27 protein-coding genes and 5 pseudogenes are annotated in these 41,748 nt (G+C 71.5%); 12 read left to right on the top strand and 20 right to left on the bottom strand.

Annotation, left to right across the window (positions count from 1 at the left end; genetic code table 11):
* From M878_RS53690 to fae, 5 genes are all read right to left on the bottom strand, one after another.
* The coding region (locus M878_RS53690) for an iron-containing alcohol dehydrogenase (protein ID WP_023544744.1) at window positions 1-993 on the bottom strand (993 nt) is incomplete at its 3' end.
* 57 nt (window positions 994-1,050) lie between these two features.
* Window positions 1,051-1,986, bottom strand: a complete 936-nt coding sequence (locus M878_RS53685; RefSeq protein WP_023544743.1) for an NAD(P)-dependent oxidoreductase — start codon at window positions 1,984-1,986, stop codon at window positions 1,051-1,053.
* Between the two features lie 59 nt (window positions 1,987-2,045).
* Complete coding sequence (locus tag M878_RS53680) at window positions 2,046-3,575, bottom strand: aldehyde dehydrogenase (RefSeq protein WP_023544742.1); 1,530 nt, start codon at window positions 3,573-3,575, stop codon at window positions 2,046-2,048.
* On the bottom strand, window positions 3,572-4,684 hold the full coding sequence (locus M878_RS53675; protein ID WP_023544741.1) for a mandelate racemase/muconate lactonizing enzyme family protein: 1,113 nt from the start codon (window positions 4,682-4,684) through the stop codon (window positions 3,572-3,574). The genes M878_RS53680 and M878_RS53675 overlap by 4 nt, the downstream gene beginning before the upstream one ends.
* Window positions 4,681-5,256, bottom strand: coding sequence for a formaldehyde-activating enzyme (gene fae / locus M878_RS53670; protein WP_023544740.1), 576 nt, complete (start codon window positions 5,254-5,256; stop codon window positions 4,681-4,683). The genes M878_RS53675 and fae overlap by 4 nt, the downstream gene beginning before the upstream one ends.
* 243 nt (window positions 5,257-5,499) lie before the next feature.
* On the opposite strand from fae, the gene M878_RS53665 reads away from it, so the two are divergent.
* The 3 genes from M878_RS53665 (at window position 5,500) to M878_RS53655 (ending at window position 9,337) form a co-directional block, all read left to right on the top strand.
* Window positions 5,500-6,288 carry an IclR family transcriptional regulator gene (locus tag M878_RS53665; protein ID WP_023544739.1) on the top strand — a complete coding sequence of 263 codons (789 nt, stop codon included), beginning with the start codon at window positions 5,500-5,502 and terminating at the stop codon, window positions 6,286-6,288.
* A gap of 129 nt (window positions 6,289-6,417) precedes the next feature.
* Entirely contained in the window at window positions 6,418-7,896 is a 1,479-nt protein-coding gene (locus M878_RS53660; RefSeq protein WP_023544738.1) for an NAD-dependent succinate-semialdehyde dehydrogenase, read from the top strand.
* A gap of 82 nt (window positions 7,897-7,978) precedes the next feature.
* Window positions 7,979-9,337 carry an MFS transporter gene (locus tag M878_RS53655; RefSeq protein ID WP_051430063.1) on the top strand — a complete coding sequence of 453 codons (1,359 nt, stop codon included), beginning with the start codon at window positions 7,979-7,981 and terminating at the stop codon, window positions 9,335-9,337.
* A 104-nt stretch (window positions 9,338-9,441) separates the two neighbouring features.
* Here M878_RS53655 and M878_RS53650 read toward each other — a convergent pair whose 3' ends face one another.
* Window positions 9,442-10,431, bottom strand: a complete 990-nt coding sequence (locus M878_RS53650; RefSeq protein WP_023544736.1) for an aldo/keto reductase — start codon at window positions 10,429-10,431, stop codon at window positions 9,442-9,444.
* Between the two features lie 552 nt (window positions 10,432-10,983).
* On the opposite strand from M878_RS53650, the gene M878_RS53645 reads away from it, so the two are divergent.
* Together M878_RS53645 and M878_RS53640 are read left to right on the top strand one after the other, a co-directional pair.
* Window positions 10,984-11,940: a hypothetical protein gene (locus M878_RS53645; RefSeq protein WP_023544735.1), complete on the top strand. Its 957-nt coding sequence runs from the start codon at window positions 10,984-10,986 to the stop codon at window positions 11,938-11,940.
* 156 nt (window positions 11,941-12,096) lie between these two features.
* Window positions 12,097-15,471: a pyruvate carboxylase gene (locus M878_RS53640; RefSeq protein ID WP_023544734.1), complete on the top strand. Its 3,375-nt coding sequence runs from the start codon at window positions 12,097-12,099 to the stop codon at window positions 15,469-15,471.
* A gap of 125 nt (window positions 15,472-15,596) precedes the next feature.
* Here M878_RS53640 and M878_RS53635 read toward each other — a convergent pair whose 3' ends face one another.
* The 5 genes and pseudogenes from M878_RS53635 to M878_RS46885 form a co-directional block, all read right to left on the bottom strand.
* Window positions 15,597-16,589, bottom strand: a complete 993-nt coding sequence (locus M878_RS53635; RefSeq protein WP_031223962.1) for an SMP-30/gluconolactonase/LRE family protein — start codon at window positions 16,587-16,589, stop codon at window positions 15,597-15,599.
* A 109-nt stretch (window positions 16,590-16,698) separates the two neighbouring features.
* On the bottom strand, window positions 16,699-17,058 hold the full coding sequence (locus M878_RS53630) for a hypothetical protein (protein ID WP_425347887.1): 360 nt from the start codon (window positions 17,056-17,058) through the stop codon (window positions 16,699-16,701).
* A gap of 198 nt (window positions 17,059-17,256) precedes the next feature.
* On the bottom strand, window positions 17,257-18,033 hold the full coding sequence (locus M878_RS53625) for a polysaccharide lyase family 7 protein (protein ID WP_023544731.1): 777 nt from the start codon (window positions 18,031-18,033) through the stop codon (window positions 17,257-17,259).
* A 125-nt stretch (window positions 18,034-18,158) separates the two neighbouring features.
* Window positions 18,159-19,373, bottom strand: coding sequence for a chitinase (locus M878_RS53620; protein WP_023544730.1), 1,215 nt, complete (start codon window positions 19,371-19,373; stop codon window positions 18,159-18,161).
* A 146-nt stretch (window positions 19,374-19,519) separates the two neighbouring features.
* Window positions 19,520-21,676, bottom strand: a pseudogene (locus M878_RS46885) (glycoside hydrolase family 31 protein); the annotation flags it as partial.
* A 1,225-nt stretch (window positions 21,677-22,901) separates the two neighbouring features.
* Here M878_RS46885 and M878_RS53615 point away from each other — a divergent pair.
* Both M878_RS53615 and M878_RS53610 read left to right on the top strand, forming a co-directional pair.
* Window positions 22,902-24,032 carry a GNAT family N-acetyltransferase gene (locus M878_RS53615; protein ID WP_023544727.1) on the top strand — a complete coding sequence of 377 codons (1,131 nt, stop codon included), beginning with the start codon at window positions 22,902-22,904 and terminating at the stop codon, window positions 24,030-24,032.
* 99 nt (window positions 24,033-24,131) lie between these two features.
* On the top strand, window positions 24,132-26,771 hold the full coding sequence (locus tag M878_RS53610) for a WD40/YVTN/BNR-like repeat-containing protein (protein WP_031223955.1): 2,640 nt from the start codon (window positions 24,132-24,134) through the stop codon (window positions 26,769-26,771).
* A 100-nt stretch (window positions 26,772-26,871) separates the two neighbouring features.
* Here the strand turns inward: M878_RS53610 and M878_RS000000101715 are convergent.
* From M878_RS000000101715 to M878_RS53590, 5 genes and pseudogenes are all read right to left on the bottom strand, one after another.
* Window positions 26,872-27,671 (bottom strand): annotated as a pseudogene (locus M878_RS000000101715) (ABC transporter ATP-binding protein).
* Between the two features lie 3 nt (window positions 27,672-27,674).
* Window positions 27,675-29,282 (bottom strand): benzoylformate decarboxylase, encoded by a 1,608-nt coding sequence (gene mdlC / locus M878_RS53600; protein WP_023544723.1) that lies wholly within the window; start codon window positions 29,280-29,282, stop codon window positions 27,675-27,677.
* Complete coding sequence (locus M878_RS53595) at window positions 29,279-30,112, bottom strand: ABC transporter permease (protein WP_023544722.1); 834 nt, start codon at window positions 30,110-30,112, stop codon at window positions 29,279-29,281. The genes mdlC and M878_RS53595 overlap by 4 nt, the downstream gene beginning before the upstream one ends.
* A complete protein-coding gene (locus M878_RS97270; RefSeq protein ID WP_023544721.1) occupies window positions 30,109-30,246 on the bottom strand; it encodes a hypothetical protein in 138 nt (45 codons plus the stop codon). Before M878_RS97270 ends, M878_RS53595 begins: the two co-directional genes overlap by 4 nt.
* A gap of 193 nt (window positions 30,247-30,439) precedes the next feature.
* A complete protein-coding gene (locus M878_RS53590; protein ID WP_031223951.1) occupies window positions 30,440-31,447 on the bottom strand; it encodes a Ppx/GppA family phosphatase in 1,008 nt (335 codons plus the stop codon).
* A 201-nt stretch (window positions 31,448-31,648) separates the two neighbouring features.
* On the opposite strand from M878_RS53590, the gene M878_RS53585 reads away from it, so the two are divergent.
* The 4 genes from M878_RS53585 (at window position 31,649) to M878_RS53570 (ending at window position 37,067) form a co-directional block, all read left to right on the top strand.
* Window positions 31,649-32,815 (top strand): FAD-dependent oxidoreductase, encoded by a 1,167-nt coding sequence (locus tag M878_RS53585; protein ID WP_023544719.1) that lies wholly within the window; start codon window positions 31,649-31,651, stop codon window positions 32,813-32,815.
* Between the two features lie 166 nt (window positions 32,816-32,981).
* Window positions 32,982-34,784, top strand: coding sequence for an RICIN domain-containing protein (locus tag M878_RS53580; RefSeq protein WP_342452708.1), 1,803 nt, complete (start codon window positions 32,982-32,984; stop codon window positions 34,782-34,784).
* A gap of 67 nt (window positions 34,785-34,851) precedes the next feature.
* Window positions 34,852-35,667 carry an inositol monophosphatase family protein gene (locus M878_RS53575; protein ID WP_023544717.1) on the top strand — a complete coding sequence of 272 codons (816 nt, stop codon included), beginning with the start codon at window positions 34,852-34,854 and terminating at the stop codon, window positions 35,665-35,667.
* Between the two features lie 44 nt (window positions 35,668-35,711).
* On the top strand, window positions 35,712-37,067 hold the full coding sequence (locus tag M878_RS53570; RefSeq protein WP_023544716.1) for an FAD-binding protein: 1,356 nt from the start codon (window positions 35,712-35,714) through the stop codon (window positions 37,065-37,067).
* Window positions 37,068-37,204: 137 nt separating this feature from the next.
* On the opposite strand, the pseudogene M878_RS93550 reads toward M878_RS53570, so the two are convergent.
* The 4 genes and pseudogenes from M878_RS93550 to M878_RS46870 all read right to left on the bottom strand — a co-directional run.
* Window positions 37,205-37,432 (bottom strand): annotated as a pseudogene (locus M878_RS93550) (SAM-dependent methyltransferase); the annotation flags it as partial.
* A 246-nt stretch (window positions 37,433-37,678) separates the two neighbouring features.
* Window positions 37,679-38,860 carry an acyltransferase family protein gene (locus M878_RS53565; protein WP_031223944.1) on the bottom strand — a complete coding sequence of 394 codons (1,182 nt, stop codon included), beginning with the start codon at window positions 38,858-38,860 and terminating at the stop codon, window positions 37,679-37,681.
* Between the two features lie 206 nt (window positions 38,861-39,066).
* Entirely contained in the window at window positions 39,067-39,648 is a 582-nt protein-coding gene (locus tag M878_RS53560; protein WP_023544714.1) for a sugar phosphate isomerase/epimerase family protein, read from the bottom strand.
* Between the two features lie 211 nt (window positions 39,649-39,859).
* Window positions 39,860-40,656, bottom strand: a pseudogene (locus M878_RS46870) (Gfo/Idh/MocA family protein); the annotation flags it as partial.
* 150 nt (window positions 40,657-40,806) lie between these two features.
* On the opposite strand from M878_RS46870, the pseudogene M878_RS53555 reads away from it, so the two are divergent.
* Window positions 40,807-41,696: pseudogene (locus M878_RS53555) on the top strand (abortive phage infection protein); the annotation flags it as partial.
* Between the last annotated feature and the right edge of the window lie 52 nt (window positions 41,697-41,748).

Below are 41,748 nucleotides of genomic sequence, written 5' to 3'. Positions count from 1 at the left end.
TCCCGTACCGCCGTGACGGCCGCCCGCGCCCACGTCGCCGTCGGCGGGCGGCGGCACCCGCAGGGCCCGCGCCGCCCGCTCGTACGCCTCCCGCGCCGCCGGCGCGCTGAACTCCATGACCTCCTCCAGGACGGCGGCCAGGGCGACGCCGTGCGGGGTGCCGGTGTGGGCGGTGAGCGCATGGCCGATGCCATGAACCAGGCCGAGCCCGGACAGGGTCAGGGCCTGGCCCGCGAGATGCGCGCCCATCATCAGCTCGGCGCGGGCGTCGAGGTCCGAACCGTCCCGGTGGGCGAGCGGCAGGGCATGGCCGGTCATCGCCACGGCCTGGGTGGCGTACGCCAGGGAGAACGCGTTGGCACCGCGCGAGGCCAGCGACTCGATGCCGTGGACGAGAGCGTCGATGCCGGTCGCGGCCGTCGCCGCCGGTGGCAGGCCGAGCGTCAGCTCCGGGTCGAGCAGGGCGATGCGGGGCTTGACGGACGGGTGCCCGATGTACACCTTGCGGCAGGCGGCCGCGTCCTCGATGACGCCGAAGCCGTTGGTCTCCGCGCCGGTCCCGGAGGTCGTCGGTACGGCGATCAACGGCAGTCCGTCGGCCGCCTCCCAGAGGTGGTCGGCGTCGGCGGCGACCGCGTCCGGATTGCCCACCAGCAGGGAGATGCCCTTCGCGGCGTCCAGCACCGAGCCGCCGCCGAGCGCCACGACCACCGCCGGACCGAAGGCGCGGGCCCGGGCGGCACCCGCGTCGACGTTCCCGGTGGACGGATTGGGCGCCACCTCGTCGTACACGGCGTACTCCACTCCCGCCACGTCCAGGATCTTCAGGAGGCGCCCGGCGACACCGGCCGCGCGCAGTCCCCGGTCTGTGACGACGAACGCGCGGTGGTGACCGGTGTCCGCGATCAGTTCGGGCAGCAGCCCGATCCGGCCGGGGCCGAACTCGACCCGGCAGACGGTGTCGAGACTCAAAGGGGTGAAGCTGTCGGTCATGGGGTGCGGCTCCTGACGGAAGTCATGGCGTGCGGCTCCTGGGAAGACTCGGTCGCGTCAGACCGTGAGAGCGGTGGCTTCGAACGCGGCGGCCGGCGACGGCAGCCTGAACTCCCGCCCGGCCAGCTCCTCGTAGAGCCGTACCGGGCTCATCTCGCCGGCGAGGTCGCCGTGCCGTGCCTTGGCGCGGCGGTAGATCTGCTCGACCAGCGCCGACAGCTCCGCGGAGACGTTGAGATCGCGGCCGAGGTCGACGGCGAGGCCCAGGTCCTTGCAGGCCAGCGCCATCGCGAAGGAGTCGTCGTAGTCGCCGTCGGCGAGTACGCACATGATGTCGTTCTCCAGGAAGTGTGACGCGGCGGGCGACGCGAGCAGGGCGCCCCGCAGCACGCCCAGATCGACGCCCGCCTTGACGCCCATCGCCAGCACCTCGCTGGTGGCGACCAGATGGCTGAACCACAACAGGTTGATCATGAGCTTGACCGTGTAACCGGCGCCGAGCGGGCCGACGTGCAGTACCCGGTCGGAGTCGCCGAGCGTCTCGAAGACCGGCAGCGCGATCCGGAAGTCGTCGTCCGCGCCGCCCGCGAAGATCTGCAGCGTGCCCGCCTCGGCACCCCGCGCCATCCCGCTGACCGGCGCGTCCAGCCGGCGCACCCCGCGCGCGTCCAGCACCTCGGCCGCGACCCGCTCGGCGGCGGCCGGAGTGGACGTCGACATGTCGATCCACAGCGCGCCCTCGGGCAGCGCCTCTGCGGCCCCGCCGCGCAGCAGCACCTCCTCCACGATGCGCGGGTTGGGCAGCATGGTGATCAGGAACTCGGCGTCCCGGGCGCAGTCGGCGGGGGTGTCGGCCCAGCGCGCGCCGAGCGCCAGATGCTCGGCGGCGGCCTCGGGCCGGGTGTCGTGCACGGTGACCAGATGTCCCGCGTGGATCAGGTGCCGGGCCATGTGGCGTCCCATGTTGCCCAGGCCGATGAAACCGATCCTCATCAGTTGTCCTCGCTGAGATGAGAGAAGAGAAAGAGGGGGAGTGTTCGCCTGATGAAGGTTCAGGCGAGGTTGATCCATGTCGTCTTGAGCGCCGTGTACGCGTCCAGCGCGTGCAGGGACCTGTCGCGCCCCGCGCCGGTCGCCTTGAAGCCGCCGAACGGGGTGATGACGTCGCTGGCGTCGAAGGTGTTGATCCACACGGTGCCGGCCCGCAGCCGCCGCGCGGTGCGGTGGGCGACGGTCACGTCCCGGGTCCACACGGAGGCGACGAGCCCGAAGTCGCTCTGGTTCGCGAGCCGTACGCCTTCCGCGTTGTCGGCGGAGTCATCGTCGTACGACACCACCGCGAGCACCGGTCCGAAGATCTCCTCCTGCCCGACCACCGAGGTGTTCGCCACCTCGTCGAGCACGGTGGGCTCCACATAGCTGCCGCCGGTCTCGGCGAGCACCCGGTTCCCGCCGAGCAGCACGGTAGCGCCGTCCTGTGTGCCGCGCTCGATATAGCCGAGGACCTTGGCGAGTTGAGCCTCATCCACGATCGGGCCCAGCACCGTGGCCGGGTCGAGCGGGTCGCCAACGCGGAAGGTGCAGGCGGTGATCCGGCGTACGGCGGCGAGGAGTTCGTCCTTGACCGACGCGTGCACGACGACTCGCGAGCCCGCGTTGCACGTCTGCCCCGCGTTGTAGAAGATGCCCCAGGCCACGGCGGAGGCGGCGGCCTCGATGTCGGCGTCCGCCAGGACGAGTTGGGGTGACTTGCCGCCCGCCTCGACGGCGACCTGCTTGCCGTTGGACTCGCCCGCGTACACCTGGAAGAGCCGGGCCACCTCCGCCGAGCCGGTGAAGGCGATCTTGTCGACGTCCGGGTGCCGGCCCAGCGCCTGCCCGGCCACCTCGCCCCGCCCGGGGACCACGTTGAACACACCGTCCGGCAGTCCCGCCTCGGTGGCGAGCGCGGCCAGCCGCAGCGCGCCGAGCGAGGTCTGCTCGGCCGGTTTCAGCACCACGCTGTTGCCGGTGGCGAGAGCCGGGCCCAGCTTCCAACTGGCGATCAGCAGCGCGTAGTTCCACGGGACGACGGCGCCGATGACACCGAGCGGCTCCCGGGTGACCAGTGCGAGCGCGTCACCGGGGGTCGGGGCGACCTCGTCGTACGTCTTGTCGATCGTCTCCGCGTACCAGGCGATCGTCTCGGCCGTCTTGGCCACGTCCACACGCAGCGACTCGGTGATCGGCTTGCCCATCTCCAGCGTGTCGAGCAGCGCCAGCTCCTCGGCGTTCGCCAGGATCAGCTCCGCCCAGCGCAGCAGGATGCGCTTGCGCTCCTTGGGCGCGAGGTCCCGCCAGCGGCCGTCCTCGAAGGCGGTACGGGCGGACCGTACGGCCCGGTCGACGTCCTCGGCCGAGGCCGCCTGCACCTCGGCCAGCACCCCGCCGTCGCGCGGGGAGGTACTCGGAAACACCTCGCCGGAGACGGCGTCCGTGAACACGCCGTCGATGAACGGGCGGGTCTCGAAGACGAGTTTTCCGGCCGCCGCCCGCCACTCGTCGTACGAGCGGGTCAGCAACTCCTCGATCGCGTACGTCACTTCACCCTCCAGCGGTCGATCGCGTCCTCGTCCAGCTCCACGCCCAGCCCCGGCCTGTCCGGGACTTCGAGACAGCCGTCGGCGTCCACGCGCACCGGCTCGGCGAGCATGAAGTCGCGGCGCTCGGGGGTCCAGCCGGGCGGGTCGTAGGGAAACTCGAAGTACGGGCCGCCGCCGACGCCCGCCGACACATGCAGGTTGGCGAGCACCCCGATGCCGTTCGTCCAGCTGTGCGGTGTGAACTGACGGTGTTTCAGTTGGGCCAGCTCGGCGAGGGTGCGGGCGCGGTGCATACCGATCGCGAGGACGACGTCCATCTGGTAGACGTCGAGGGCGTCCTCCTCCAGGTAGCGCAGCAGTTCGGGCACCGAGTGATGCATCTCGCCGGCCGCGATGCGCACGCCCGGGTTCTCGGCGCGCAGCCGCTTGAACCCGTCCAGGTCCGCGTACGGCAGCGGCTCCTCGACCCAGAACACGTCCAGCTCGGCGAGCCGGGCGATGATCTTGCGGGTCTTGGCGAGGTCGGAGGCGTCAGCGGTGTCGCCCGCCATCCGCCAGGCCTGGTTGAGGTCGACCATGATGTCGAAGTCATCGCCGAGTTCCTCGCGCACGGCCCGGACCGCCGCGACACCCTCGTCGACACGGTTTCGGTCGATGCGGATCTTCATCGCCCGGAACCCGGCCTCACGCACCTTCAGCGCGGTCGCGACCCGCTCCTCGGGGGACTTCAGCTCGCCGGAGGACGCGTACGCGGGCAGCTTCTTCGCCGCGTTGCCGAACAGTTCGGACACCGGCCGGCCGTGCACCTTGCCGATGATGTCCCACAGCGCGGCCTCCAGTGGCCAGTACGGGGCGCCATGGAAACTGGCCGTCTCGATGGCCTTCACATGCCGGGTGATGTCGAGGGGATCCTCGCCGACGAACAGGTGCTTGTAGGTGCCGAAGCCGTCCATGAGGTCGCCGGAGCCGATGCCGGTGATCCCCTCGTCGGTGTGCACCCGCACGATCGTGGCGTCGAAGTGGCCGCGCGGCACCGGGTCCCAGGCCGCCCGGAACGGCGGGTCCAGCTCCAGGCGCAACCGGTCGAGCGAGATGTCCGTGATCTTCACCGGGCGAGCACCTCCGCGGACGGTGTGTAGAACGGGTTCGCCGGGCCCTCCTCGGCCGCGTCCAGCACGTCGGCCACAGAGGGCGAGCCCGTCACCGCGGCCCGGACGGCGCCGTAGGCCGCCGCGCGCTGGTTGCGGAAGGAGGCGTCGAGGTCGTCGACGCCGGGATTGACCCAGACGGCCGCGATGATCAGCAGCTCGTCGGCCTCCCCGGCCGGGAGAAGGCCCTCCGCGACCGCGTCGAGGACACCCTGCGCCAGACCCGCCTGAGCGCTGCCCCAGGTGGCCCGCTCGTGCAGGTCGCCCCGGGCGGCGGCCTTGGTGACGAACAGGGTCGCCGGCTTGACCGGCACCGACGGCCGTACGACCGTCAGGAACGGCACATGCCCGGCGCTCGGCGTGGCCAGCGCGGTCGCCCAGGCCGTCTCGACCGGGCCGCCCTTGCGGCCGATCACGACGTTGGTGTGCGCGGCGTTCACGCCGTCACCGACGAAGGACTCGCCGATCAGCGCGGTCGCGGCAAAGGAATCGGCGGATGAATCCGGCGCGGCACATGACTCCGGGGAAGGCATCGGAACTCCAGGACCTTCGGTGACGGGGTTCGACGGGCGAACCAGGACGCGAGCGGGCCGGAACCGCACATCATGCGTGAACCCCGCATTCGGGGCAGTTCCTACGGCCCGATGCGGCGAATCTAGGTCCGTCACCTGCCGTCGGCAAGGCGGTCCAGGGAATCGAAATGCCGGTTGCTCTCCGGACAACTCAAGCTCTGACCTGGGGGTTCTCCGAGGGATCGGCGTGCCTAGGATGGCGCCGTGACGGACACTCCCTCCGCCGCGCGCGGGCACGGTCTGCGCCGGGACATCGATCTGCTGGAAGCCCTCGCCTCCGACGAGGCGCAGCGCGCCGGAGGCCTCGGTGTGGTCCGGCTGGCCCAGCTCGTCGGCCGCGAGAAGACCCAGATCTCCCGCGCCCTGAAGGCCCTGGCCGCCGAGGGGATCGTCGAACGCGACCCGGACACCCTGGAGTACCGCCTGGGCTGGCGGCTGTTCTCGCTGGTCGCCCGCACCTCCGAGAGCCGGCTCGTGCGCGTCGCGGAGCCGGTCATGCACGCGCTCTCGGCGGACCTGGAGGAGACGAGCCACCTCTGCGTCCTGCACGACCGCGAGGTGCTCACCCTGCTGTCGGTCTCCGGGCACTCCTTCCGCGTGCACGGCTGGGAGGGCCGCGGGGTGCCCGCATGGCGGCTGTCCGCCGGCCGGGTCCTGCTCGCCGACGCCACCCCGGACGAGCTGTACGTCCGCTTCGGCACGACGGGCGAGATGCCGGTGCCCGAGCTGTGGTCGCTGATCCAGGAGGCCAGGCGACGCGGGTACGCCCGGGTCAGCGAGGAGTTCGAGGCGGACCTGGTCGGCGTGTCCGCACCGGTACGGGACTTCCGCGGCCGGGTCGTCGCGGCGCTGAACATCTCCGCGCCCAAGGCCCGCCTCGGCGACCGGCTCGACGAGGCCGGGCGTACGACGGCTCGCGCCGCGGCCCGGGTGTCCACGCTGCTCGGCTGGGAGCCCCGCCCCGCGCCGCTGCCCCGGAAGACCCCTCTGTGATCAGCGAGTTGCCCTCACAGCAACCCCGGTTGCGATCCGGCTGAGTGGCCTTGTCGGCCGTATGACGCGCTCGTAAATTCACCGCGCATCGGACGGAACCCCGTCCGGGACGGAGGAAAAGAGCAGCCCATGAACCTCGCCGGCATCGACACCCTCGCCAAGGCTCCGCTCGCCGACGGTGATGTGTTCCTCGGCGGCCGCTGGCTCCCGGCCGCCGACGGCCGGACCTACCCGGTCTACGACCCGGCCACCGGCGAGCCGGTGCGCTGGGTGTCCGACGCCGGCGCGGAGGACGCCCGTGCGGCCCTCGCCGCCGCCGAGGAGGCAGCGGCCGGCTGGCGGGCCACCTCGCCCCGGCGCCGCTCGGAGATCCTGCACGACACCTTCCGGCTGATGATCGAGCACCGCGACACGCTCGCCGGCCTGATCGTCCGGGAGAACGGCAAGGCCCGCCGGGACGCGCTCGCCGAGGTGGGCTACGCGGCCGAGTTCTTCCGCTGGTTCGCCGAGGAGGCCGTCCGTATCGGCTCCTCGTTCGGCGACGCGCCCGGCGGCGGCTTCCGGCACGTCGTACGCAGGCACCCGGTCGGCGTCACCGCGTTCGTCACCCCGTGGAACTTCCCGGCCGCCATGGCCACCCGCAAGATCGCCCCGGCCCTCGCGGCCGGCTGCCCGGTGCTGCTGAAGCCGGCCCCCGAGACCCCGCTCACCGCGCTCGCGGTCGCCGCCCTGCTGGCCGCGGCCGGTCTGCCCGACGGCCTGCTGAACGTGCTGCCCACGGACCGCGCCCCCGAGGTCGTCTCCGCCTGGCTCGGTGACGAACGGGTCCGCAAGTTCTCCTTCACCGGCTCCACCGCCACCGGCAAGGTCCTGCTGGGCCAGGCCGCCGCCAACGTCGTCAACGTGACCATGGAACTCGGCGGCAACGCTCCCTTTGTCGTCTGTGCGGACGCCGATGTCGACGCGGCCGTGAGCGGGGCGATGGACGCCAAGATGCGCGGCGGCGGCGAGGTCTGCATCGCCGCCAACCGGTTCTACGTCCACGAGGCCGTCGCCGCCGAGTTCACCGCGAAGTTCGGCGCCGCCATGGCCGCCGTACGCACCGGGCCCGGCGCCCAGGAGGGCGTCACCCTCGGCCCGATGATCAACCGCGCCGCCGTCGACAAGATCCGCTCCCTCGTCGAGGACGCGCTCGACCGAGGCGCACGCATCGCCGCGCAGGGCACCGCCCCGCGCGGCCCCGGCTTCTATCACCCCGCGACCGTCCTCACCGACGTCCCCGACGACGCCCGCATCCTCCACGAGGAGGTCTTCGGCCCCGTCGCCCCGCTGACCACCTTCACCGACGAGGACGAGATGGCGGCCCGCGCCAACGCCACCGTCCACGGCCTCGCCGCCTACGTCTACTCGCGCGACGTCGGCCGCGCCCTGCGGCTCGCCGAGCGCCTGGAGGCGGGCATGGTCGGCGTCAACCGGGGCCTGCTGTCCGACCCGGCCGCACCCTTCGGCGGCGTCAAGCAGTCCGGACTCGGCCGGGAAGGCGGCCGCGAGGGCATCGAGGCGTTCCTGGAGACGCAGTACATCGCCCTGGACTGGCCCACCCCCTGACCCACCCCCCGTTCTTCACCCATCTCTGCCGGACCCGCCCCCCACGGCTCTGGAACCGTCCGTCCCCAGACAAGGACCGCCCATGGCAACGACGCCTACGACTGAACACCAGTTCGACACGCCCGGCATGCCGGTCTCGCCGGACCTGCTCCGCGAACGCCGCCGCCTGCACACCAAGCTGAAGCTCGCCACACAGATCGGCGAGGGCATCGACGGCTACATCATCGGCGGCATCGGCATGGCCATGGGCGCCCTGACCACCGATCTGCACTTGTCCACGGTGATGCAGGGCCTGGTCGGCGCCTCCCCGCTGATCGGCATCTTCGTCGGCGGACCGCTCTTCGGCCGGCTCGCCGACCGCTACGGCAGACGCCCGGTGTTCCTCGCGGACATGCTGATCTTCCTGGTCGGCTCGGTGCTCCAGTTCCTCGTCACCGACGGACTCCAGCTCTTCCTCATCCGGCTGGCGATGGGCATCGCCATCGGCGGCGAGTACGCCATCGGCGCCCCGCTGCTGTCCGAGTACGCGCCCCGCAAGGGCCGCGGCCGGCTGCTCGCCAGCCTGGAGATCAGCTGGTACGTCGGCTACGCGCTCGCGACCGTCGTCGGTGCCGTCTTCGCGGACGTCCACGGCGGCTGGCGTTACACACTGGCCAGCAGCGCGGTCATCGCCCTGGTCTGCGTGGCGCTGCGCGGCGGGGTCCCGGAGTCGGCGCGCTGGCTGCTCAGCAAGGGCCGACGCGAGGAGGCCGAACAGCTCATCGCGCGCTACGGCATCGACATCGACGTCAGTGCCGAGCTGGCGGAGACGGCCGAACCCCAACGGCAGGGCCTGCGCGCGCTGTTCAGCCGCCGGCACCTGCGCAGCACGGTCTTCGCGAGTGTGTTCTGGGCCGCGCTGGTGCTGCCGTACTTCGCCATCGGCACCTTCTGGACCCAGGTCTTCGACGCCCTGAACATGGGCGACAACGCGGTCGCCGCGCTGCTCGTCTACTCCTTCACCGCCGTTGCCGGGGTCACCGCCGGCTGCCTGGTCGTCGACCGCATCGGCCGGCGCAAGCTGCTGATCCCGCCGTTCTGGATCACCGCGGCCGCGCTCGCCGTGGTCGCGATGTGGCCGAAGTCCACGCCGGTCATCGTCGGCGGCTTCCTGTTCTTCATCTTCCTCAACGCCGCCTCCAGCGCGCTCACAGCCGTCTACCCGCTGGAGGTGTTCCCGACCTCGCTGCGCGCCACGGGCGTGGGCTTCGCAACCGCGATGAGCCGGGTCGGTGCCGCCATAGGCACCTTCCTGCTCCCGATGGGCCTGAACCACTTCGGTGCCCGCTTCGTCCTGCTGGCGGGCGCCGCGGTCCTGGCCCTGGGCGGTTTGGTCTCCCACTTCCTGGCGCCGGAGACGACGGACCTGGACTTGGCGACTGCGGCGCGTACAACAGCCTAGGGGCGCGGGGCTGTGTCTGATATGCGGCTGCCGCCGCGTGGGCGTGAGCAACCACAACGAACCCGCAGACGCCCGACGACAGTTCCCGGCACCCCCTTCGGCGCTCAGCGATTGACGGCTCGCATCCCCGACTCGTCATACCGATCGCCCGCCACCGCAGGCAACTCCGCGTCGATACGCGCCAGGTCGTCCTTGGTCAGCTCGACATCGACGGCACCGGCGTTCTGCTCCAGGTAGGTCCGCCGCTTCGTGCCAGGGATCGGCACCAGGTCCTCGCCCTGGGCCAGCACCCAGGCGATGGCCAGCTGAGCCGGCGTCACCTCCTTCTCGGCGGCGATCTCCTTGACCTTCGCCGCGAGCCGCAGGTTCGCCTCCAGATTGGCGTCCGTGAAGCGCGGGTTGTTGCGGCGGAAGTCGTTCTCGTCCAGCTCCTCCGGGGAGGTGAAGCGGCCCGCGAGGAAGCCACGGCCGAGCGGAGAGTACGGCACGAAGCCGATGCCCAGCTCCCGGCAGGCGGGCAGCACCTCGGCCTCCACGTCCCGCGTCCACAGCGAGTACTCGCTCTGCACGGCGGTGATCGGGTGCACGGCGTGCGCCCGCCGGATGGTCTCCGCGCTCGCCTCGCTCAGCCCGATGTGCCGCACCTTGCCCTGCCCGACCAGTTCGGCCAGCGCGCCGACCGTCTCCTCGATGGGCACGTTGGGGTCGACCCGGTGCTGGTAGTACAGATCGATGTGGTCGGTGCCCAGCCGCTGCAGCGAGCCGTCGATGGAGCTGCGTACATGCTCGGCGGAGCCGTCCTGCCGGCCGATCGTGGTCATGTCGCCCGGTACGGCCTCGTCCATCCGGTAGTTGAACTTGGTGGCGATCACGTACTCGTCGCGGTGTCCCCGGATCGCCTCGCCGACCAGCGACTCATTGGTCAGCGGGCCGTACACCTGGGCCGTGTCGAGGAAGTTGATGCCGAGTTCCAGGGCCCGCCGGATGGTCGCGATGCCCTCCTCCTGGTCGGCGGAGCCGTAGAAGGCGGACATGCCCATGCATCCGAGGCCGATGGCCGATACCTGGAGGTTCCGCAGACTGCGCTTCTGCATGTGATGTGCCAGCCTTTCCTGCACACTCGATCGTCGTGGGTACGGCACGGGGCCGGACGTCTGCGACGCTACGAGTTGGAGCGCTCTCGAAGTCAAGGCGCGCTGCTCCGGTTGGCGGAGAGGGAGTTCCCCAACAGGGCTGTACAGGAGCCTGTATGGGAGGACGGATCCGCGGGGGCCGAGGTTGCCTCCCGGGCCCGGATTCCGTCGCCGCACACCTGTGGGTCTTCCCACACCCGTGTGCTTCCGCAATGGATCTTGACGCCCGCCTCCCGGCTCGCTGAACTGTCAGCGATCGGGCCTCACCACCACAGAGGCCCACACCGGGGGAGGGACCGGACGCATGACCGCAGGCGGGAAGGGCGGCTGAGGCGGGGCCGTCGCGCTCCGTACGCAGGGGTGCGGTGACGGGGCAAGATCCGTACATCTATACGATGACGTTTCAAACGGGCGGATGACCAAAAAACGCCCCGCCACCGGCATGCCGGGAGCGGGGTAAAAGGGGGCGATGGACGTGTCGGCGGAGCCGAAGGCGATGGGCTGCCGTGTCTCATGACGACTGAAGGGCGCATCCCATGGTGCCGGCCGTTACTCGCACGGCTCGTCCGGTTCACCGGGCGCACCCTGCGGGGCGAGTGGCACTCCATCGTCGTCGACCCGGTGCGACGCCTCATGCACCGCGGACTGTCCGGGCTGCTGCTGGGGTTCGTCGCCGCGTTCGGCGTCGTCTTCTTCCATGACATCGCCCAGCACCCACTGGGCGCCCAGTGGGTGGAGTGGCTCGGCGGCGTCAGGGCCGATCTGCCGCTGTGGCTCTCCCTGCTGCGCACGCCCGTGTCGCTGTACGTCCCCGCGCTGGACCTGCCCGTGTGGGCGGGCATCACCCAGCTGTTCCTCGCCTTCGCGCTCGCCGAGGTGGTCCTGGGCCGCGCCCGTACCCTGGCGATCGCCTACGCCACCACCGTGGCCGGCACGCTCACCGCCCGCGTGATGATCGCGCTGGGCCCCGGGTGGTGGGGCTTCGGACTGCCGCACGCGTACGGGCAGGTGCTGGACACCGGCCCCTCCGCGGCCGTGGTCGGCCTGTTCACCTATCTCGCCGTGGTCAAACGCGCGCCCGTGGTGTTCTCGATGACCGGCGGCTCGATGGTGTGGGAGTCCATCGCCGTCCCCAACCTGGCCGGCCGCGAGCATCTGATCGCCGTGGGCTCGGCGATCCTCCTCGGCCTCCTGCACGGCCACCGCCCTGGACTCCAGGCGCGCCTGCGGTCCCTGCTGCGCATCCGGGAGCGAGGGTTCGCGTCCGCCGAGCCGCCGGTGGAGCCCGTGCCCGCGTCGCAAGAGCCGTCGGCGAGCCCCGCGCCCGCGTCCCAGGAGGTGCCCGCGATCCCCGCGCCCGCCTCCGGGGAGCCGCCGGTCGTGCCCGCGCCCGCGCCGCCCCCGTCCGTGCCCGCTCAGGCGGCCGCCGAGCGTTCCCAGGACGCGGCGATGACCTCCCTGGAACGCTGAATTCCACCGCGCGCGTGTGGCGCCCCCCACCTCGTCAATGTGATGGTTTTCGCACGTCGACACGCGCGGGCACCCCCTAAGGTTGCCGCGAGGTACGGCAGGGCGTGGCTGACACCATGGTGTTCGTCGCCGGCAGGCAGCTGAAGGGAATCCAGAATGTTCCGCAAGGTGCTGGTCGCCAACCGTGGAGAGATCGCGATCCGCGCGTTCCGGGCGGGCTACGAACTCGGCGCGCGCACCGTCGCCGTCTTCCCGCACGAGGACCGCAACTCACTGCACCGGCTGAAGGCCGACGAGGCGTACGAGATCGGGGAGCCGGGGCACCCGGTGCGGGCCTATCTCTCCGTCGAGGAGATCGTGGGCGCCGCCCGCCGGGCCGGTGCCGACGCCGTCTACCCGGGCTACGGCTTCCTGTCCGAGAACCCCGAACTGGCCCGCGCCTGCGAGGAGGCGGGCATCACCTTCGTCGGCCCGAGCGCCGCCACCCTGGAGCTGACCGGCAACAAGGCCCGCGCGGTCGCCGCCGCCCGCGCCGCCGGCGTCCCCGTGCTCGGCTCCTCCCAGCCCTCCACGGATGTGGACGAACTGGTGCGCGCCGCCGAGGAGATCGGCTTCCCCGTCTTCGTCAAGGCCGTCGCGGGCGGCGGCGGGCGCGGCATGCGCCGCGTGGCGGAACCCGCCCAGCTGCGCGAGTCCATCGAGGCCGCCTCCCGCGAGGCCGCCTCCGCGTTCGGCGACCCGACCGTCTTCCTGGAGAAGGCCGTCGTCGACCCGCGCCACATCGAGGTGCAGATCCTCGCCGACGGCGAGGGCAACGTCATCCACCTCTATGAACGCGACTGCTCGCTCCAGCGCCGCCACCAGAAGGTCATCGAGCTGGCCCCCGCCCCCAACCTCGACCCCGAGGTGCGGGAGCGGATCTGCGACGACGCCGTCCGCTTCGCCCGTGAGATCGGCTACCGCAACGCGGGCACCGTCGAGTTCCTCCTGGACCGCGACGGCAACCACGTCTTCATCGAGATGAACCCGCGCATCCAGGTCGAGCACACCGTGACCGAGGAAGTCACGGACGTCGACCTGGTCCAGGCCCAGCTGCGGATCGCCTCCGGCGAGACCCTCGCCGGCCTCGGCCTCGCCCAGGACACCATCACCCTGCGCGGCGCCGCCCTCCAGTGCCGTATCACCACCGAGGACCCCGCCAACGGCTTCCGCCCGGACACCGGCCGGATCAGCGCCTACCGCTCCCCGGGAGGCTCCGGCATCCGCCTGGACGGCGGCACCACCCACGCCGGTACGGAGATCAGCGCGCACTTCGACTCGATGCTGGTCAAACTCACCTGCCGGGGCCGGGACTTCAGGGCCGCCGTCGGCCGGGCCCGGCGTGCCGTGGCCGAGTTCCGCATCCGCGGCGTGGCCACCAACATCCCGTTCCTTCAGGCCGTCCTGGACGACCCCGACTTCCAGGCGGGCCGCGTCACCACCTCCTTCATCGAGCAGCGCCCGCACCTGCTCACCGCCCGCTCCTCCGCCGACCGCGGCACCAAGCTGCTCACCTTCCTCGCCGACGTGACGGTCAACAAGCCGCACGGCGAACGCCCCGACCTGCTCGACCCGGTAACCAAGCTGCCACCGCTGCCGACCGGCGAACCTCCCGCCGGTTCCCGCCAGTTGCTGGTCGACCTCGGCCCCGAGGGCTTCGCCCGCCGGCTGCGCGAGTCGCCGACGATCGGCGTCACCGACACCACCTTCCGCGACGCCCACCAGTCCCTGCTCGCCACCCGCGTGCGCACCAAGGACCTCCTCGCCGTCGCCCCGGTCGTCGCCCGCACCCTGCCCGAGCTGCTGTCCCTGGAGTGCTGGGGCGGCGCGACGTACGACGTGGCGCTGCGCTTCCTCGCCGAGGACCCCTGGGAGCGGCTGGCCGCGCTGCGCGAGGCCGTGCCCAACATCTGCCTGCAGATGCTGCTGCGCGGCCGCAACACCGTCGGCTACACCCCGTACCCGACCGAGGTGACCGACGCCTTCGTCCAGGAGGCCGCCGCCACCGGCATCGACATCTTCCGCATCTTCGACGCCCTCAACGACGTCGGCCAGATGCGCCCCGCCATCGAGGCCGTACGCGAGACCGGCACCGCGATCGCCGAGGTCGCCCTCTGCTACACCGCCGACCTCAACGACCCGGGCGAGCGGCTCTACACCCTCGACTACTACCTGCGGCTGGCCGAGCAGATCGTCGAGGCGGGCGCGCACGTCCTCGCGGTCAAGGACATGGCCGGGCTGCTGCGCGCCCCGGCCGCCGCCAAGCTCGTCTCCGCGCTGCGCCGCGAGTTCGACCTGCCCGTGCACCTGCACACGCACGACACGGCGGGCGGGCAGCTCGCCACCTACCTCGCCGCGATCCAGGCGGGCGCCGACGCGGTGGACGGCGCGGTGGCCTCCATGGCCGGTACGACCTCGCAGCCGTCGCTGTCGGCGCTCGTCGCCGCCACCGACCACTCCGACCGCCCCACCGGCCTCGATCTGCAGGCGGTCGGCGATCTGGAGCCGTACTGGGAGGGGGTCCGCAGGATCTACGCCCCGTTCGAGGCGGGCCTCGCCTCCCCGACCGGCCGCGTCTACCACCACGAGATCCCCGGCGGCCAGTTGTCCAACCTGCGCACCCAGGCCGTGGCGCTCGGCCTCGGCGACCGCTTCGAGGACATCGAGGCGATGTACGCGGCCGCCGACCGCATCCTCGGCCGCCTGGTCAAGGTCACCCCGTCCTCGAAGGTGGTCGGTGACCTGGCCCTGCACCTGGTCGGCGCCGGCGTCTCCCCGGAGAACTTCGAGGAGACACCCGACAGGTTCGACATCCCGGACTCGGTGATCGGCTTCCTCCGCGGCGAACTGGGCACCCCGCCCGGCGGCTGGCCCGAGCCGTTCCGCACCAAGGCACTCCAGGGCCGGGCCGCGCCCAAGCCCGCGCCCGAACTCTCCGCCGAGGACCGGGAGGGGCTGGCCAAGGACCGCCGGGCCACCCTCAACCGGCTGCTGTTCCCCGCCCCGACACGGGAGTTCGACACTCACCGGCAGGCCTTCGGCGACACCAGCGTCCTGGACAGCAAGGCCTTCTTCTACGGCCTGCGCCCGGCCAAGGAGTACGCCGTCGATCTGGAGCCCGGCGTCCGGCTGCTGATCGAACTGCAGGCCATCGGCGAGGCCGACGAACGCGGTATGCGCACCGTGATGTCCACGCTCAACGGTCAACTGCGCCCCATCCAGGTCCGCGACCGCGCCGCGGCCTCGGACGTACCGGTGACGGAGAAGGCCGACCGCGCCAACACCGGCCATGTGGCAGCCCCGTTCGCCGGCGTGGTGACCCTCGCCGTGACCGAGGGCGACGAGGTGGCGGCCGGTGCCACCGTAGCCACCATCGAGGCGATGAAGATGGAGGCCACCATCACCGCCCCCAAGGCAGGCCGAATCTCCCGCCTGGCCATCAACCGCATCCAGCAGGTGGAGGGCGGCGACCTACTGGTCGAGCTGGCCTGACGGGCTCCGTCGGCCGCGCCCCGAAGGGGGCGCGGCCAACAGGGGCGCAGGGCTGTGTCTGATATGCGGCTACCGCCGCGTGGGCGCGACCAGCCACGACGCCGCCGCAGACGGCTGACGGCGTTTCACGGCAGACGTGACCCCGCACGGCCCTCCAAGCGGAGCGCCACCGCGGCGACGAGCAAGTTCGGATCCCGCTGCCTGAAGTACGCCGCCCCCGGCACATACACGGTGCGCCCGCGCACGGCCACCGACGTCGGGTTGGACAGTCCGTCCCGCGCGGAAAGCACGACGCTGGAGCTGCCGTCCGGACGGACAACGGCAAGGGCGTTGGCGCTGTCCAGCGCGGCCAGCACGGTCGTCCCGGGGCCGGTGAAGTCGAAGTCGTCGATGCCGTCGAGCCCGCGGGCCCGCGTCTCGACGGGCCCGGCGGAGCCGTCCGCGCGGACCGGGATACGCAGCAGTGTGCCGCGGTCGCTGTTGGACACCCATACGGCGTCGTCGTGGATCTTGACGCCGTTGACGCCGAAGCCGGGGGCGGGCGCGGGGAGCGGAGCGAGGGCCGTGCCCGTCGCCCAGGCCATGGCCGGGCCGCCCTGTTGCGGGACGAGCCAGACCGTGCCGCGGACCGAGTCGGTGGCGTACAGCACCCCGCGGTTCTCGTCGAGCGCCAGGCCGTTGGGGTACCCGTTCGGCGGCAACTCGGCGATCTGCTCGGGTTCCTCGCCGGGGGTGAGGCGCCAGATGCCGGTCCTTCTGGTGCCGGTGGCGAAGCCGACGTACAGCGTGCCGTCGTGCGCGCGGGCGATGCCCGTGACGAGGGCGCTGTGGACCAGAGGAGTGGCCGGGTGGGGCACGTCCGGCAGGGTCGCGCGGATCCGGGTGGTGCCGTCCGGGGCGACGCGGGCGACCTGCCGCGCGAAGGCGAAGGTCAGGTCGGCGGAGCCGTCGGGTTCGAGCGCGATGTTCTCGGGGGTCTGGCCGGCGGCCTGATCGAAGTGGGCGACGATGCGCGCACCGGTGACCAGGGGCTCGTCGCCGACGGCCGGAGCCGCCGCGGCCAGGCCGAGCGCGAGCACGGCCGTGGCGGCTCCGGCCAGGCGAGGGAGTCGGGGCATGTGACCTCTCTTCGGTCGGCGCACGGGGCGCCGCGGACAAGGTCACACCAACATGACGGGGCGAGGATCGCCGGTCGCACGGGACACGCCGGAGGCGGGGGCCGGGGCGTCAGTCCCAGAGCGGGTAGATCATGACCGGCTTGAAGCCTTCCGGCCGGGCACCGGTGTAGGTCAGGCTCATCAGCGTGTAGTGCTGCACCCGCGGCTGCTTCTTCCAGGGCCTCGGGTCGTCGAGCCGTACGGTCACCGGGTAAGCGTGGAAGTGGCCGGCCGCGCAGTACGGCTTGCAGTCGTTGACCATGTTCACACCTGTGGCCGTCGCTCCGTGCGGGCCCCACTGCGACCAGTGGAGCCCGTCGAGACGGCTGTTGCCGTCGCCGCAGGCCAGGATGAAGTCGGCGGGGCGGACGTTCTTGTGCCAGGTGCAGTCGACGAGGACGGGACGCGGGCGCTCGGGCCTGACTGCCACGGAGGCCGTGGTGGGCGGACTCGCCGAAGCCGGGGCCGTTGTCATGGCCGCCGTCACCAGGGCGCCTGCCGCGAGGATGACTGCCGTTCCTGTCACTGATCCGCGCATGGTCGCTCCCACCCGTCGTGCTGTGTCCGACCTCACACGACGCTACGGCCCTACGGCCGATTCCACCAGTCGCGCAGGTCGGGCCGCGTGTCAGCCATGTGTGACGGTCAGGCCGTAGAACGCGACACGGGCGCCGTTGGTGGTGCTGTCCGAGGAGGACTGGTTGTAGGAACCGGCCTTGAAGTACTGCTTGTACTGGTTGAAGGACGAAGGAATGGCGTAGTGGGTGGTGGTGCCGTCGACCGTCAGGTCGATGGTGTTCCCGCCCGAGACGGCGATGGCGTAGTTCCAGGTCTTGCCGATCGGCACATGTCCCACGGGGTGCGGGGTCTGCCCGCCGGACGGCGAGTTCTCCGTGCCGAGGACGATGTCGCCGTTGGAGTGGTAGTACAGCTCAAGCAGCGGCTTGGTGGAGGAGCCGCCACTGCCGAGGTGGATCTGCCCGACGCACACGTTCTTCGTCACGGACACCACGCGCAGGGTCGCGGTCATCTTGTGCGAACCGGACAGCGTCCAGTCGGCGGGGCTGCCGTCGCGGTTCATCTCGCGCAGCTCGGAGCGGGCGTAATGGGAGTTCGGCGTGGTGACGCCCTTCTCGGGCGCCCAGAAGGTCATCGCCCCGTCATGGGTGTCGGTGTAGAAGTACGCGTCCTGGTAGCCGTTCGCGCCCTGGAGCCGGGACGACGGGATGGTGGTCGGGCTGCCGGGGGAGCCTACGGGCTCCTGGAGCTCCCAGACCGACAGGTCGAAGTTGCCGCCGGGTGCGACATGCGGGTCGGCGGCGATGGCGCTGGGGCTGCCGAGCAGGAAGAGGGCGAGGGCGAGGCCCGCGGTGGTCGGCACCGCGAGGAGCCGGGTTCGGGTCATGGGGGGTCCCTTCGTCGGACCGGATGTCGAACCCAAGGATGCGTTCAGCATTCTGAACGCTGAACGCATCCTTGGTCGCCGGTGACCCGAGAAGCTAGAGGTCTGAACCAGACACGTCAAGAGGTTCAGCAGGCGCCCTCGTCCTGCCACGGCCCCCATTCCGAGGCGCCGGGCACCTCGTTCTGGGTCCACCACTTGGCCTTCCAGTTGTGCTTGCCGTACGAGACCTCGTCGCCGGCCGTGTACACCGCCGAAGCGCTCCAGGCGGTCTTGCAGGAGGCGGGAGTGGGTGTCGGCGTCGGTGTGGGGGTCGGGGTGATGCTCGGCGGGGTGGCTCCCGCGAACCTCACCGAGTACTTGGCGAAGTCCCAGTCGCTCTGTGCCACGCTGGAGCAAGTGCCGGACGTACGACCGCCGTTGTCCGGCGGGCTGCACTGCCGGTCGCGGTTCAGGGACCAGAACGTGAACCGGTCCATGTTGTGGCTCGTCGCGTAGTCCAGCACGGTCTGGAAGTCGGCCTGGGTGAAGATCTCGCCCGTGTCACTGCGGCCGTTCATGCCCGAGAAGCCCTCGTGGGCGTAGGCCGTGGCCTGGTCCCAGCCGAAGGTGGACTGCAGGATCGAGTTGAAGTTGGTCAGCGCGCTGGTCTGGCTCGCCGCCCCGTTGAAGCCGCCGTCGAACGGCATGATGGAGAAGTTGTTCGGGGTGAAGCCCTGGGACTTGGCCTCCAGCAGCATCTGCTTGCCGAACCAGCCGGTGCCGTCCGCGGTGCCGGCCGTCGTCACCGAGACGTACAGCCCCGGGTTGTTCTGCTGGAGGATCTTGGCGGCGCCGATCTCGTTGTGGATCGCGGCCGTGTTCTCGTACTCCGGCTCCTCCAGGTCGAAGTCGATAGCGTGCAGGCCGTACTTGGTGATGACCTGCTGGTACGCCGCCGCCGTGGACGCGGGGTCGGCGCAGGCCTGGCCGAGCTTCGTGCCGCCGTAGCCGCCGATGGATACGGACACGTCTCCGCCCTTGGCGCGGACCGTGCTGATCATCGACTGCACGGCCGTGTCCGAGGACACGGGTGCGGTGCCGCCCCAAGTGGGCGAGCAGCCACCGCCGTTGGGGGCGAGGATGAAGGCCAGCTGGAAGGCCTTGAGGCCGGTGGCGTCCATGATGGCGCCCGGGTCCGGCGGGTCGTTGTCCAGCGGCATCAGATAGGGGGCGGCGGCGTACCACCGGTTGCCGAGCGCGGTGGTCGCGCCCGAGGCGTTGCTCGCGACGAGCGCGGTGGCGCCCGCGGCGGCCAGCGTGACGGCCGCCGCCGCGCCCAGACATGCCCGAAGACGTCTCACTGCGTGCCTCCAGAGGGTGGGGGTGGGGAGGTCCCCAGAGCAGGGGAGCCCCACCCTCCGGGAGGTGTTGCGGGCACGTCAATAAGTTGGACTAGACCAGCGTGCTCTTTGGACTAGACCATACGATTCCTTTACCGCTCGTCGACCAGACGCACAGTGAAGCCCCGCTCCAGTGACAGACTCGGTGTGGTGATGGTCGTGACCTGTGTGCCGGGGTCGTACGACCAGGCGGAGGCGGGCAGTTGGCGGCCGTCGAGGAGGATCCGCCGGGGTGCCGAGTCGCCGTGCACGGTGAACCGGTAGGCACGGGCGTCCACCTTGCCGGCGTAGTCACCCTTGCTCGCGCCCACCGAGACGGTCGTCCCGTGGCCGTCGGCGTGCACGGACACCTGCTGACCGGCGGCCGCGCCCTTGGTGAAGTCACGGGTCACCCCGTCGTCCTCGTACAGGGTGTAGCGGCTCGTGCCGTGGGCCGCCGGATACAGATCCCAGTCCAGCTCGTGCCGGTCCCGGGTCTGCCAACTCGTCGTGCCCTTCGGCCACATCGGTACGATCGCGCCCTCGCGCACGAACAGCGGAAGCGTGTCGAGCGGGGCGTGATAGCCGTTGACCGTGGTCGGACCCTGGTAGGTGCGCCCGGTCCAGTAGTCGGTCCAGGTGCCCTTCGGCAGATAGATGCCGTCCCGGGTGTCGGAGTCCTGGTAGACGGGGGCGACGAGGAAGTCGGGTCCGGACAGGAACTCGTACTTCGCCTGGTCCGTCAGGGTGCCCGGATCGTCCGGGTACTCCAGCCACAGCGGACGCACCGCGCCCACCCCGGTCTTCGCGGCCTCGGCCGACAGCGTGTACATGTACGGCAGCAACTGCTCCTTCAGCTGCAGGTACTTGCGGTTGATCGAGGTGTACGGCTCCCCGTCCAGCCAGGGCTGCTGGTCGGCTGGCTTCTTGGTGGTGAGGTCGGTCGCCCAGCCGTCCATGGTCATGATGGCCGGAAGGAACGCCTTCCACTGCAGGTCACGGGCGTACATCTTGGCGTCGTGACGGTAGATGCTGCCGACGTCACCGGTGTTGTAGGCGATGCCGGACATGGTCGCCCCGGCGTACGTCGGGATCTGCCAGCGGATGTAGTCCCAGGACAGTTTCTGGTCGCCGCTCCACAGCACACCGCAGCGCTGGGCGCCCGCCCAGGACACCGGCAGCCAGACGAAACCGCGCGCGTCGCTGTTGTCCTCGATCCCCTTCTTCGCCGCGTCGCACGCATCCAGCGCGAACTTGTAGCCGTTGCCGACCCAGGCCACGTCCAGCTTGGCCACCCGCTGGCCCGCCTTGACCTGGTCGGCGAGCTTGCCGATGCCGTCCTGGGTCCACAGGCCGAGCTGGGCGTGGTGGTCCTGCAGGCCCTTGGCGGTCTGCTCCAGGTTCTCGTACCCGCAGCCGTAGCCGTCGTTGACCAGCATCCAGCCGAGCGGCATCTGGTGCCCGGTATACCCGTCGGCGATCTTCAGCGCGTCCAGGGTGTGCCGCTCGCCACGGTTGGCGTTGTGCAGATAGCAGTCGGAGTCACCGGGTTCCAGGCCGTACACCGGAGGCATGAACGGCTTGCCCACCAACTGCGTGTACTTGCCGATCACTTGCTTGGCGTCACCGAGGAAGTAGTAGGCGTCCAGGCGCCGTTCCTGCTGCCCGGTGGTGACCGGCGAGCCGAAGGTGTACACGCCCGGGGCGAAGGTGTTGCGGAAGACGCCGTAGCCCGCGCTGGAGAGGTAGAAGGGCTGGGAGTTGTTGTAGCCGCCCTCGTCCCAGTCGAAGCTGTTGGACACGTACATGGTCTGCCCGCGGTGCGAGAAGCTGCCGTTCTGCTCTCCGCCGCCGAAGAACTGCTCGTCCGCGCCTCGCGTGAGGCTCTGCCGCATCCCGCCGGTCGACCAGCGCAGCGGCTTGTCCTCCTGCCAGATCCGGGTGCGGTTGTCGGGCCTGTACAGCCCGAAGCGCAGCGGCTTCTTGTACACGCGCAGCACGGCCTGCGGGGAGCGGATGCCGTAGTACTCACCCGCGTCGAAGGACGAGGTGTGCCGCTCCACGGCGGGCTGTGTGCGCACGATCGCGGTGCCGGCCGGATCGCTCAGCGAGCCTGACGGGTCGGCCTGCAGGCGGAGTTGACCGCCTGTCAGAAAGTCGGCCTGCGCCGTGAGCTGCCCTGCCTTGACGGTGTAGCTGCCGTCGCGGCCGGAGAAGGACGTGAGGTCGCCGGCGTCCGTGGTGGCGGGCAGGTACGCGGTGCCCGTGAAGGAGTTGTCGTGCACGTCGTACGGCACGACCAGCACGTGGTACGTCCCCGACGCCCGCGGGATCACCGTGGCCTCCGGGTCGGCGGTGCCCGCGCTCGACGCCACCTGCTTGCCGTGGTCGTCGTACACATACAGGTCGAAGTCGTCCGAGGGCTTCTCCCACTTGACCGACAGCGGGACGCCGCCCTCGGGGTTGTCGTCCCAGTAGCCGTCCGGCACCGAGACCGTCAGGTCGAAGCGGTCGCAGACCTTGTTCTCGGGGTCGGCTGCCGCGTCGGGACAGCTCTCGGTGCCCCCGCCGGTGCCTTTGGGGTAGACCGGGCTCTGCCAGCTGACGTCGCCGTGAGCGGGGTCGAGTACGGCGCCGGAGGCGGTGGCGGCGTGGGCGGGCGCCGGGGCGGTGAGCACGGTGGCGGCCAGGGCGGCCGCCAGCCCCAGCGGTGCCCAGGCCGGCCACGGCACACGGTGGCGCAATCTTCGTGGTCTTTGCACGGCGGAACAGCTCCCCTCGCAGCACTGCGGACTGACTGTTCTTGCGGGCTATTGCTCGGATACGCTTGAAAAGAGCTTCAATCGAGCAACTTCACGCACGAAGCCTCGGGGTTGACGCAGGTTCATGTCAAGGGAGCGGGCGGGGGCGGGAAGAACGCCGTCCGTCTGCACTACGAGGAGCGTGCCGCCGAGGTGCAGCGGCCGGGCGGCGGCACGCACATGCCCGGCGGTGACCGCCCGCAGGAAGTTGGGGCCGTGCGGGGCAGGGGAGGACGCGGAGGACATGGGCTGCCGCCTGTCGGGATTTCGTACTCTCGTGCGGGGCAGACCGCACCGGTCGGTCGTCAATCCTCGGACGTCTGCCGGTGCTTGGCCAGGGTCGGTACATCGTTCTCGAACTGCTGTCGGTGATCGGCACACAGGATCTGAGCGCCATGGCGGGCGAGCCGGGGCGCTCGCCCCCTGAGGACACCCTTTACAAAGGGTTGGCCCCGATGTCCGCAGACCCGTGGCGGATCATCCGTCGCCTGGGGCACCCTTGACGGAGTGCGTACTGTTTCGCGAGCTTTGAGCGGTCGCGCACGGAGGGGATTTCCGCGCACATCGGAACCAGCGGCAGGACGCGCCCGGCGCGTCATGGGGGGAGCGGTCGCCATGCGATCCATGAGCCATGATCCACACGCCTCACCGGCCTGTGCCGTTTCCGGCACACCGCTCGCGGAGCCCGCGGAAGGGCGGTCGAACTGAGGTGGAGATCACCATCCACAGACCCGGCGAGCTGACACCCGAGCTGCGCGGGGCCTGGCACCGCGCGATGGACGAGTCACCCGAGTACGCCAACCCCTTCCTCGCCCCGGAGTTCGCGATCGGCGTCGGCCGGTACCGGGCCGGGGCGCGGGTGGCGGTCCTGCGCCAGGACGGGGCGCCCGCCGGCTTCTTTCCGTACGAGCGGGGGCCGTTCGGCACCGGACGCGCCATCGGGCTCGGACTGTCCGACTGCCAAGCCCTGGTGCACCGGCCCGGAGTCACCTGGGACGCCGGGGAACTGCTGCGAGCCTGCGGGCTCAGCATCTTCGAGTTCGACCATCTCGTCCAGGAGCAACGGCCGTTCGCGCCGCATGTCACCGGCACCTTCGCCTCACCGGTGATCGATGTGAAGCCCGGCGACGGTGGCTATCCGGAGTGGCTGCGCGGCACCTATCCGGGGCTGGCCAAGACGACCCTGAAGAAGGAACGGCGGCTCGGCCGGGACATCGGAGAGGTGCGGTTCGTGTTCGACGAGCGCGACCCGGACGTCCTGCGCACGCTCATGCGCTGGAAGTCCGCGCAGTACCGCAGGACGAGTCGTATGGACCGGTTCGCCCGGCCGTGGATCGTCGGTCTGGTCGACCATCTCTTCCGGGTCCGCGAGGAGCACTTCACCGGAGTGCTGTCCGTGCTCTACGCGGGCGACCGGCCGGTCGCCGCCCACTTCGGCCCCCGGTCGAGCACGGTGCTGGCGGCCTGGTTCACCGCCTACGACCCCGAACTGCACTACTACTCACCGGGGTTGATGATGCATCTGCGAACCGCCGAGGCGGCCGCCCGGGCCGGGGTGACCCTGGTGGACCTGGGCCGCGGTGACAAGGAGTACAAGGACTGGCTCAAGACCCGCGAACTGCGGGTCGCCGAGGGCTTCGCCGCCCGTGCCCATCCGGTGGCGCTGGCCCAGCGGCTGTGGCGCCGGCCGGTCCGCGGGCTGCGCAACACCGTGCTGGCCCACCCCGGGCTGCGCGATCCGGCCGACCAGCTGCTGAAAGCGGTCGGCAGGTTCCGCACCCAGGGCGCGGTGGCCTCCCCGGCGGTCCGGAAGAACCGCCTTCCGGACCGTAGCTACTGACAGGTTCTCGTCAAAATTTGGCCAAGCGGCGGATGTTTTCGCGCCGGAGTGGTCGGGTCTCCTGCGTCGGCAGTGTCGATGCATCCCGGGAGGTCCCTGGTGTCCCTACCAACCCGCAGAAGACGGTGGTTCACGCTCTGTGCGCTCACCGCATCCGCCGCACTCGTCGTGATACCCCCGTCCGCCGCCTCCGGGCGCTCGACGAGTCCCTTCGGCGTCCGCGTCCTCGGCCAACTCGCCAAGGAACGCGAGCAGTCGATGGGTGCCAAGTCCCCGCACCTGGCGGCGGACGACGCTGGCGGCAACGAAGCGGACGAGATCGCCGAGGGCGCGGACCAGTACACCGAGGCCCGCACCTCACCGGGTGTGGTCGCACCGGGCGCGTACGGCGCCGCGTGGCACGACCTCACCAACCTCAGGGAAACAGGCGGAAGTTGGCGCAATATCACCGACCTGCCGTACGACTCCGACGATCCGCGCTACCGCGACATCGACTCCAACTCCAGCGGCGGCGGCGGAAACGTCACCGGCCGGATGGCGGCGATCGCGGCCGACGACGACGGCTACGTGTACGCGGGCAGCGCCGGCGGCGGAGTCTGGCGCTCGCGCACCGGAGGCGGCCACTGGCAGCCCATCAGCGACGGGCTGCCCGCCCAGTCCACCGGTGCCCTCGCCCTCGACGGTGCGGGCCGGCTATGGCTGGGCACCGGTGAGGCCACCACCAGCTCCGACGCCTATCTCGGCAGCGGCGTCTACGTCCTCACCCACCCGCGCCACGGCACCTTCACCACGCGCAGCCGGGTCGGCGGCGACGAACTGGAGAGCACCACCATCCACGAGCTGCGCTTCGGCGGCGACACGGTGTGGGCGGCCACCAGCAAAGGCGTGTGGAGCCACTCCACCCAGCAGCTGGGCGGTCCCTGGAAGCTGGAGTTCGCACCCAACCCCGGCTATCTGCCGGGCGGTCCGAAGGCGGGCGACCCGAGCGCGCCGTACAAGAACATCGCCAACGACATCGCCATCGACCCCAAGGACCCCACCAAGGTGCTCCTCGCCGTCGGCTGGCGCAGCGGCGACGACTACAACGGCTTCTACACCAAGGCGGGCGGTGCCTGGACCCGGATCACCGGCGGCCTCGGTGACCTCCCGGCCGACGCGGCCGACGTCGGCAACGTCACCTTCGCCCGCTCCGCCGACGGCTCCCGCTACTACGCCATCGACCAGTCCCCGCAGCAGCTGAACACCAACCCGGACAGCGGCCTGGAGGGCATCTACGTCGCCAAGTCCGGCTCGCCGACCGGCCCCTGGACGAAGATCGCCGACTACAAGGGCCTCGCCGCCGACAACTCCGCGCTGACCACGGCCGGTTACATGCCCGGCGTCCAGGCCTGGTACAACCAGTTCCTCGCCGTCGACCCGAGCGACGCGCAGCACGTGTACGCCGGCCTGGAAGAGGTCTACGAGACCAAGGACGACGGCGCCAACTGGTCGACGGTCGGCCCGTACTGGAACTTCCCCTTTTCCTGCTGGAGCATCGACCCGGCCAAGCAGACCGGTGACTGCAACCCGACGACCCACTCCGACCAGCACGGCGTCGCCATCGGCCGCTACCACGGCAGGAGCTTCGTGTACGTCGGCAACGACGGCGGTGTCTACAGGCGCCCGGTGAGCGGCGCCCAGGACGCCTCCGGCCACGCCACCGACTGGACGTCCCTCAACGACGGCACCATCGACACCTTGCAGTACTACTCCGTAGGCATCGGCAAGGACCTCGACCACGGCGGCCTGTCCGTCACCGGCGGCCTCCAGGACAACGGCCAGTCCATCCTGCGCGGCAACGACACGGTCATGGGCTCCAACTTCGGCGGCGACGGCGGTGACACGCTCACCGATCCGGCCAACGGCTGCAACATCGCCCAGGAGTACGTCTACCTCGCCGTCCAGGTCACCCAGAACTGCGCCGTGAACGATGGCAGTTGGACCACGGACGCGTCCAAGGCCACCTCGTACGCCGTCGCCCCGCCCGACAACGCCACCAGCGAGGCCCGCTTCATCGCCCCGCTCGCGGCGGACATGAAGAACGGCGACACCTGGATCGCCGGCGGCCGCCACATCTGGGTCCAGACCCACGGCTACGCCATCCGCAGCGGCTCCGAGTGGACCAGCGTGCACGACCTCGGCGCCGGCCGCGCCGCGACCGCCGTCGCCGCGTCCGGCGGCAAGATCTACGCCGCCTGGTGCGGCCCCTGCAACAACCAGGGCTTCGCCCGCGGCATCGCCGTGGGCAACGCGGACGGCACCGGCTGGCACGACATCAGCCTGCCCGTCGACGGGACGGTGCCCAACCGCTACCTGAGCGGCTTCGCCGTCGACCCGAAGAACGCCGACCATGTCTTCCTCGCCGTCAACGGCTTCTCCCGGCGCTGGACCGAGGGCCCCGGCGCCGGCGTCGGCCACGTCTTCGAGTCCACCGACGGCGGCACCACCTGGACGGACATCTCGGCCAACCTGCCCGACGTGCCCACCGACTCCGCCCTGGTCACGGCGGACGGCGGCCTCGCCGTCGCCACCGACCTCGGCGTGGTCTACCGCGCGCCGGGCCGCACCACCTGGCAGCGCATCGGCGGCCTGCCGGCCGTCGCGGTCCTCCAGCTCAAGACGAGCCCGGACGGCGGCACGCTGTACGCCGCGACGCACGGCCGGGGCATCTACACCGTGAAGGTGTGCGACCTGCGCTGACCGCCGGAGCGCACCGGAGGGGTGGCCCCTGAGCATCCGGGGTCACCCCTCCCGCGCGAACCGGCCGGCGCGGACGCGCGCCGCGAATCGTGGCACTCGCTCATCCGGGCCCTCCCAGCGGAGCGCCCCGCACCGCCCGTCCCACCTCCGTGCGCAGGGCCACGAAACCCGGCAGGCTCCGCGTGCTGATCTGGTCGCGCTCGCCCGGCAGGTCGACCGCCAAGTCCCGGACAATGCGGGAGCCGGGGCCGGGGGAGAGGACGACGACGCGGTCGCCGACGTACACGCTCTCGTCGATGTCGTGGGTGACGAACACGATGGTCGTGACATCGGAGCGATGGACCTCCAGGAGCAGGTTCTCCAGATCCTCCCGGGTGCCGGCGTCCAGTGAGCCGAACGGCTCGTCCATGAGCATCAGGGAGGGCCGGCAGACCAGCGCGCGGGCGATGGCGACCCTCCCCCAGTGCCTTAAGGGCCTGGGGGCACCCCCAGCTGCATGCCGCCGGACAGCTCGCGGGGATGGCGCCGGGCGACCCCGTGCAGTCCGACGCGTTCCAGGATCGTCTCGGCCTCGGCGCGGCGGGCGGCGCGCCCGAGGCCCCGGCGGCGCAGCGGCAGGGCCACGTTGTCGCGGACGGTGAGCCAGGGCAGCAGCGAGCGGCCGTACTCCTGGAAGACGACCGCGAGCCGCTCCGGCACCCCGGTGACCGGTGCCCCGTCGACCGTCACCGTGGCCTCCCGCACGGGCAGCAGCCCGGCGATGGTCCGCAGCAGCGTGGACTTGCCGCAGCCGGAGGGCCCGACCACGCTGAGGAGTTGCCCGTCGGGCACGGTGAGGCTGATGCCGTCCAGGACGTGCTGCTCACCGAAGTGCCGGCTGACGGAGTCGAGGCGCAGCATCCCTCACCCGGCCCAGGGTCCGTACAGGGTGCCCGCGCTGCCGGTGACGCGCAGGTGCAGCAGGAAGGGGCCCGCGTCGTCGCCGCGGCCGAGGGCGTGGTCCAGAGCGGCCGGCAGCTCCCCGGCGTGTTCGGCGCGGGCCGCCGGGCAGCCGAAGGACTCCGCGAGCGCCGCGAAGTCGATCCCGGTGATGTCCGTACCGGGTATGGACGTGATGCCGATCCGGCAGCCCAGCGCGCGGACGGCCGCGTAACCGCCGTTGTCCAGCAGGACGTAGGTGACCGGAGCCGTGTGCCGGGCCGCGCTCCACAGCGCCTGCACCGAGTACAGCGCCGAACCGTCGCCGACCACGCACACCACCCGGCGCCGGTCGGCGAGCGCCCTGCCCACCGCGAGCGGCAGGCCCCAGCCGAGCGCCCCGCTGCCCGTGGTCAGGAAGCCTCCGCTCAGCTGGACGGGCACGCGCGCGTGCAGCGTGTCACGGTGGCTCGGCGCCTCCTCGACGAGGACCCGGTCGTGCGGCAACCGGGCGCGCAGCAGGTCGAAGAACAGCTCCGGCGTGATATGCCCCCGCGCGCGGGCCGGGACGGGAGCCGGCCGGGGCGGCGGCGGATCGCGGTCGGGCTCCTTCAGCAGCCCGGTGAGCCGGGCCAGCGCGGGCCGCAGGGTGGTGACGAGGCTGGTCCCGGTGGGCAGCCAGGCGGCCTGGCCGGGATCGCAGTCCAGGTGGAACAACTCGGTGCCGGGCGCGAGCGGCGGCCCTTCGTCCGCCACGTGATAGGTGAACACCGGTGCGCCGAGGGCGACCACCACGTCGTACGGGGCGAGACGCGCGGCCAGTTGACGGGCGACCGGCGGCAGGAACCCCTGGAACAGCGGGTGGGACTCCGGGAAGCCGGAGCGGCCGGAGAGCGGGCTGATCCACACCCCGGCCCGGATCCGCTCGGCCAGCGCCCGCACCGGCTCCAGCGCGTCCTCGTCGTCCACGCCCGGGCCCACTACCAGCGCCGGGCGCGCACAGTCGGCCAGCCGGCCGGCGAGCGCGGCGAGGGCGTCGGGGTCGGCCGTGAACGCCGAGTGCACCGTGCGGGGCGCGACCGGCTCGGCGGGCCGGTCCCAGTCGTCCTCGGGCACGGACACGAACACAGGGCCGCGCGGATGCGTCATCGCGATCCGGTACGCCTCGGCGAGCGCGGCCGGCACGTCCTCGGCCCGCTCCGGCTGCCGGGCCGACTTCACATACGGGCGCGGGAACACGGCTGGTTCGTCGGCGCCCAGGAACGGCCGCAGCTGGATCAGCGAGCGCGCCTGCTGTCCGGCCACGATCACCAGCGGCACCCGGTCGCGGAAGGCGTTGAACACCGCGCCGAGCGCATGCCCCACCCCGCCGGCCGAGTGGAGGCTGACGAAGGCGGCACTCCGGGTGCCGAGGGCGTGTCCGGCCGCCATGCCGACGGCGACGGATTCCTGCAGGCCCAGCACGTAGGTGAAGTCGTCGGGCCAGTCCCGGAACATCCGCAGTTCCGTGGAGCCCGGATTGCCGAACACCGTGGTCATGCCGGTGTCGCGCAGCAGCCGCATGACCGCGTCCCGCACCGTGGTCGTCGTCATGCCGTCCTCCCAGCGGACGTCCGAGGGCCGGCGAGCCGTTTCTCGACCGCCAGCAGAACGGTGTTGAGGAGATACCCGAGTGCGCCGAGCAGCAGCAGTGCCGACCACACGGTGAGCAGGTCGGAGCGAGTCTGGGCGTCGGTGAGCGTGAAGCCGATACCGTTGTCGCTGCCCGGCAGCAGCTCCGAGAACACCATCAGGATCAGGGACAGCGACAGGCTGAGCCGGAGCCCCGCGAAGATCCGGGGCAGCGCCGAGGGCAGGATCAGGAACCACAGCCGTTCGGGCGCCGTCAGCCGCAGCACGGCCGCCACCTCAAGCCGCAGCGGATCGGTGGCCCGGGCGCCCTCGGCCGAGTTGACCAGCACCGGCCATACGGCGCTGAACGCGATCGACGCCACCTGCATGGGCGTACCGAAGTCGAAGACGACGACGAACACGGGCGCCAGCGCGGGCGGCGGCACGGCGCGCGCGAACTGCAGCACCGGGTTGCACAGCGCGTACGCCGCCCGGGAGCGGCCCATGGCCATCCCCAGAGTGATCCCGGCGACGGCGGCCAGCGCGAACCCGGCCGCCATCCGGCCCAGGCTCGGCAGGAGGGTCTCAACGGCGGCGGAGGTGAGGAACAGATGCCCGACAGGCCCCGAGAACCACAGGTCGCGGGCGTGCCGGGTGATGCGCAGCGGCGGCGGGAAGTAGACGCTGTCCTGCGCACGGGCGGCCAGCTCCCAGCAGACGACGGCGACGAGCAGCACCGACCAGCGCAGGAGGAAGGGAACGGCGGTGGCGCGGGGCGCACCGGGCCGCCCGTCGCCCTGTGTCCCGGTCATGGGCGGCCCCGCTCCGGCTTCCTGGTCTCCGGGCGCGGTTCCCGCGCCCAGGCGAACAACCGCCGCTCCACGCCGACCAGTACGCCGTTGATCACCAGTCCGAGACCGCCCGCCCACACCACCCCGGCCAGCACGTCCCGGGTGCCGTCCGTCGCCGTCTCGGCCTGGGCGATGGGTGAGTGAGGCCGGATGGTGACTGGGGATCGGATCGTGGCCGGTCCACGGTCGGACCGCGCGGCGGCTGATCCCTGACAGCGTCCCCGGCGCCCGTCTCACCGCCGCCGATCCCTGGTGCAACTCCTGCCGTGACTGCGTCACGGCGACAGGTCAGGACAGTGGGCTGGCGATGCGGAGAGGTGCTGTGGGGGTCGGTGGGGTGGAGTCGGCGGGATCTGTGACGTCCGTCCACCAGGCCGCGCCGTCCTCGATGTAGCGCAGTAGCACGCCCTCGCGGATCGCCCATGGACAGACGACGGCCCCGCGCAGCCCCATGAGCTTCAGCGCCGTGTGGCCGACGACCGCTCCGGCCAGGCTCTGCGCGGCGCGCGGCGCGGAGATGCCGGGCAGCAGGGCGCGCTCGGCGGCGGGCAGTGCGGCAAGGGTGCGGACCGCCTCATGCAGCTCCCGGCAGCGCAACTCCCGCTGCACGAACGGGCCGTACCGCCCGGGCGCCGCCCCGCACAGCCGGGCCAGCTGCTGGAAGGTACGGGAGCTGAGCGCGGCGGTGCGGGGTCCTTCCCAGCGGATCCGCGAGGCCACGTCCCGCAGCTCATGGCGGATCCGGCGGCGCAGTTCCTTCAGTTCCCCGGGCCCCGGCGGGTCCTGGACGCCGAGGTACTCCCGGGTGAGCCGGCTCGCGCCGAGCGGCAGGGACGCGGCGAAGTCGGGCAGCCTGCCCCGGCCGAAGGCCACGTCCAGCGAGCCGCCTCCGATGTCGAGCACCGCGAGCGGGCCGGCCTGCCAGCCCAGCCAACGCCGGGCCGCGAGGAAGGTCAGCTCGGCCTCGGTCTCACCCGGCAGGGTGCGCATGGGGACACCGGTCCCGGCAGCCACCCGGCGCAGCACCTCCTGCCGGTTCGGCGCGCCGCGCACCACCGCGGTCGCGAAGGCCAGCGGCCCTGGCGCGTGCCACCTCCGGGCGGTGGCCCCGGCCGCGGCCACCGCCTGCACCAACTGCTCCACCGCCTCGTCGGCGATGGTGCCGTCCGCACCGACGTGTTCGGACAGGCGCAGCTTCCACTTGACGGTGTGCACCGGCAACGGAACACCGTCCTCCACATCCGCGATCACCAACCGAACCGTGTTCGACCCCGCATCCACCACACTCACCCGCATGGCCGGGGACTACCCACTCCACCGATAAAAACCCGTCAGACAGGCGTCACTTCCGCGCACGGCGCGGGCCGGCGCGCCGCTCAGCCCTTCGGGCCACTCGATGTCCGGATCCCGGCCCCGAGCCACCGGTGAGCCCGCCACCTGCCTTTAGATGGTCACCACCACTGTCGGCGCGAGGAGTGGCACTTGAGCGGGACGGATGTGACGAGGGTACTGGTCATCGGTGGCGGGATCGCGGGGACCGCGGTGGCGCTCGGGCTGCGGAAAGCCGGATTCGACGTCGCCGTGTACGAGGCACACCCGGACACGGCCGAGGACATCGGGGCGTTCCTGACCCTGGCGAGCAACGGCATGCGCGCCCTGGCCCAGCTCGACGCGACGGACGCCGTCACGGCCGTCGGTTTTCCGCTGACTTCACTGCGGCTGCTCGACCACGAGGGCACCGAGCTGACGCACACACCGCTCGGCGAGATGGCCGACCCCGCACTGCGCTACCGCTGTCTGCGCCGCGGCGAGCTGAACGCGGCCCTGCAGGGCGAGGCGGACCGGCGCGGCATCCGCCTGCGCCACGGCGCCCGGCTGGTCGCCGTCACGGACGGCCCGCACGGCGTCACCGCCCGGTTCGCCGACGGCAGCGCGGCCCACGCGGACCTCGTCGTCGGCGCCGACGGGCTGAACTCCACCGTGCGCCGCCTCCTCACCCCCGGGGTGCGCCCCTCGTACGCGGGTCAGCGGGTCTTCTACGGCTACTCCGGCACCGCCCCCGGCGCGGACGGCACCGGCGTCATCACCATGGTCCGGGGCAGCGAGACCGCGTTCGGGTACGCGGTGTCGACGGCCGGACAGACGTACTGGTTCGCCCGGGTGACCATGGAACCCCTGCCCGCGAGCCGCTCCGCGCACCGCGCCCCGTGGCGCGAGGAACTGCTGCCGCTGCTCCGCAAGGACTCCACACCCGCCGCGGACATCGTGGCCGCCTCCGAGAGCCCCGTCATGGTCACCAACGCCTGGGAGATGCCGCTCGGCGCGGTGTGGCAGCAGGGCAGGGTCGTGCTCATCGGCGACGCGGCCCACGCGGCCTCCCCGGCGACCGGCCAGGGTGCCTCCATGGCCCTGGAGGACGCCGTGGTCCTCGCCAAGGCGCTGCGCGACCTGCCCGACCCAACGGCCGCGTTCACCGCCTACGAACGGCACCGCCGTCCCCGGACGGAACACAACATCACCGTCAGCGGAGGCATCTCCCGCGGCAGCCGCAACCCGTCCCGCCCGGGCCGCGTCGTGGCCCGTCCCATGGAGCCGGACGCGGCCCTGATCCGCCAACTGGCCTGGGACAGCCCGCTGTCCGCCGCCCCGCCCGAGGAGCCCTGACCGGCGCCCACGAGCGGACGCACGTACGCGTCAGCGCCACATGAGCGGTCGTACGCGCGCGAAAGTGCAAGAGGCGGAGCAGCGGAGTCCATTGCCGGGGAAACCGCCGGAGCCGGATCGTTCCGTGCAACCGGCCCTTCGGCAACAAGGAGCACAGTTGCGACTCTTGAGCAGAGCAGGCGGCGCCGTGGCGGTGTTGTCGACGACTGCCGCCCTGGTCCTGGGCGGCGGCCTCGCGTCCCCGGCGCCGGCCGCGCCGTCCGCCGACGCCAGCTACACCGTGACCGTGGGGACCCCGGTACCCTTCACCCACCCCACGGACACCCCCGCCGGCCCCTACCTCGACCGGGACGGCACCTTCCATTACCAGCAGTCCGCCGCCCTGTACGGCGCCAAGGACCCGCGCACCTGGGACTTCTACACCGGCAAGGACTTCGACACCGCGACCTTCGACAAGACCCTGAGCAAGGCCGTGAACCCGGCCAACCCCGCCGACCGCAACGACGACACCACCTGGCGCTGCAACAACAGCCCCACCGGCCGGGCGGCGACGTACGCACCGAGCGGCTCCGGCTACGCCCAGAAGAACTACTGCGACCTGTCCGGCGTGTGGGTCGACCCCGACACCGGCGACTGGTACGGCCTGGTCCACAACGAGTTCACCCCGCAGCCCTTCGGTGACGGACTGCACTACGACGCCATCGACTACGCCGTCTCCACCGACCGGGGCCGCACCTGGACCATCAAGGACCATGCGATCACATCGCCGTACAGCACCGAGCGGGGCGACACGACGGCCTTCCCGAACCAGACGTACTCCTACGGCGACGGCGACCAGCGCCTCTTCGTCGACACCGCCTCCGGCTACTTCTACGTCTATTACGGCTCCCGGATCATCGACAAGAACGGCGGCTGGAAGGCGTTCTACGAGCACGTCGCCCGCGCCCCGATCTCGGCCAAGATGGCCCCCGGCGCCTGGCGCAAGTGGTACGACGGCGCCTGGTCCCAGCCCGGCACCGGCGGCAAGGAGAGCGACATCGTCCCCGTCGACGCCGGTCACCCCACCGGCTACACTCCCGCCTCCGCCGAGTACGACCCGGCCAACACCGGCACGGCCGCCCAGCAGATCGCGGCCGGCACGATGCCCCCGACCTCGCCGCTCTTCGTCATGAACATCGCCTACGACGCCTATCTCGGGCTGTACATCGGCGAACCGCAGGCCGTCGACCAGAGCGGGAACTCACCGCAGTACCTCTACGCCACCGACGACCTGACGACCCAGAAGTGGCACCTCATCGGGGACACCGGCAGCTACACCAACGCCTCCTGGTACCGCTGGTTCCTCGACAGCTCCAACCGCACCAGCTCCACGATCGTCGGCAAGTCCTTCCGCTCCTACTGCGCCTTCGGCTGCTCGCACGACGCCTCCGGCGAGTACGTCGACCTCACCATCGACACCACCGCACACACGGCTGCGCCGGTGGACACGAGCCGTGCCTACCGCATCGCGAGCGGCGCGGGCCGGATCCTCGCCCAGGCGGCCGGCGGCAGCGCCACGACCTCGCTGGCGCGGCCCACCGGATCGGGCCGCGACGCCTGGGTCTTCACCCCGACCGGCGACGGCGCCTACACCCTCGCCAACGCCGCGAGCGGCCGGCTGCTCGGCGTCGACTCCGGCTCGACGGCGGGCCGCGCCTGGGGCGCCAAGCCCACGGTCACCAGGGCGCCGGCCGGCGGGCCGACCGCCGGACAGCAGTGGTTCGTGATCCCGAACGCCTCCGGAGGCGGCTACCGTCTGGTCAACCGCTACAGCGGACTCGTGCTCGGCCTCTCCGGCACCTCCGGCCGACTCGCCGAGACCACACCGGTGCGCAACTGGACGGATCACAGCGGGAGTTCCGTGGGCGCGGGGCGCTCCGCCGCGGAACAGAGCCTGTCCCTCACCGCAACCGCATACACACACCGCTGACCGCATCGGCGTCAGCCGGGGCCCAACCCCTCCAGCAGCCGGGGAACCTGCGACTATCCTGCCCTCCATGTCGATCATCAACGGGGAATCCGACGCCCGCCTGGCGCTGACCGCGGCCCAGGCGGGCGCCGCCGTGGTCCGTGATCTCTACGGCAGCCGGCTCGCACGCTACGACAAGTCCGCCGGCGACTTCGCGACCGAGGCGGACCTCGCCGCCGAGCGGGCCATCCTGGACGTGCTGCGCGCCGGCCGCCCCGACGACGCCGTGACCGGCGAGGAGAGCGGGCGCTCCGGCGCCGCCGACGCCCACCGCCGCTGGCTCGTCGACCCGCTGTGCGGCACCCTCAACTACGCCGTACGGAACATGCTCGTCGGAGTGAACGTGGCCCTGCGGGAGGGGCCCGACGTCAAGGCCGCCGCGACCGCCGACCCGTTCAGCGGCGAGGTGTTCTGGACCGACGGCGACACGGCATGGGTCCGCGGGGACGGCGCCGACGAGCGCCTCGCGCCCTCGTCCGGGTCCGCCCTGGTGGACGTCAACCTCGACCCGCCGTTCCCCAACGCGCCCGGATTCCACCCGGCCCGCCTGCTCGCCGACCCGGGCTTCGCCGACCGCTTCCGGCCCCGGGTGATCTCCAGCACGCTCGCCGTGGCCTGGGTCGCCGCCGGCCGCCGGGCCGCCTACGTCACCGACGGCGACCTGCGCGACAGCGTGCACTTCGCGGCCGGCATCGCACTGTGCCGGGCAGCCGGCTGCACCGTCACCGGTCTGCAGGGCGAGCCCGTGCTCACCGGCGCGGGCGGGCTCGTCGCGGCGGCCGACGCCCAGACGCACGCCGCCCTGCTGCACCTCATCAAGAAGCAGGCAGCAGAAGGCAGTTGACGGCGATCTCGACGCACACCGGGCCCGTCTGATGTGATTCCGGCATGACGACGGCCCACGACCTCGCCGCCCGCTTCGGCCCGGCCCTGGACACCCGCCCCGAGACCCTCCAGGAGGCCGCACAGGACTTCGGGCACCTCGTGCGGGCCGAGCCGCTCGGCGTGCTGCGCCCGGAGTCCGCCGCCGAGATCAAGGACCTGCTGGAGTTCGCCGGTCCCCGGGGCATCGCGGTGAGCGCGCGCGGCGGCGGACACTCGATGTACGGCCAGGGCCAGTCGGACGGCGGGATCGTCCTGGACCTGCGGGCGCTGAACCGGGTCGGTCCCGTGACGGACGGCCAAGTGACCGTTCAGGCCGGCGCGTTGTGGCGGGACGTGCTGGCCGCCACCCTCCCGCACGGCCGCACCCCGCCGGTCCTCACCGACTACCTCGGCGCGGGCGTCGGCGGCGTCCTGTCCGCGGGCGGACTCGGCGGCGCCGGCCACCGGCACGGCCTGGTCGCGGACCAGGTCCTGGAGCTGGAGGTGGTGACCGGAGCCGGGGAGCACCGGGTCTGCTCACCCGACCGGGACCCCGAGCTGTTCCACTCCGTGCTCGCCGGCCTCGGCCAGTGCGCCGTCATCGTGACCGCCACCCTGCGGCTGGTCCCCGCCCCCGACCGGGTCCGCCGCTACTGCCTGTACTACACCGACCTCACCCGCTACCTCGCCGACCAGCGGCGGCTCGCCGAGGAACAGCGCTTCACGTATCTGGAGGGCCAGGCCCGGCCGGCGGGCGAGCACGGCTGGCAGTACATGATCGAGGCCGTGGCCGCGCACACCGGCCCGTGCCCGCCCGACGACACCGCCCCGCTCGACGGACTCGCGCACGACCGCGCCGCCACGGAGGTCGAGGATCTCGGGTACGGCGAGTTCGCCCAGCGCGTGGACACCGACGAGGAGGTCCTGCGGGCGACGGGGGAGTGGCTGTATCCGCACCCGTGGCTCAACCTGCTGCTCCCGCACGACAGCGCCGAGTCCGTGGTCCGCGCCGTCCTCGCCGAGGCGGCCTTCGCCGACCTGCGCGACACCGGCCTCGTCCTGCTGTACCCGCTGCTCTCCGGCCGGCTGCGCGCACCCCTCTTCCGCTGTCCCCCCGGTCAAGTCCTCCACCTTTTCGCCCTGTTGCGCACGGCCCCGCCGGACAGTCCGGAGCCGGCGGCCGCGATGGTGGCCGCCAACCGCGCCGCCTACGAACTCGCCCGTGCCTACGGCGCCGTCGCCTATCCCGTCAACGCCCTGCCCCTGTCCGATGCCGACTGGCGGGACCACTACGGCAGCCGCTGGCCGGCCCTCGCCGACGCCAAACGGCGCTACGATCCCCATCTCGTCCTGACCCGGGGACACGGCATGCGGTTCTGAAGGTTTTGACTTCCGACGGCTTGCCGCCCGCTCGCCTCACCACTTAAATCAAAACATGAACTAAGCCTCGGGGTCAGCCGCTTGACCCCGCCTTCCGTAGGGAGCCGCCCAGACCTGCGACACGGCCAACGCCGCCCGAAACCGCTTGCGGCGAGGTGCAGCGCGTTACGGCCGGGGCCGCAGCCCAGGTCGAGGGCCCGGCCCGGCGCGATCAGACCGCGGTCCAGGGAGGACACCAGGTTCTCGTCCGGTTTCGCCGCGAAGAACGGCACCGGTCTGTCCCGTTCCGCGTAGAAACCGTCCCACCACCCGACCGCACCCTCCGTCCAGCGGTCGGCCTCCACCGTGCGGATGTTCCGGTCCATCCCGCCCCCCTTTTCCGATGCGCAGAACCTAGGGGTGGGGACGGCGGAACGCCAGGTCGCCGGGCTCGGCCCGAGGGCTTCGGCGGGTGTCTGAGCGGGCGGCGGAGGGGAAGCAGGGCGCCCCCCTCGGCGGGCGCCCGCAAGCCTTCCGGGGCTCATGGTGCCCCGGCACGAGGCCCTCCGCGATAGAGCCGAGGGCATTTTTCGTGCTGCCGGTCAAGGGCTCCGAAAGGCTCGGGAACCGGCTCAGTCCCGTGCCGCGGCCGGTGCCTCGTGAGGGGTACGGTCCGGATCCTGCCGGGGAGCCGGGCGGCGCCGCGGGCGCAGCAGCAGGCGTCTCCCCGGCTGCTCCACCATCTCGTACAGGAGCCAGGACAGCCCGAGCGACACGGCGAACGCGGTCGTCGTGACGGCCACCCCGGCCAGCAGTCCGAAGTGCGGCTTCGTCCCGAGCAGCTGCGTGGCGGCGCGCAGCACCAGCAGATGGATCATGTAGAACGCGAACGACAGTTCACCGAGCCGCACCAGCCGCCGGCGCCGCCACAGCGAGGGCAGCCCCTGCACGTCCGCGACCGCCGCGGCCGGGATCAGCAGCCCGAACCCGGCGATGGTGCACACCGTGGCGGAGTAGCCGGGGGTGACCTGCGGGACGAGGAAGTAGCCGATGACCGCCAGGGCCAGCGACGCCTCCAGGCCGGGCCCGCGCCACCGGCCGAGCAGCACCAGCCGCGCCGTGGCCGCGCCGAGGACGAACTCGGGGAGCCGGGCGGCGGGGAGCGCGTACAGCGTGTAGGTCCACCAGTCGTGGGCGTCCGTCCACGCCAGCACCAGCACCGCCACCACCGACAGACCGGCCAGCAGGGCCGAACCGCGCGCGCCGAGCCGGCGCAGCAGCAGGATCAGCAGCGGGAAGGAGGCATAGAAGAACGCCTCGCAGGCAAGGGACCAACTCACCGGGTTCAGTGTCTGCCACCAGGGATGCCACCAGGAGTGGAGCAGCAGCACATTGGACAGGGCCTGTTTGTGCGACGGCTTCGGCTGGTTCGCCAGCGTGTACGCCATGACCAGCGCCAGGGCCAGGGTGACCAGATGCACCGGGTAGATCCGTGCGATGCGGCGTCTCCAGAAGGCGAGCGCGCGGTCGCGAGGTCGAGCCGACCAGGTCAGGACGAAGCCGGACAGTACGAAGAAGAACGACACTCCGGTGGCACCGGCGCCGAATCCCCAGGAAACGAGGCGGCCACCAGTCCCTCCGAAATAGCCGAAATTGTTCACATGCAGTCCGAACACCAGCAGCGCCGCCATCCATCGCAAACCCGTCAAAGAGGGCAGCGAGGGCATGACGGCGGCTGGGGAATCCCGAGCGGTCGAATCACCGGTACGGGCGGGCGGCGTCGTCCGGAGCGTCCGGGTCGTCGCCGTGGTCATCGAATCACCTGCCGCAGAGGGTTGGCGTGGGGCCTAACGGGGAACCTTGCCCGTTTACCCCAGGCCCATCACAGTCACATGGCAAACATCACACTGCTGCCGAACGACACACCCCGCCATATGCCACGGACGGTCGGACCGGGTGTACCCGTACGAGTGACACTCCGCTCACCGCCCTGAACAACCCGCCCCGGCCCGGGGACGGCCTAGGCGGCCAGTTCCTTCGTGATCCGCTCCAGCATGAACGCCGAGGACTCCCGGGCTCTCTCCTCCCAGGCGAACACACAGGCTGTGGCCACGCCGTCGAACTTCAGCTCCCGCAGACTATCGAAGAACGCCGCCCAGTCCACTTCGCCCTGCCCGATGTCCAGGTGCTGGTGGATACGGGCCGGGGTGCCGGGCGGGCTGAGGATGTACCGCAGCCCGGAAGAACCCTTGTGGTGGAACATGTCCGCGATGTGCACGTGCTGCAGTTTGTCGCCCGCGTAACGCATCATCGCCCGATGTCCGCCGTCGGATCCGCCCCCGACAGGTGCGGGGCGCAGTACAGGGTAGTTCACCCAGGGCCTGTTGACCGCACGGACCAGGTCGACCGCGGGGGTGTTCTCCTCACAGAAGTCGTCGGGGTGCGCCTCCAGGTTCAGCGCGATGCTCTCCCGCTCGAACACGGGCAGCAGTGCCTCCAGCGAGCGCCAGAATGCGGCCTCGCCCTCCGCCGAACGCTCGGGGCGGCCGTTGAACTCCGAGTTCATCAGCGGGCATTCCAGGTCAGCGGTGATCTCGATCATCCGCTTCCATTAGCGGACGGCCGCCTGCCGCTCGGTCTCCTCGGGCGAGGACCACTTGTACAGCGGCAGCACGGAGGAGAGCTGGACCCCGTGGTCGCGCAGGGACTACTTCAGCTCCGCGATCCTCTCGTCGTCGGCGCGCGGATGCAGGAAGAACGGCATGAAGTCGTCGCGCGGGGACAACTCGACGTATTTGTGGCCGAGTTCCGCCCGAGGGGCCGGTCGGCTCGTCGCCCTCCGTGAGGTTCGTGATCCACTCATGGAACTCGGTGTCGAAGGCGTCCGCGAAGCGGCCCGCCCAGTCCGTCAGCACCTCGCTGCTGTGCGCTCCGGCGGTGCGGACGCCGACCGCGGCCGGGTCGGGCAGCCGGACCAGCCCCTCCTCGCCGACCGTCTCGCACTGGATGTCGTAGCCGTACTGGCAGTTGACGAAGACCTCCAGGTCGATGCGGATCCCTTTGGCGGTCTCGAAGAGCATGATCTGCGGGTCCTTCAGGTGCGGGAACCGCTTGCTGGTGGCGCGCGGGGTGACCACCTGCGTGGAGACGATCTCGTCGTACAGCAGCCAGCGCAGCACGTCCACCTCGTGCACCGCCGTGTCCAGGGCAGCCATGTCGGAGGTGTACGACAGCGGAACGGCCGGGTTGCGATGGGCGCAGTGCACGATCAGCGGCTCGCCGATCCGGCCGGAGTCGATGACCTGCTTCAGCTGCCGGTAGCCGGCGTCGTAGCGCCGCATGAAGCCGACCTGCACCAGGCGGCGGCCGTGCGCCTGCCCCGCCTCGACGATCTTCAGACCGTTCGCGACGGTGGTGGCGAGGGGCTTCTCGCAGAACACCGGCTTCCCTGCGGCTACCGCGGCCGGCACATGCTCGGCGTGGGTCCGGCCCCAGGACGTCACGAGGACGGCGTCCACGTCGTCCGCCGCGACCACGGCGGAGCACCCGGGCGCCGGATGTGCTCCTGGCCGATCCAGCCGGCGCCGATGACTCCTACACGTACGGCCACGGTCAGTCCTTACAAAGGGTTCGAATGGTTCGAAGGGTTCGAATGGTTCAGGAGAAGCGCGCCCGGAGTTCGGCTTCGAGGGTTTCGAGGTGCGGCCCTTGGACTCGGGGACGTAGCGCTTGACGAAGGTGCTCGGGGCGGATTCGTGACGCGCGGGGCGGGCTGCGCCGGCACGGGGTCGTGTACACCGTGGGTACGGGGGAAACGCCGGGCAAGGCCTTCAGCGCGGCCCGGATGCGCAAGGACATCCTGGAACACCTCGCCGAGACCGGCCGGTTCGCGGAGCGGCTGCGCAGGCACGGCGCTGCCGTGGATCTCAGCGTGGGCTGCGGGTTCTGGCTCTTCGTGCCCGGCATCGTCCCGGGAGCCGACGTCCTCGAACGCGTCCGGAACCTGCTCGACGGCAGGGTCGACCCCGTCGCGATGCAGCGCCGCCAGGACCGCTTCACGGCGAAGGCGGCGGCGGTCGGCCGGTCCGTCTTCCACGGCCGGCTCAGCTACGCCGCGGCCCAGGACGACGAGGTCGACTGGCGCCTCTTCGACATCGTCGGCATCGACCACTACTCGTACCTCCCCCACAAGGCCGACTGCGTACGGGAGTTGAGCCGCCATCTGCGGTGGGGCAAGCCGCTGGCCGTCACCGAGTTCGGCACCTGCGCGTACGTCGGGGCGCCCGAGACCGCGGGGATGGGCTGGGACATCGTCGACCACGACAAGGCGCCCCCGGAGATCAAGGGCGATCCGGTGCGCAGCGAGCGCACCCAGGCGACGTATCTCATGCAACTCCTCGACGCCTTCTCCTCGATGGACCTGTACGCGGCGATGGCCTTCCAGTTCGTGACCCCCGACGCCCCGAACCGCCCGGGCGGCCCGCGCCACGACCTCGACATGGCGAGCTACGCCCTCACCAAGACCATCAAGGACCGCCCGACGACCCCGCCTCCGGCTGGCACTGGGAACCGAAGGAGGCCTTCCACGCCCTGTCCCACCGCTACCGCCACCGGTCCGCCCGAAGCGGCCACCGCCACGCCGCCCACTGACCCGGCCACGGCCTTCCCCGCTACTACCACCGGGCCACGGTGATCCCGGCTC

The organism is Streptomyces roseochromogenus subsp. oscitans DS 12.976 (assembly GCF_000497445.1).
Classification (GTDB): domain Bacteria; phylum Actinomycetota; class Actinomycetes; order Streptomycetales; family Streptomycetaceae; genus Streptomyces; species Streptomyces oscitans.
This window is presented reverse-complemented; position numbering and strand designations above follow the sequence as displayed.

Bases quoted from the DNA above. Each gene is read 5' to 3' on its own strand.
- M878_RS53595 (WP_023544722.1), bottom strand. From the start codon at position 30,112: ATGACCGGGACACAGGGCGACGGGCGGCCCGGTGCGCCCCGCGCCACC.
- mdlC (WP_023544723.1), bottom strand. From the start codon at position 29,282: ATGACGACGACCACGGTGCGGGACGCGGTCATGCGGCTGCTGCGCGAC.
- M878_RS53570 (WP_023544716.1), top strand. From the start codon at position 35,712: ATGACGACGGCCCACGACCTCGCCGCCCGCTTCGGCCCGGCCCTGGAC.
- M878_RS53590 (WP_031223951.1), bottom strand. From the start codon at position 31,447: ATGCGGGTGAGTGTGGTGGATGCGGGGTCGAACACGGTTCGGTTGGTG.
- M878_RS53565 (WP_031223944.1), bottom strand. From the start codon at position 38,860: ATGACCACGGCGACGACCCGGACGCTCCGGACGACGCCGCCCGCCCGT.
- fae (WP_023544740.1), bottom strand. From the start codon at position 5,256: ATGCCTTCCCCGGAGTCATGTGCCGCGCCGGATTCATCCGCCGATTCC.
- M878_RS53650 (WP_023544736.1), bottom strand. From the start codon at position 10,431: ATGCAGAAGCGCAGTCTGCGGAACCTCCAGGTATCGGCCATCGGCCTC.
- M878_RS53645 (WP_023544735.1), top strand. From the start codon at position 10,984: ATGACGACTGAAGGGCGCATCCCATGGTGCCGGCCGTTACTCGCACGG.
- M878_RS53625 (WP_023544731.1), bottom strand. From the start codon at position 18,033: ATGACCCGAACCCGGCTCCTCGCGGTGCCGACCACCGCGGGCCTCGCC.
- M878_RS53640 (WP_023544734.1), top strand. From the start codon at position 12,097: ATGTTCCGCAAGGTGCTGGTCGCCAACCGTGGAGAGATCGCGATCCGC.
- M878_RS53660 (WP_023544738.1), top strand. From the start codon at position 6,418: ATGAACCTCGCCGGCATCGACACCCTCGCCAAGGCTCCGCTCGCCGAC.
- M878_RS53575 (WP_023544717.1), top strand. From the start codon at position 34,852: ATGTCGATCATCAACGGGGAATCCGACGCCCGCCTGGCGCTGACCGCG.
- M878_RS53635 (WP_031223962.1), bottom strand. From the start codon at position 16,589: ATGCCCCGACTCCCTCGCCTGGCCGGAGCCGCCACGGCCGTGCTCGCG.
- M878_RS53685 (WP_023544743.1), bottom strand. From the start codon at position 1,986: ATGAGGATCGGTTTCATCGGCCTGGGCAACATGGGACGCCACATGGCC.
- M878_RS53655 (WP_051430063.1), top strand. From the start codon at position 7,979: ATGGCAACGACGCCTACGACTGAACACCAGTTCGACACGCCCGGCATG.
- M878_RS53560 (WP_023544714.1), bottom strand. From the start codon at position 39,648: ATGATCGAGATCACCGCTGACCTGGAATGCCCGCTGATGAACTCGGAG.